Raw genomic sequence first — 48084 nt, 5'->3', positions numbered from 1 at the left:
GCCATAAAAAATACTCCCCTTAGATAAACAGATTTTTATTTTTTATCTGTCTACCTAATGGGGAGCATATCATCTTTTTTCAAAATGGATTCCTTTTTGTCTCTTATCAATATTCAAATGTTACGGTAGTACCATTAAAACCATCAAAACAATTAGAGCAATTAGAGCAATTAGAGCAACCACCACAACCAAAACAACTAAAGCAGCCGAAGCAACCAAAACAACGGAATCCACCACAACGACCACCGCCACAACCGCCACAACGACCACAACCACCACAGCGACCACAACCGCCACAGCGACGAGCATCATCTGTAATATAGTAATATGGATATTGGTTTTGCTGGTCCCAATACACAATATTTCCAGACTGATAATCATTAAGGCTTAACGCTTGCAGTTCTTGTTGAAACTTATTCATTTTCATGACCTCCGTTTATAAACTACAACCCCATCGATGCTTTCCTATATTTCTGTTCGTTAAATCTAAGTAGAAATAGCGCTATAAAGTGAAACCTTAATCAGTGGGGAGTGTTCATCCCCCACTGATTATTAGCCCGCACCAGTTGGGCGTTTACGGGCAGCAGGGCTTCCACCTAACTTCTTTGCTCCAGTCGAATTTTGAGGTGGGAGTTTTACTGCCCACAAATAGCGGGATAAACTAAGTTCAATACGTACACCAACAAAATATGACCTATCACTAGATGATGTACCTTGTTCATATGCCTATTTTTAGGTTATTTTTACTATGGGCTCATTTTTATAAAGTGAAACTTTAATCAGTGGGGGTTTTGTTCATCTCCCCCGGATTATTAGCCTTCACCAATCGGACGTTTACGGGCAGCAGGGCTTCCACCTAACTTCTTTGCTCCAGTCGAATTTTGAGGTGGGAATTTTACTGCCCACAAATAGCCGGATAAATGGAAATTATAAAATGTGAATTTAAACAATAACATTTAGATTTATGTCATCATTTTCTAGTTCTATAGTCGTATATTCCATAATTTTGTTTGATCATCTTCGTATTTCCAATATGCACTCCCATCTTTATTTTTCTTCGCTTCAATATCTGCTGTATCAGAGCTAATTTTATAAGTATTTATAATTAGTGATTTCTGCTAAGAAAAGTCTATTTTTATGAATGGCAAATCAGTGATATTTTTTGTCTATTCCGCATACGTGTTAGCACTTTTTTATATTTCTTCTATTGTATACACCTTCATAATTTCAATATATTTTCCCTTACCACATGGACATGGTTGCTCTCTTCTATATGATTCTTCCCAGCTCATTTAAACACACCTCTTTAACTACTTAATTTATATTATTATATAAAAAAGCCCTGCCACAAGGCAGAGCGAGTAAGATGGATTACACGTATCATATAACAATTTATATCAGTAACACAAAAGATCATAATTTCATCTTCACTAAAATAAAACCACGTTCATATAATCCCTAAAGCAGTAGCTATCAAACGGATAGCTATTTTTTTATTCTCATAAAAACTATCACGCCTCATCATCAATTCATTATAAACATAGGAATCTTTGACTTTCTCACTCCCAAAATACTTCAACTCAATTATCTGACGTTGATCATTATCAAGAGCATATTTCAATGTCCGTTCAATTTGTTTAAAACGTATCTCATGATTCTTATCGTCACCTTTCATTTTAGGAAAAAGAACGATGCTCCCGCTTGAGCCTGTTCTTCTTGATTTTTCATCCGAACGCACAATGCTTTGTAGTTTTTCAGCTCCTTCACCACAAGTCTTCGCATCTCTTTTCCATCGATGTCTTCAGAAAATGACAATCGATTCATACGATACGGTTCCCCTCCGTTCGATCTACTTACTTATAAAAGGATTATTTTATTAAGTTTTATTTCCACTAAACAATCCAGTATCTTAAATGTATTAAGATACTGGAAAAAATTCAAATCAGATGCCCGTTATATGGAATGCGAGTCATATTAATAAAATCATATGTCATAATATCTTCTATTCCTATGATTACAACATCCTATTAGTAACTAAGTATTGATTATATGTACTATAAAAATATCTTCATTTTATTTATATATATGATTACATGTAAAATAAGATCATCTTTACTTTATTGACATATACTTTGAAGGAAGAAACATTTCTGAACATTTCATATTAAACATATACCCATAAATACTTTAAACTCAGTTGCTAATATAAATTATCAAGACATATCTAACATTTAAAATTTTTTAGAGGAGTTATTTATGAGACATAATAATAAGTCAAATTCACCAAATTCGTGTGATAAGTTTCAGCTCCCCTGCTTTATTTCTGTATCCCCTTGTAATCAAAGTAATTGTTGTACACCTGTTTTTTCTCAAATTCTCAACAACAAGAATTATTGCAAATAATAAACCAATTAAACCAAGCTATCCTTTCTTTCTTCACAACACCAAATCCTACAACTAGACAAATACTCCAAACAGCATTACAGGCATTAAATGATTTATTAATAGCAGTACAACCAAATACACCAAATAGAAATTTAGTTTTACGAACTATAAACCAATTAATCAATTCCTTACCTACTGCAACTCTCACTCAAATCTCAGCATTATTCCAATTTCTATTCCAAAACTTGTCTTCGCTTATTAGTTGTTCAAATATATCGGACCCCTTGTTACAGCAGACATTTAGCTTAATTTTACAAGGAGTCTTGAATAGTTCACTATTAAACATTACTGGAACGACGGGGCCTGAAGGGCCTGCAGGACCTACTGGACCTCAAGGTGTGCAAGGTATTCAAGGCATTCAAGGACCACCAGGACCTACTGGTTCAGGGACAGGAACAGGAGTTCCCGGGCCACCAGGACCTACTGGACCTCAAGGCGTGCAAGGCATTCAAGGGCCTGAAGGGCCTGAAGGACCTCAAGGCGTGCAGGGCATTCAAGGCACTGAAGGGCATTCAAGGCACTGAAGGGCCTGAAGGACCTACTGGACCTCAAGGCGTGCAAAGTATTCAAGGGCCTGAAGGACCACCGGGAGATTGTGATTGCCCACCGGGGCCAACTGGACCGACGGGACCTACTGGGCCGACGGGGCCGACGGGACCTGGATGTAATTTCCTTGTTTATGCTACCAACGCAGGAGCCATTGATGACCCTTCAGATGATACAGTATCTGTAATTAACACCGGAACAAATACAGTTGTCGCTACAATTACTGTAGATAATGCACCTCTTGAAGTAACAGTTTCGCCAAATGGGACTCGTGCTTATGTTACTAATATTTTCTCTAATACCGTTTCCGTTATTGATACTGCTACCAATACAGTCATCGCTACCATTCCTGTTGGAAGTAATCCAATCGGTGTAGCTGTTTCTCCAAATAACACAACTGTTTATGTTGGAAATCATGGTAATAATACTGTTTCTGTTATTAATGCTGCTACAAATACAGTTGTTGATACTATTTCTGTCGGTAACGCTCCACAAGGGATCACTGTTTCTCCGAATGGGGCCTTTGCATATGTTGCAAATGAATTAAGTAACACAATTTCTGTTATTAATACTGCTCTCAATACAGTTAGTGCTACCATTCCTGTCGGCATTCGTCCAAGGATAATCGTCTTCACACTAGACGGGACTCGTGCTTATGTCACAAATCAAAACAGCAATACTGTTTCTGTTATTAACACCGCTACCAATTCCGTTATTGATACCATTAGCGTAGGTACCGAACCTGTTGGTATAGCTATTACACCGGACGGAGCTCGTATTTACGTTGTAAATAAAGTAAGTAATAATGTATCTGTAATAAGTACGTTGACAAACACCGTCATCGATACCATTCCGGTTGCACTATCACCAGACCAAGTGACTATCATACCAGATGGCACTCGCGCCTATGTTACAAACCAAGCTAGTAATACTGTTTCTGTCATCAATACTGCTACAAATACGGTTATTGATACGGTCCCAGTAGGTGTTGCTCCAACTGGTATAGCAACTGGATTTATTTGCGAATAATATAAAGAACAGAGAGACACTAATCATATTTCTCTGTTCTTCCATTAATTCCAATCATATCCGAGCAGTTAGCTTTTGCTAGCTGCTTTTTTTACAAATAATAATTAATTTATCCAAGAGCATTTCAAAATATTTTCGTATGATATGGTGTATTCCTTTCTTTTGAGTGAATGATCTCGTCATGAGAGCACTTTATTAAGTGCTCTTTTCGTGTTTCAAATACATAAAAAATAAAATTTTTATATTAATCTTAATTACACATTTAATTGAATATTAATTCATCAGATACGAATCATTTCTTATAAGGGCGCTCTGTACTTGCGCCCTTATATAAATACTCAAATTTATTCCCCCGCATATTTTTATAAATTGTATACAGTTCCATATGGAATTGTTGAAACAGAAATTCCGTATGGTGTAATATGATGCATTGGATAATAATACTCCATAGATGAATAGTACGGTTGTATGCCTTGCTGTATTTGTTGCATTTGCTGCTGTGCTTGTAACGCTTGTTGAACAGCTTGAATTGTACTTTGTGCTCCGCTATACGTAATACCCGCCGTACCATACGGACGCATTCTATCTCGAGTATCAAAATATGAATAAAACATTAGTATTCAACTCACTTCCATATAAGTTATTACAAAGTATATTATGAGTATTAATTTCAGTGAGTGTTAAAAACTAGTCCACTAGCTTTTATTCAAATAGCGTTTTTGTTCAACTGCCTTCTTTTAATCCCCACGCCTTATCAAAATATAATCTTATATATCTTTCAACTTATTATGATGCAAGTGTCTACACTAAATTGTTAGACAAGCATAAAATAAATTGAGTCTAATAATAAAGGAAAAATAAATATGCAAAACCGTTACATGCTTACAGTCAAACTCACCTCATTTAACGGGACAACGCTGACTGGCATTACTATAGAAGGATTCACGTTGACAGCGAACGTCACGTTAAGAACAACCTATCATCAAGCAATTCTCAATCGCTTTCCCCATCAGGACCCAGTTCGCCCCCTAGTCGTGAACTATAACGTAGCCGTCGAGTCTGGCAGAAGATCTGCTATCTTGAATGCCGTGACGCAACTCACGAATGCTGGGGTAAGCACGCAGGTCCGTCTGGATTCCTGCAACAATACCGTGGCATCCTTCCGTCCCGTTCCCTCAATAATATAAGTCAGATACCCGTCACAATAGGATAACGACTGTGACGGGTACGAAGCTGTTCGAGTGAATAGCTTCGTACCCATCCCATTTCCCTTCACTCCTTAAATATTTTTTCAAAACCAATACATACTATTCTCAAGCCGCCGTACCCACGGCTAATACTTCTTTCTTTTTTTACAGCAGAAGCAGGTAGATACGTCACTTATCTGCTTTCTCTGTATATTTTTTAAAATATCGAAAAGACTACCTACAAGCTGTTTGAACTAGCAGCTTCACTCTTCTTGTAATGGGAAAGCAATTTATCACAATTAGCTAACTCATTCGACTCACTGGCAGACAACCAAAATTGTTGTCTGCTTTTTGTATGGAATTTTTCATTTTGCATATACTACTTTTGAGCCTGTTTACCAATGCAAACCATTTTGGTGTTTTGAATTCCGACTAAGCTTTTTTGTTGCATAGATTATTACATCTTTGACAACACTGGTTAAAAGCACGTTTTCTGGTTATTCGTAGTTCTAGTCCAGAATAATTTTTCTCCTATAAAGGACAGTAGGTACGACTGCTCGTCCTTTTTTTACTTATATCGCATACTCTCCCTTTTGACAGCTATGGACCACATTGCCCTCTTCATCGAAGTAAGCAATTTCCCAATAAGGGTGGCAGTTGTACGCTTCTATTTCCCCATCGAACAAAACGAAAAAATTAGTCTTCCATTTTCCAACAATCGTACCCCACTTGCCAGCTACATTTACTCGCATACCCATGTAAGCAAAATGTAGATTTCGGTGGTTCTCCATTTTCTTGAAAGCTTTTTCCGCGCTGTACATCTGCTTGATGTCAAAAACACCTTCGTTCTCGCACTTTACAAACTTCATGAATTCTGTCATCGGCATTTGATATCTCTTTAACTTTAAGAGTATATCCTCATGTCTTACCCAATATGCAAGAAGATGCAGCGAAAGCATTCGCGAAGAGTATATTTTGATATGTATTTACAAAATGTTTGCAAACACATATCGAAATGCTCAAAAGTATTGATTTAAAGGCATCTATAGCTCATTGAAATAAAACATTACATATAAACTCATATAATTTTAGTGCACCTTTTTTGAGATTGGAATATATTTTGTAAAATACGCCCCCACTAGCAACAATACTATTGAGACTAGCCAAGTAAAAATACCGCCAAAATGAAGCCAATATGCAAACAAATTTAAGATTGCAATTAAAAAGCAACAAATAGAAGTTAATGAACTTTTTAATCCTTTTATCCCTGCTTTTTTTCTTTTTTGATAAGTTATATACATCGAAACGACTAAAAAAAAGATAAAAACAATTGCTAACATAACTTGTAGCAAAGTCAATCCCTCCTATCTATTTCCACCCCTTAATTTTACCATTTTATTCCTTTTTAATCTTTAGGAATCCATTCATTTTTGTCTTCTCTCCAAAAATCAGTATATTTACTATTTTTAAAGTTCACATTCACCTCAGAAAACGGAAGGCTTTCTCCAACTCTCAATGAGTACCACTCGTTCAAAAGTGGCGACCCGAAGCAAATATTCAATGTACGATCCTTTAAATCAAATAATACAGAATGCAAAGTCCCGAACCACTCTTCATAATTATGTACTGTTAGCCCTTTTGGATATTCACATTCTACCAAACTTTTTAAAGAATCTTTGCTAATTTGTTCACCTTGATTTAAATAGTCTTGTAATATTTGATATCTCTTAGTAGACTGTTCTAGCCTTCTATTATTTAACTTTTTAATGGATGAACTAACCGCATGATTCGTAGATACAATAAAAGCATGATTATTATCTTCAATTGTTGTTATGGATTTATGCCCGTCAAATATTTCAATATGTGCTGCATTTAAAGGATCAGCTACAATAATATTAATATTACTTGCAATTGGCATTTCGTCTATTAGTGACTTAGCCTCCTGTACATTTTTGCATTTCTCCAATAATACTCGAATTACCGCAAAACATTGTAAACCACTTACCATTGGCTTTCTTAAACCTTCAATATTCCCTACTGGTTGCCCACATGCTGAAAATGTAACAGATAATCCATGCTCGTTAACTCCTTCTGTTCGGCCAAAATATTGAGTAGAAAAGCCACTATGTGTATACGCACCTTCAACATGCGTCGAGCAAAAACGCATATCATCTATTTTTGGTGATAAATCATAATTTCTTAATACATACGTATGCTCTGAATCCGTCTTTTGTGGTAATACTGCACAATGACTACAACCTGCCTTTAATAGCGTTTGATAATAATACATCATATTTCTAGACGGAATTTTTAACACTTCGCAAAACCCTTCAATTTCTTCATTAATTCCTGAACAATATTGATTTAATACATTTCTAGATTCTGTCCAGTGGTTATCTGATATAAAATTTTCTTGCTGTATAAATTGTGGAATGAGATACGGATGTTTCTTTACGAATTCTCCTTGTCGCTTACCAATTTCATAATAATTTCCTTTTAGTGACGAAAAATACCCCTTTATTTGATACACCTTAAATTCCCCCTCACATTGAATATATCCATATCATACCGAAATCCTTTTGTTCATTCTTGATGTTTTCCGCTCTTTTCCACTTACATTAACAATCCTTTTTTCTTTTCAATCAGGTCAGTTAATAACTATTTGATACCTACTCAAAACATTGTAAAAATTACTATAAGAACAAACGGTCGGAAAATTATTAGGATGAGTACAGTATTTCGGAACTAGTTAAAATAATATCAAATGGAATAAACTCTACATTGAACCTGTTTATTGGCGTTCAACTGATTATGAAAATGCGAAAACTTGTATTTCAAATGGATGCAAATGGCCATATTGTTCAGTTAATGAAAGAATATTTTTTAATCATCCATTTATTATGTTAAGAGAGGAAAGTACTTATGAGTAAAAGCAAACCCGTTGACGAATTAACCATTGAAGACTTAAAACAAAACCCAATATGGGAATGGGCAATAGATGAAGAGGAATACGAAGAGTGCGATGAAACGTGGGTAAAACCAGTTGAAACTATTAATTTCACAGAAGAATTAAACGGTTCAATAGTACTGGGCGAATTAATAATACATAATGATGAGAAATTCCCTATGATGTGTAGTATTGATATTGAAAATAACGCGGTCTTAATTAGTTCCGTTGTTTTTTATAACCAAAAAGAAAATGAGTATATTGCTATAGAAGATGTAGTAAAAAAGGTTGAGATGCCAATCTCAATTAATATTTATCTCACAATTAATGGAGAGCCTAGATTTTTAAAATTCTCTGCAAATAAAATTGATATCTATAAAAACACTATAAAAACTAACTTAAATTAAATTAAATTAAATTAAATTCAAATTGAAGATAGGAGAATACTCATTAAGTAAAAAATGGGAAACCATTATAATTAACGGTTTCCCATATATTCTCCTATTTTCAATGTTTATATAAATTTATACTAAATAATCCCCTTTTCCACCAATGTCTCTGCAATTTGAACTGAGTTCCAAGCCGCACCTTTTAATAAATTATCAGAAACAATCCAAAGATGGAATCCTTTTGGCATATCCGGATCTTTGCGTATTCTACCTACAAATGTATCTCTTTTACCCTCTGCATATAGTGGCGTTGGATAAATTTGTTCACTAGGATTATCTTGTAAAATAACACCTGGTGCATTCAGTAGTACTTCTTTAATTTCTGCAACGGTAGCTTCTTTTTCAAGTTCAATATAAACCGATTCAGAATGCCCCGATACAACTGGAACTCTAACGCAAGTAGCTGCCATTTTCAGATTTGGATCTTCTAAAATTTTCTTCGTCTCTTGAATCATCTTTACTTCTTCGAATGTGAAATCGTTGTCTGTAAATATATCCACTTGCGGCAATACATTAAATGCAATTGGATAATGTTTTTTATCTTTTTTCGCTGGTAATATAGTACTCTTCACTTCTTCACCTGTAAGCATTGACTTAGCCTGTTCTTTTAATTCATGAATCGCATGAATTCCTGAACCTGATACGGCTTGATACGTTGAAACAATAATTCGTTCTAAACCAAATGATTTTCGAATTGGCTGAAGTGCTGTTACCATCTGTAGTGCTGAGCAATTCGGAACTGCAATGATCCCTTTATGTTTCCTTAAAGTATGTGCATTTACTTCTGGAACGACGAGTGGTACATCGTGTGCCATTCTGTATTCACTTGTGTTGTCAATTACGATTGCACCACTAGAAACTGCATGATTTACATATTGTCTAGAAACTTCTCCTCCAGCACTAAAAAATGCAATGTCTACACCTTCAAAACTAGTTGATTTTGCCTCTTGTATTTTAATCTCCCTTCCTTTAAATTTTACTGCCTTACCAGCAGATCGTTTTGACGAGAGTAATGTAATTTCTTCTATATTAAATTTCGTTTCTCTATCTAACAATGCAATAATTTTTTGTCCTACTGCACCTGTAGCCCCAACTACAGCTACATGGTAGCTCTTTTCACTCATTTTTTCTCCTCCAATTTCACTTGAATAAATTTCTCCACAACTTAATTTTAAAAGAAATTTAATGATTTGAAAAATTGAAATACATGATATAATCATTCACAAATCATGATAATAAAAGGGGTATCACTTATGGAAATGAGACATGTTAAAACATTTTGTGCCATTGTTAAATATGGCAACTTTTCTAAAGCTGCTCATGCATTAGGTTATGCGCAATCTACTGTGACAGCTCATATTAAATCATTAGAGAGCGATTTAAACATTCCTCTATTCGATCGATTAGGAAAAAAAATACTTCTTACAAAAGCAGGTCATCAATTTCATCCGTACGCATTAGAATTACTTACTATTTATGATAAAGCGCAAGAAATCCCTCAAAACAGTGACCATTTAGAAGGAACATTGACTATTACATCTAATGAATCATTGGCAGTGTATCGGTTACCACAATTATTACGTACTTACAAACAGGAAAATCCGAAAGTAAATATCGTACTTGAGACAAATACCAATGAGCAAGCATTGAAAAAACTACATGAAGGAGAAACCGATGTTATCTTCATAATTGGAGAAAGTATAGAGCATAATGATTTTATTACGTGTAATTTATGTAATGAAACATTTGGATGGATTTTCCCTGCTCATTTCCCTTCAAACACTGATCCACTCTTTTTATTACAAAATACTCAATTTATATTTACTGAACAAAGCTGCGGCTATAGACCAATGGTAGATCGTTTTTTACGTCAAAGTGGGAATATTCCCGCTAAAACATTCGAAACTTCCAATGTTGAAGTCATTAAACAATCTGTGATGTGTGAGTTAGGAATTTCCATTCTCCCTTACATCGTTGTACAGGAAAGTTGTCAAAAAGAGCAACTCTGTTTTCAGCCCATCGAAACTCCAACAGTCATTCAAAGCCATGTAATCTATCATAAATCTAGATGGATATCACCCGTTTTACAATCGTTTCTTACACTATTAAAAAAGACAAAAATATAATAGAGATAGTATTTAACTTATATAGTCATTTTCTTTTTATTAGACGTTTTCTTTTCTTTAACTAAAGCATATACGATTGGAAGAACTAGTAAAATAGCAATTGCACACATAATTCCTAAAGAAGAAAACGACAATCCATTACTTACTGCAAGTGAAGCTGCTCCAGAAGCAATAGTCATCCCAATATACATGGCAGAACTATTTAATGCCATCACAGTCCCTCGCACAGCTGGTTTTAATTCTGAAATTAAAGCCGTTAATGATGCTTGGCCAAATCCAATAAATAAACTCCAAATTATATGTACAGTAATTGCAATTGCTAGATTTTCTATAGAAAGCGAGAATATCATTACACTAATTGAGGCTACAATACTGGCAATGGAAACAACATTCCTCTTTCCTACTTTATCAGCTAACTTTCCACCAAAAATATTTCCAGCCACACTACCAATTCCCGCCAGAAAGATGACAATACCTATCTCGCCAACGGAAAGTCCAAAGTTATTTCCATAATAAACACCTATGTATGAAAACATTCCGTGTAATCCAATTGTCCATAGGAACGTTGCTAATAATGCAAATAAAACTGATACATTTACTAAAACCATTTTTAACGATGCAATCAACGTCTTCGTTATAGAAGCACGCACCTCATCTCTCGGTTTTTCATTTTCTAATAGCTGATTAACTAGTAATGTAATAAATAAAGTTAATAGTCCTATACTATAAAATGTCCACTGCCAATTTCCTACTTCAGATAAAAATGCTCCTATAGGTACTCCGATGACTGTCGAACCTACCATTGCTCCCATAATCGTTCCCATTGCTTTTCCCCTTGACTCATATATAACTTTATCTCCTACTAATGCAAATATACTTGGCATGATCATTGCACCGGATAAACCTGTTAGACCACGAAATAATAAAAGCATTTCAAAATCCCTAGCTATTCCGGTACAAAATGTAGAAATGGAGAAAATAACAAACCCCATTATGATCATACGTTTCCTTCCAACTCTATCAGACATTGGTCCGAATAAAGGTGCAGTTATTCCATAACAAAGTGCATAAATAGTAATTAAAAGTCCTCCACTCCCATCAGGCATACTGATTGTTTCTGTAATAGCTGGTAATAAAGGTGCCACAAGTAATGAATCTAGCCCAACAAAAAAAGCTACAATTGCCAAAATACGTATCATCGACTTTACCTCCATATAAAACTCCCCTTTTATTTCATATATGAAATAACTCTTTATAATTATCCCCCTTCTTTTTTTTATTGCACTAGTTTTTACTTCATATATGAAGTATTTATATAAATAAAAATGTAACAAAGCGTTACATTTTTATTATATTTAACTCAAATGCCTCTTCCACTTTAATAATAAAGCGTCTAAATGCTCTTCTTCTTCTTTCGTAAAACAACCACAGTTCTCTTTTAAAAAATCACTATATTGCACATCTACTTGCTTTTTTGCTTCTTCACCTTTTTTAGTTAAATAAACGAGCGTTTCACGTTGGTCATTGGGGTTCTTCTCTGTCATAACGTAACCATCACGCTTCATCCGTTGAATCATTGTTGTCATATTACTTGGAACACATCCCATGTTTTCAATTAATTTTGACATGGATACTTTCCCAGATTTTGCGAGTACTTGAATTACTCCGAATTGAACATAGCTTATATCATATTGTTCAATTGCTTTATCTAAATTTCTTTGGAGTAAATGATAAACATCACGAATATTTCCGTAAAGCTCTCTGTTATTCATATGTATATTTAAGCCCCTCTAATTTATTTCATATATGAATCATATTCCCATTTATTTCTTGTGTCAATAAAAAACACCTTTGCATTTATACCAACAAAGGTGTTTCAAAATCAATATGTATATTATTTATTAGCTTGCACCTCACCTGCAATTAATTTACTACCTGAATATGTACCTTTTTGTATAAAAACTTGATTAATTAATTCTTTTTGTTCCTTTTCTGACATTACTCCTTTCCCTTCTCCTAAATTCCCACTTTGTAATTTCCAAATCTTGTTGTGGTCCACATCAACCTTTTCATATTTTCCTTGTTTCCATCGTTCTAAAATATCCACATATGTACTTTTTTGTGCAACATCATTACTATTTATAATTTCAAGTAAACTTTCAATACGTTCTTGTGTAATAAAAATATAGCCCCATTTTTGATCAGCTTTTGTTTTTTGATGTGCCATTTCATGTAATGCTGTCTGTATGTTCTCATCTGTCCACTTAAAATTTTTATTAAAACCGCTATTCGGTAATGAATGATTGCCATTTTCCAAAAGCTTTGCATCTTCAGCTTTTACATTACTATCAGCTAGCACTTCTACTGCCGGAGCGGCTGGTGATGCCTTTTTCGCAGCTGGTTTACTATTATTCAGATAATACAGCATACCATATGTTACACCTACCCCGATTACTACCATCCCCACGATAATCCCTAATACTTTAAATAGTGTTTTCATCTCGCCTATTTCCTCCCACATAGCCCTTTTCATAATTTCTATCTATCAAAAACAAATGTAGCATCTCTTTTTTCGCAGCTTGCTGCGATTCATTTTTCCATACTAATTAACATAACTATAACTATTACTTTCCAGAAATGTAGCAACTCCATCCTCATCATTACTTTTGGCAATAAATTTAGCGACAGATTTTAATTCTTCAACAGCATTGTTCATCGCTACGCCAATCCCACACTTCTCTATCATTTCCATATCATTGTAGTCATCTCCAAATGCAATTACTTCTGATACGTCTCGATTTAAGTGCTGTAGAACATGCTGAATGCTATTCCATTTTGAAACATCCGTATGCATAATTTGACACAATGTTCCGTTATCTGTAATGACTGCTTTACACTCATCAGGCAATTCCTTAGTGAACTCCTTATTTATTGAGCCATTAGTACAAACGATTAATTTAGAAGCTTTTTCAAAGTTTAACTTTCTTATATCCATGACTTCACACGGCACATCACCAAAATAATCAGTAACATCAAAATTTGAGTACAGCTTATCATTTATTTCAAGACAAATCTGATGAAGATTATACTTTTTTGCTATTTCTATGATTTCTAAAATATCATTTTTAGAAATCTTCATTTCATATAAAATATCATTACCTTTAAGAACTAAAGCTCCGTTATAACAAATGATAATCTCACTTTTTAACACGTTGGGAATATACTGTTTTATAGCCCTTGGAGGCCTTGCAGTAGCAAAAATCAATTCGTCTCCATTATTTTTACATTCCCTCAAAATATTAATAGATTTCTCTGAAATTGTTTTATCACTTCTTAATAAAGTCCCATCAAGATCTGAAATAATAATCTTTTTCATGCTTACATTTATTCTCCTTTCACAAATAATAACTCGAAACATTGATTATTTGTTGAATCGACTGAGCTTTTGCTGGTAGTTAATCTCTACCTACTTTTTGTCTCAATTCAATTTCAAGTCTCATTTTCATTTATTACATATTTTCTATTCCCTGAATCATATATGCATTTCCTTATATTGTATTTCTTTTCTTTATAAATTGAAAGATTATTCCGTTAAAAAGCACAGTCTTTTTCAAATGCTAACTCCACTCTAAGTATTTCGTTTTAAATTTATAAAAATATATGCTAGCCTAATATTTATAGTAGCTGCATAAATATGAGTTTATTGTATGATGGTTTAGCATCTTCAAACTTTGATGAAACTATCTACACCCTAAAAATGTATTCATTCTCTCACCATGAATAATTCTGTTTATAGTATCGATGTTTGTGATGAACGAACAGTTTATCCTTCTCAACTCTTTCTTCCTAAATATACAAATGCTCTTAAGAAAAATGAAACAGCAAACTTACAAATATTAAAAATAATATATAATACGAACTCACATATTCAATATGTATAAAAAACAACGAGTACCTTATAAGGTACTCGTTGTTTTTTATGCACGATTCTCTTTTAACCACTTCCTAATAGCATCTAACCTCGAAACATCAAAACGTCTCTCTTCACACACATTTAAACTGTTTAAACTTTTCACAATTTCTAATTCATTCGACTTTACACTTTTCGCTTCAATCAATTTACAGTATCCGTCCGTTATGGTATTTAAATTTTCATAATAACGCTGAAACGATTTTGATATATGTAAATGCTTTTCAAAGTTTCTTCTTCTTTTCGTCTCATCAGATTCTTTCCTTTTTCGAAGTTCTTCATCATTCGTGTACAAATAAAAATATTGATCCGGAAAACCAATTTCCATATTTATCATCTTTTCTTTATAAAAGTTTTCTATTAAAGATAATGGCTGATTAAATATATCAAAATGAAAACACCAATTATAACTAAGTGGCTGATAAATATCACCATCAAGTATTACAATTTCATATTGCTGTGATTTCTGCACTGCCATATTCCAGCGCTCCACTTGTTTTTCAAAATACCATGTTTTATGTTCATTTCTAGGTCTTTCAAATAAATCGTTAACTTCTGGAATAATAAATGCACCGTAATTTCTTTCTAATTCTCGACATGTTGTACTCTTACCAACTGCGCTCGCTCCCTCAAACGCTATAATCCCCATATTTTCTCCCTCTTTCATTAGCTAATATCTCTTTGTTTCGACTTTCGCCCCCACAACTGTTTCCATAAAACGATTGAAGCAATTGAAAGCATTATTGTTGTAATGATACTACCTTCAATACCAAATGAGCCTCCATGGAGCACTTCTGATCCATTTGTTACAGGTTTAAATAGTGGTGTTGAATATATCGTCATTCCACTAACTGCAAAACCATAGATGTTATATTGCGCCCAATTCCAAATAGAATGCCACGCGCATATCCCCCAAAGACTACTGTCTTTTAATACGTAAAAAACTGCAAATACACCAACTAATATTATATTCGATATCGAAAGAATTGTAATACCTGGATTCAGTAAATGAAGAAAACCAAATAAAAAAGAAGTCACAACAATCCCAATCCATATACGGCTTCTAACAGAGAGAACTGGGAATAACCAACCTCGTACAACAATTTCTTCAGTTGCCCCTTGTATTAAAAATGCAACTAAAGACCCTACAATACTAAATATAGCTGTCATCGTAATTTCTTGCATTTGTAGTTTTACATTTCCTGTTAATACGAGTGAAATTACTGGTATCGAAATGAAAATAAACCCTATTAATGCACCCCTCAAATACTTTCTCATCCATTCCTCTTTCCAAAAACCAATAGATGAAAATGACCTTTTCTCTACAAATTTAATCCATAAAAACACAAAAAATATAGCCCCGCCAAACGTTAATATCATCTCAATATTGCTATAAATTGCCTTCATAAAGTTTATTTCTGTTTTCGGTAAAAACAGCATAAATAACATAAATAATTCACCTAAAGTCAAGAATATAATAGCAAGTATAACAGCGAAAACAGGATGAACTTTTCTTCTCCCTTCTTTTGCTGCTTCAATTATTTTAAATTTTTTATTTAGCAATATTCTATCCTCCTTATTATTGTGATCATCTGTATTCTTAAAATATATATATCGTTTCCCTTAAACATACTTTTTAATATAAATGATTTCTGTTTGGAATAAATTCAGATTAGGAATAATATATAAATAAAAGAGATGTCTTTGTGCCTTTTACCATTATCACCTAAATAATTTACTGGCTTTACCAGCACTTGCTATTTCACACCATTTGTTGTAAGATAGTAATTAAGGTCAATTTAACAATATATTTTCTTTGCATATTATCAAGTATCAATCAGGACCATTTCGTACTCCTTATGGGTTTTTGATAATATGTGAACTTTTATTTTCATTCAAATAAGGCCGATCATATTGTAATCTTTTTAAATTTTAGGAGGCATTACCATGACATTAACAGGTAAAGTAAAATGGTTTAACAGCGAAAAAGGTTTCGGTTTCATCGAAGTTGCAGACGGTAGCGACGTATTCGTTCACTTCTCAGCTATCACTGGCGACGGCTTCAAATCTCTTGACGAAGGTCAAGAAGTTAGCTTCGAAGTTGAAGACGGTAACCGTGGACCTCAAGCTAAAAACGTTGTAAAGCTATAATTCAAACAATAAAAAGGTTGTTACCAGCTCGGTTAACAACCTTTTTAATATATAACTAAAAATTTTTACATAAAAGGAGTGGTTACATGTATCGCAATCGAAAGAACGATGTAGCAGAAGTACCACCAGAACAAACACCTGTTTGGGAATGTGAATCAGAGGATTGTTTAGGATGGATGAGAAAGAACTTTTCATTTGAAGAAGAGCCTAAATGCCCTTTATGTAAAAGTAGCATGAAAAGTGGAGAACGTTTATTACCTAAGTTAGGTTAATTTTTACATGCCCCTCTTATTTTATTAAGAGGGGCTTTTTATTAATAATGATTCTCCTCTACATCTGTTCGCACAACAGAATACATTAATGCATCGTGTTGTTTATTTCCTTGATGAATGTATCCGCGTAACAGTCCTTCCTTTTGAAAACCTAATTTAGATAACATATTACACGAAGTTATATTTTCAGGATATGTAGTAGCTCCAATTCTAAATAAACCTAAATCTCGAAATCCATAAGTAATAATTTCTCGAGCAGCTTCTGAAGCATAACCATTCCCCCAATAACGAGGATGTAAATCATATCCAATCTCAGATCGTTTACTCCAAAGTTGTAAATTATTTAATCCAATTGTTCCTACTAAAGTATTTGTTTCTTTTAATACAATCCCCCAACGTATCGCCTTTTTCTCAAAGTAATTTTTCGAAAAAGATTCAATCATACGTGAAGCTTGTCCAAACTCAGTAAAAGAATTCATACCGTAATAACACGTTACCTCATCTAATGAGAATATTTCATATATTTTTTGACAATAAGATTGTTCTATTTCAACTAAGCGCAAGCGTTCTGTTTCTAACATAGGAAATGCCATAGGATCACTCCTTTCTCTCTACTCATTTATTATAGCAGAAAAAGTATTTATAATTAGGAAAGTCCTCAATGTCCCACAAATCAAATATTTCTAGCGATGCTTATCCTCTTAATAATATATAACTTCGTTGTATTTATTAATTTACCCTCTAAAAACCAACCCTAATTTATACCGTCTCATGTTAAAATATAGAAAAACAGTAAATACTTCCTACGGAGGTGCTTAAACTTTATGTATATTTTCATTGGTCTATCCCTCTTGCTCATTTTACTCATTTTTTTATTCGCAAAAAAATTTACACCAAACTCATTCATGATGACTAGTTTTAAAGGAAATAGCTTTAAGACGTTTTCAGTTGGTATATTAATCGCTGCCACACTCTCTCTTTCATACGGAATTTATCACGCAGCAACATATCAACCTAGATATTTAGATATTAAATTGCAAAATCAAAATTTTACTGTTTTCGGTAATGTTGGTGAATTTAGTTATTTCTCAGAAGAATTACTAAAAAAAGATGCAGAAGTTGAACTGTATTTTGCCTCTTGGGAAACAATACAATTAAGTAATCCAGAAATAATAGTAGCCTACCCTTCAGGAAAACAGGAAACATGGAAACCTAATATAACAATAATACCTACAAATAAATTACAAGAAGAACATAATATTAAAGAACTTTATCAACTCTCACCGTACTCCTTTAAAGAATCTGGAGAAATAACATTAACTATTAAAAATAATAAAGCTAATTATAAAAAGATTTCAATTAATGTGAAGTAACTACAAATAAAATGTCCCTCCATTATGTTGGAGGGACATTTTATTTACATATGTATTCAATATTATTATTTTGATTGTTCATTCAATGTCGCAATTATTTCATTGGCAGTATTCTTTCCGTTTCCAATACAAGCACCAATTCCGACACCGTAATATGAAGCTCCAGCTAAGTATACATTTGGATAAAGAGCCGTTAATTTTTCATTTAATGATTGCACCGCTTGATTATGTTCCAAATGATATTTCGGCATTAAATCTTTCCAATTTGTAACTTCAATTACTTCTGGTTCACCTTGAATTCCAAGGCTTTTTTCAATATCATATAAAGCTACTCGTACCAATTCCTCTTCACTATAACTTTTGATCGTTTCATATACTGGATTAGTGCTCTTATAAAACATTCTTACTAATAGCTTTTGTTTACCCGATGTATGTTTCCACTTCCTGCTTGTCCATGTGCAAGCATCACAATGTAAATCACTGTTTTCCGTTACGATAAAACCTGTTCCGTCAGCCGGTAGTTGTTCATCTAGTATGTCAAAACCTAAGTAAATACTTATAAGCGATGAATTTTTAAATTTATTAAAATTCTCGTTTAACTCATTAGACTGCAATAAAGTTTGTGCGATATCATGCGGGGCCGCTAAAACGACAGAATCAGCTTGTATTGTCTCATGATTTGCAAAAGAAATCTCATATTGATCACCTTTTTTACTTACAGCAGTCGTTACAACACCTTTTTTAATGACAGTCTCAGTCAGCACTTCTTCTAAGCGATTAATAATCGTAGATAGTCCACTTTTAAATGATACAAATTTTTTATTTCCTGCTGATTGAAATTGTTTTTTATTCTCTTCAAAACCTTTAATAATACTTCCATATTTATTTTTATAATCCACTAAATACGGTAATGTAGATGCCATAGTAAGCTCATTCAATTTGCCAGAATATACACCAGAAAGTACAGGCGCAATTTGTCTTTCCACTAACTCTTTCCCTAAAAAGCTTTCTAAAAATACAGCAAGTGATGTATCCTTTGTAAACTCTTTATTTTTCGTAATAAAATCTTTTAAAGCAATGATTTTCCCTTTTTTTGAGACTAGTGTACTGCTAAATAATGATTCAACACTCATAGGAATCCCAAATATAGTGTCAGCAGGAATTGGATGTAATATGTTATCAGAGTATATGTAAGAAATACCTGTTTCGTTATACACCATTTCATTTTCTAAACTCAAATCTTTTACAAGCGGCAAAACATGTTCATTACGAGCAACGATAGAATCTGCTCCAGATTCCATAATAAAATCATTTTTTTCCACACTGTGGATTTTACCACCTAAATACTCTTCTTTCTCAATAAGGATTAAATTCAAATCTATATTATAATCCTTCGTTAATTTTTCTAAATAAAACATAGTAGAAAGTCCAGTAATACCTCCACCGATGACAACGACTGTTTTCATATTTGCTGCGCTCCTAACCGATACAATTAATAAATCCTATTTTATTATACCCAAAATCCCTCATATTCGACTAGCGGCTTGCGCATTCTGTAAGAAATTAGACAATATATATGAATATATTTTTGGTTGATCATTATGCACTAAATGATTTGCAAACGGAATAACGGCAATATGTATATTATTGTTTAATTGTTTAAAAGTTGTAGCGGCTGTAACTTCATCTTCTGAATCTCCCCCGACAATACACAGTGTAGGTATTTGAAGATTAGCTACATCACCCGTTTCATGAAATGGGTACCAATCCTTAACTTGCCACGATTCAAGCAATCCTTTCCAATCACTTTTTACATGAATTTGATTCATATAAGTTACAACTTCTTCATTTTCCATCAACTGTTGATGACACTTCGCTTCATATTCCTGAGATTCTTCCCAATTATCTCGCTCAACAGGAAAGATACCTGAAAAAGTTAATGTCCTCACTTTATCTGGATATTTTTTTGCAAATAATAAAGCGGCTAATCCCCCTAGTGAAACACCCGCTATATGACAACTATTAATTCGCAAATGTTCTAGCGTATCATTTATATCATCAGCAGAGCAAAGAAAATAATTATCTAATGTACCTCCTGATTCGCCATGTCCTCTTAAATCAGGACGAATTACTTTAAAATGCTTTTCTATAAAAAATTCTACCTGCTCTTCAAACTCTACTAAACCTGTCATTCCACCAGAATGTAAAAGCACGATTGGTTCCCCTTCGCCTGAGATGTGCGTATGTAAAATCATTTATTCCCCTCCGATTATAATGAATATTCTGTTTATTGATTGTATATCGAGTACATTTCTATTACTAAATAACAAAGAACTATAACATATTCAAACCACGTCATAGTTCTTTCTATTTTAAAAACATAAACCAGTTTATTAATTTGTCAATTTCTTGGCTGAGCTCTATTACTTTTTCATGTTGAAGTCCATAATTTGAGACTAGATTCAATAATTCTTCTTTTTTCAATTCAATTACTTTTTCTAACTTTACTAATTCCATGTCGTCTTTATTCGCTCCAATTTCAAAATATATGTATTTTAGTATAGCCTACTTACATAATAAGTAAAAGTAAAATACGCATGTAAAACCTTACAAATATAAAAATAATATACAATCAACAAAGAAATTTTAAATTTTGCCCCTTTATACAGATCATTGACTTCATTACGTATTAATAACAAATCGGAATTGTTCTAAGGTTATATCTTTATATTCCGGAGCTCTCTTTATATGATCAAAATAACTATATGAGAATTTGAAAACATGTCCAAAATCCCAATCAAATTCACTATAGTCTTTTAGCCAAAATTGATTTTCAGTTGGTAATACGTGAGCACGTTTAGATTCAATTAAAGGTAAATGATCTATAGGAGAATGTAGATTTATTTCAGTATTCAGCATAAGTTTTTTACTAGCACGCAGTACGTATACTAGTTTTAAAAGTGGACGTATTCCTCTTTGAAATATATATTTATATCCTAAATCATACATTATATTAATTGCGTGGGAAAAAGTAAGCATATGGCCAATTAAATCATGATGTGATTCTGCTCTATAAATAATCTTAAACTCCGATAGTTCATTTAAAATAAACTTAGATAATTGTTTTGGATTTCTTAATTCACTTTGTATCTCGTCATATATACTTAATTTTTTAACTTCTTTCGTCGTAAAACCAATCCACGATCTACCGGGAATTGTTTTTTGAAATGATAATATAAGGTCAGTTATCCCTTCTATTGCTTGATTATCGCCCCATTTTTGTAGCTCTTTCATAGCTAATAAACTTAATGCCGCATAAATAACGTTATGCCCCACCCAATGAAGTTCATCAATTGTATTTTCCAATGATTTTATTATCATTTTTTCGGCACTTTGAAAATCAATTTCTTCTTTACCATCGATGATTTCATCTTATTTTTGCTTGTTCAGCATCATTTTTGTATGAGAATGCATATTACGAGCTATCTCTTCTTCAATATTATTATCTTTCATGAAAAAATAACTAGCAATTGCAGCTCCCCCGTAATGTGCATGCCAAATATCATTTGTTTGTTTTTTGCATTGAGAAATAATTGAAAGGCCGCCTTTTAAAACACTTTTACCTTCCATTTTCTATCCCCCATTATAAAACTCACTTTATACTCATCCTAAAGATGGCGTTAATACAAATAAAATGTGATTCGATTCATCACTTTTATTCAAAAATCGATGCTTCACGTTTGGCGGGATACGCACAACATCACCTTCTTCTAAAAAATATTCTTTTCCTTCTAATTCCACATACACTTCCCCTTTCATGATAACCGCAATCTCTTCCTTATCTTCATGTGAGTAGTGACTTTCCGTTGTGTTTGCTTTTTTATTTAAATCCATCATCAACATTTCAATACGTGCTTTCATAAAATCAGGTGTTAATACATCATATACAATGTGATCATTATTTTCCCGATATACTTTTTTTCGATCTTTTTTCTTAGAAATGAGTGAATCTGTATCAATCTCATTAATAAAAAGTGTAAATAGCGGTACATTTAATGCTTTCGCAATTAATTCCAATACACTTAAAGAAGGGTTCGCATATCCTCGTTCAATTTGACTAATTAGTGAAGTACTAATCCCTGCATAATCAGCAAATTCACGTATTGTCATATTATTTTTCTTACGATAACTTAATACAGTTTGTCCGAGTCTATCATGTATCATAGTAAAAACTTCCTTTCGTCCATCATATTGCATGTTTCGTTGCCTTTGTGCTGACATACTAAACAAAGGCAACTAATCCTTTCCTATCGTCTCAGGGTCTTATATACTTACCTTTGTACATTATATCGTATTAAGTTTATTATAATAAACATTCTATCGGAGGGACAGACTTTGAAATCACCTATTCTTTCATATTTCATCTTATTTTTCGGTGTATTCGCCTTATCAACTTCAGCAATTTTTGTGAAATTGGCAGATGCTCCTGCGGCAATCATTGCTTTTTATCGATTATTATTTGCTACAGTAATTCTGTTACCGTTATTACTATTTAATAAAAGGAATCGAAACGAACTAAAAACATTATCGAAAAAACAATGGGGATTCGGATTTCTATCCGGGCTATTTTTAGCTGCACATTATGTACTATGGTTTGAATCCTTACAATATACTTCCGTAGCAAGTTCTACAGTTATCGTAACGTTACAACCTTTATTTTCAATGATTGGTGGTTACTTTTTATTTAAAGAGAGATTTACGAAAGGAGCGGTTATCGGTTGCCTCATTGCCATTTCAGGAAGTATCGTCATTGGTTGGCAAGATTTCCAAATTAGTGGCGACGCTTTATACGGAGATATTTTAGCATTTATGGCGGCCGGAATTATTACAGCTTACTTTTTCATTAGTCAACACATTCGTAAAGATTTATCTCTTATACCATATTCGGTAATTAGTTATGGAAGTAGTGCATGCTTTCTCGGTATATTTGCTTATATGCAGCAACAATCTTTCATCTATTACTCTACGCAAACTTGGTTGTGTTTTATTGGCTTAGCGTTTGTTGCAACGATTTTAGGGCAAACAATTTTTAATTGGTTATTAAAATGGATGAGTGCTACTGTTATCTCGATGAGTATTTTAGGAGAAACAATTGGAACTTGTATTCTAGCCTATTTTATTTTGAGTGAAAGCATTACTTTACAACAAGCACTAGGAATTTCAATTATTTTCATTGGATTAACATTATTTTTATTACAACCGAAACTACCGAATCGCAAATAACAATTAAAAAAGCATGACATTGATTTGTCATGCTTTTACATATTAATTATGTACAATTAAACCATCAGGTCTAAAACGACTCATCATAATTTCATTTATAAACTTTCCGTGAGCCTTCAAATTCCCTACCTTTACCCCTTCTACTACAAATCCGAATTTTTCATATAGATCTTTTGCTTTCGGATTCGTTTCTAAAACACCAAGTTCTACTCTCTCTAACATTAACCAATTATCAGCTAAATTAAGCATTTTTGTAAGAAGTGCTTTGCCAATACCTTTATTATGATATTCACTGTCTACCCCAATAAATAAATCGCCTGAATGAGATCTTCGTCCGGGACTTTGTGTTAAGCCAATAAAACCTACTACTTCCCCGTCATACTCTGCAACATATTCAAATTGATTTGGTGCTAAGTTTCGAATTCTATTTTCCATAGCGTCTACACGCATACTAGGTAAGAAAACCATATAAGGTAAAACCTCATCCTGTATACATATACGATGAATTGCTCTAGCATCTTGTATTTCTACTGCTCGTATATTGATTCCCATATTCGTCCCCCTCCATATAAATACCAATATATTATCTCATTCTAGAACCCTACATTAAATCCTTTCTCACCTGTATTTCTTTATGTTATTTTTACACAGCTATTTCGGTATAACACTTATTTTCCAAACATCTTATCCTAACAACCGATACGCTTTAAATTTTCACCTTATTATATAACTCAAGCAAATTTTCTATTGGGATACCATTTATTTTCATACCAGTTATATCACAATTTACTATTTCAATATTTTTCAGGTTACTATTATGTATTGTACTACCTTCCAAATCACAGTTTTCAAATGAAATAGGTTCCTTCTCATCTCCAAGACTTGTATTTTGGAATTGCACTCCACCTAATGTCACCCAATTAAATTTACTACTAGAAAGATTTAAATCTGCATATGAGGACCTTCTAAAATTTATATTTCTAAACTTTGATTGACTTACATTACAATTACTCATATTCATATGCATTATATTACTACCAACAAATGCACTATTTTTTAAATTTACTTGATAATATTCTGTATTAACCAAATTACAGTTTTCGTATTGACCATTTTTCATATCTTTATTTTTAATTAGGTTCTCTCCAACTGCATCTACATTTTTTCTTTTTACATAGCAATACTCATCTTCAGATTTAAACATTATTTCATAGCCCATTTTTTTATAAAAATGATGATTATTAATTTGTCTACTAGATGTTTCGAGATCCCAAATCCTTATGTTCGGATATTCCTCTTCTATTAATTTAATAACATATGATCCAATTCCTTTTCCTTGATAAACAGGCTCTACAAAAATACGATCAATTCGACCGTACGACTTACCAGAAATCGTAACTATAATTCCCCCAATTATTTTTTCATCCATTATCACTTTGTAAGAATCCAATTCTTCGATTGAATATTTCATCATTTCAATTGAAGAATAGCCTGGTGGTTGGATGTTATAATCAATTACATCATTTTGGCCGTATAACCATCGCTTCGCTTCTTCATCAAATGTTCTTTTCATTATTTCTGTTAACTTTTCAGCATCTAAAATTGTAGCTTTTTCTATAGAAATTATTGTCATTTTGTTTTCCCCTTCATTGTTATAATCCGATTACTTGTGTGAACGATATAGTTATTAATTTACTTTTGTCTTTAATATTTTTCCCATTATTACATATGGAACATCACTTTCACTTGGGTGAAATGGCTCTAATACATCCACCCAATCCAATCTTTTATATAAAGAACGCGCTTTTTCATTGTTTATTTGTGTTGTTAAAATACTCGTTCTATTTGAAATCCCTTCTAATAATTCATTATGTAATTTCATTCCAAGACCTTCATTTTGATATTGTGGGTGAACCGCTAACTCTACAAATTCAAAACAATCTTGCAGCCACTGATCTACTTGCTCCAGATGTAATGCTTCTCTCATTAATTGATTATAGTACTGTCCCCCCATTGAGCGATAACCATAAGTAAAACCAACTACTTCATTTTCATCATTTATTGCTACTATACCTTTAAAATCTACATATTTTATATGTCTTTTCATTCTCTCAATCATTTCAGTAAAATTTGTTTTCTCAAATGCTTTACAATACAATTTTGCCATATTATTAATTAGGTTTTCATCTTTTTCAATACGTATGAATTTCACTTTACCTTCCCCCTATTAAAACATTTGAACCCTTAAATAATTATAAAATAAAGAAAATTAAAACCAATCACTCTCTTTACTATTAAACTACAAATCAACCTATATTTTCCACCATTACCTAGTATGAATGAATAAAAAGAAGAGAACATGTAATATACGTATGTTCTCTTCTTTTTATTTTAACGCTTATTCATTTTCAATTTTATATAATTAATAATTAGATATTACTTAAGCCATTCGTTACAAGTATTAGCTAGCTCCTGTAAATCCTCTATAAATTGACTCGCATGATATCCATCACAAGCCGCATGATGTACTTGCAATGAAACAGGTAGCATAACCCTGCTTCCATCATTGAAATATTTCCCACAAGTAATAATTGGTAATAAAAAATCACCATCATTATTAATATTTAAATTAAATCCTGTAAAACTAGTCCAAGGTATACCAGAAATCGGAAAAACATTTGGCGGAATATTTTCTTTCGTGAAGAAACCATGAACATTAGCATAACATCTCATATCCTCTTCATAGTTTTTATAGAAAATGTGAAAATCGCTAGAATAATCCGTCCATATACTTGAAAAAGATTTATCATCTTTATGAAAGATTGTATAACTAGGTATCATTTCCTCCCAATACCCTAAAACTCCTTCATCATTAAAACATGTTCGAAATTCTGTATGTTTATTTATCACTTTAGAAATTACATAAATAAAAGTCGGATAAAATTTAATTTCCTTTTGATGTATTTCCTCTAGCATCATCGTAATATCAACATTCGCTGTCATACTAAACGAACACTTTAATTTTAAATAATGTTCAAAATACTGCTCTCTATTCCAATTTGCTCTGTCAATTACATGAAACTTCATTTCATTAGCCTCCTAAAATTTCATTTTTATTTTAGAAGGCTAACTTTCTTGTTTTCACCACACTTGCTCACTCCTTATAGTTTAAATTTATACTCAAGTTTTTATTTAATTATATAACATTTGCAAAAATCCATTCACATGTTTCTTGAAATCCATCCACATACTATTAATAAAGTGAAACTTTAATCAGTGGAGGGGCACTTCATCCCCCACTGATTATTAGTTGAACCAATCGGGCTTTTACGGGCAGTTGATCTTCTTTGTTTTCGCCGAATTTTGAGGTGGAGGTCTTACTGCCCGTTAATGCGGGATAAATCAAATGACGTTTGGAGGATTCAAACATGAATGACAAAAGTGTAAATAAAAAAGAAAATGTTATCGAAAACACTACCTCTATCCAAAATAATAATAATACTGCAAATCTTAATATCGAAGAACAAGCAATGAACGGCTTATATGGAATGCCCGAAACAACCATTGAAGATGCTGATCACGTTGTAACTGATGATTTGACTTCAAAAAATTAATGAACTACATAGAAAAGAGCCAAGGAAAATATCCTTGGCTCTTCTCTATTATATATCCAATTTTTGTACTTCTTCTCTCTTTTTAGAAAGTTTCCCTGGCCAAAAAGCAAAGCGGCCTAAAACAACTGTGATTGCTGGTACAAGTAATGGTCTTACAATAAATGTATCTAGTAATACACCAATTGCAGTTACAATACCAAATTGGACAAGAACTTGAATTGGAAGTGTGCCTAACACTGCAAAAGTCCCTGCTAAAATTAAACCTGCTGATGTAATGACACTTCCTGTTTGCATTACGCCATTTTTTACAGCTTCTACATGACTTTGATTCTTTCTATTTTTCCATATTTCTGAAACCATAAAGATATTATAATCTTCACCTAAAGCAACTAAAAATACGAATGCGTATAACGGTATCGCACCTTGTATTGCTGGAGCTCCCATACCAAAATGAAGTAATATCCATCCTGCTCCTAATGCAGAGAAGAATGATAAAACAACTGTTGCTATTAAATAAATCATCGCTACAATTGATCGTAAGTAGACAAGTAATAGTAAAGCTATAATACTGATCATTACTGGAATAATAACTGCTTCATCACGTTCCGTAATTTGTTTTGTGTCATATAGTGACGCTGTTTCTCCACCAATCCACAATTGATCTTCAACATTATTAATCCCCGCATCTTTTAATACTTTTTCTACACTATTTTTCAATTTAGGGATTTGATCTAGCGCTTCAATAGAGTACGGATTTTCCGCTAAAGAAACTTCATACATTTGTATTTGTTTATTGTCTTTTCCCTCTTTTGGCTCTTTCACTGTATTTACAAAAGAAAATTTCTCAATTTCTTGTTTAATAGGAAGCTCTTTTCCTTTCGTATCAACAACAATTTTTACAGGTGCTAGTTCACCAGCCGAAAAATGATCACTAATCAACGTAAACCCTTCACGTGAAGGCATATCTTTTGGAAATGATTCTAATAGGTCATAAGTGTATTGAATGCGCGGTACGAATGAAGCTAATCCACCTAATACAAATACGGTTAACATTATAATTGTCCACGGTCTTCGTACTACAATATCTCCAAGTTTTTTACTAAATAGGCCTTTTGATTTTTTGACTTTTACTACTTTCTTTTTCCTTCTTGCAAACTCTTCATTCATCAAAGTTGTTCTCGGTATAAACGGGAAGAATGCAACTCTGCCGAAAATTAATAAAAATGCCGGAAGAATTGTTAAAGCAGCAATCCCCATTATGAATACAGCAACACTAAATGGTACTGCAAATCGATGAAAGGCACCATACTGAGCAAGTAATAATGTTCCTAATCCCAGTACAACAGTTAAGGCACTCATTATAATTGCCCCGCCAGATGCTTTAATCGCAAGTTGCAGCGCTTTATATTTACTTTCTTCTTCTAACAAGTACTCTCTATATCTCGAAATTAAAAATAAACAATAGTCCGTTCCAGCACCAAACAATAATACTGTCATGATTGATATCGCCTGGGCATCTACTTTAATCCATCCGTGATCGGCTAAAAAACCAAGTGTAGGACTAATAATACCGTATGCAAATCCCACAACAAGTAAAGGTAAAATTGCTAAAATTGGTGAACGATACAATAAAATTAATAAACCTAATACGAGTAATACGGTAGCAACTAATAATTTCACATCTGCTTGACTAAATAAACTAACTGCATCTGTTTGAATACCTACAGGTCCAGATAATCGAGCATGTAAACCAGAATCACTTATCTTTTGTTTGAATGGATCTTCTTCCACTTTACTATTCACTATTTTTCGTAACTCTTCTAAATTACCTTTTAATATATCCGTTCCAGCAGATTTATTAAAGAATACCGGTGTAACAAATGATGTACCATCCTTTGATGCGCTTTTTGATAATACTTGCTCTGGAATTGTATCAAATGGTGGTAATGTTGATTGTTCTTTTAAAGGACTGGCCTTTAATTCTTTATAAACGTCTTGTATGAGTTTATAATCCTTTGACTGTAATCCACCATCTCTATGCCATACTACTAACAACGGATTTCCTGCATTATTAGGAAATTCTTTTTTCATAAGTGCTTCAGCTTGCTGTGACATAGCTGTTTCAGGTAAATTTTTCGGATTCGGCTCTTTCTTACTATTTACTTGTGGTAACGTAAATGAAAGTACTAATGTAATAAGAATCCATACCGATAATGTTATCCATTGCGTATTCTTCCCTGCTACAAGCTTTCCTAACATATGTAACGGGTGCTTTTTCATAAAAACCCACCTTCCTTTTTCCTTCCAATATTAATTATATATACTGGTCAGTTAATTAATCAAGAATGATTAAAAATTATGTTATAATTATCTCAATAATAAATGTCAGGAGCGAATGTAGTTGGAACAAAAACAACGTCCTCTCGGAAGGCCTCGTCAAAATAAAAATACAAAATCTACAAAAGAAATCATTTTAGAAGTTGCAACTAGGTTATTTCTCACTCAAAATTATCAAGTTGTTTCGATGGATGAGGTCGCGAAAGAATGTGGTGTTACAAAAGCAACCGTCTACTATTACTATTCAACAAAAGCGGATTTATTTACCGCTACTATGATTCAAATGATGGTGCGAATAAGAGAAAATATGGATCAAATCCTCTCTACAAATAAGAATTTAGAAGAAAGATTATTGGACTTTGCTACAGTATACTTACACGCAACGATGGATATTGATATGAAGAACTTTATGAAAGATGCAAAACTATCGTTATCTGCAGAGCAATTGAAACAATTAAAAAATGCTGAAGATAGCATGTATGAAGTATTAGAAAAGGCACTCGATAATGCAATGCAAATTGGAGAAATCCCGAAAGGAAACGCTAAATTTACGGCTCATGCATTCGTATCTTTATTATCAATCGGGAATTTTAAAGATGAAAATCACAATCCTATTCTTGCAAATATAGATGAATTAGCAAAAGAAATCGTTTCGTTTTATTGGAATGGGTTAAGTCATTAAAATTAAATAGATTTCCTTTAATAAAAGAGCATGTTTGAATTTTTTTCAAACATGCTCTTTTATTATTTATTTATATACTAGTATTCAGATGATACTTTAGCACTATTTAACAAAAAAAATTTATCCTCAACTTTTACAATTTTTGAAGTTGAACATTTATATTCTCCTTACTTAATCCCCCATGGTAACAAACTACAGATTCGATATCTAGATTTAAATACTTCTCTAAAGATTGTTGTGCTTCCTTTACATTTAGTGTAGTTGGGGCATGAACTCCTCCTAACTTTCCATTCAAACTATACATAGAGTCCCCAGCGACAAGAGTTTTACTTTGTTTCAAATATAAACTTATATGACCCGGTGTGTGCCCTGGAGTATGGAGAATTAGTATCCCACCGCAATATGGAAGTTCTTGCCCATCAATCACAGTAGTACTTACTTTTCCTTTTGGTGGATTCTCTACATTTCCATCTTTCAATAAAGGTAAATCCCCCTCAATATATGGCTTATCTAGCTCATGCGCATAAACTTTAATATCGCTTACACCGTTCTCCAATAATTCAGGAAGGCTACCTATATGATCTATATCCTGATGCGTCAAAATCACGACTTTTAGCTTTTCAAATGATACCCCAATCCTCTCCATCTCTACTTGTATATCTCTAAATTGTCCAGGAAAACCAGTATCTATTAAAACTGCCATTTCATCATCCCATAAAAGAATCGGGTGAATAATATACTCTTGAAACTCAAGATATAGCATTCCTACTCCTTTAGCAATCTCCATACAGTAATTCTCCTTTATAATGAAGTTTGAAAATATGTACGATTACACCGAGAATTTAAAGCCCTGCTATCTTATAATTTGTTTTGTCATCCCAATAGAGAATGCCTGAAACCCTATAGCTTCATAGTAAGATTGCAATTTATCTACACACATTAGTTGCGGAATAACCTTGTTTTGTTCACAGTGCTGGATTAATCGTTCTACTATTTCTTTTCCAATACCAATGGACTGATATTCTGGCAATACACATACACCACAAATAACACCTGTTATTACTCCATCGGATATAACACGCCCCATCCCAATTAATTGTTGCTCTTTAAAAACATAAATTGCATACCAACTTTGTTTACACATTTGTTCCAATTCGTTAACCGTTAATTTAAGAGAATTCCATCCTAAAGATTCGTATAAGACTAATAATCCATTAAAATCTGTAGGATGTTCACTTGTGTAGCGTATACTATTTTCCATGTAATACTCCCTATTCTCTGGCTTGTTTATATTTCATAAAACTACCCTTTATAAAAAAATTCTGATCGACGTGAAAATAACTAGTACAAACTTCAATAAGAAAAATAGAATTCCTTCTCAACATAAAATAAAAAGAAGTTACCTCACCAGAGTTAACTTCTTTTATATAAGACTATCATTATATTATCAACCAAAAATCATACAGCTACATACGATAAGAACAAACAAAACTAATAAACTATTTGAGAAATAACCCACAGAATATTACCCCTTTATTTAATTATGTAATAGATTTTATCATAAAATGATTTACAACATAATAACTGAAAAAGACATTGCATTCATTAGTTATATATGTTTAGTAATATTTTATTTCCGGCCATATTCTTCTTTCCTAAAACCACTTCTAATACTCCTCTACTTTAGTTCACATAACTACAAAAACAACAAAAAAAAGACCTCAATAAATTTATATTTAGGTCATAGATGTTAAATTTAATTTAATTAAATCAAAGACAGGAACATATTTGATATGTTCCTGCCTTTTTATTATGGGGGACCGATACATAGTCATCTAGCTAAAAATTTGAAGTACTTCAAATTTTTTTCGTTTTGGTGAACGATAAGTTTCTTAAAATGCTGGCGTTGGCGTATCGCCAGCATTTTTGAAGAAAAACACGCTAAGCAAAAATAAAATAAGCCATCCATTTGGACAGCTCATTTACATAATTCTCGTTCTCGGAAGTTATTTAAGTCTTTCTAGTTTTGAGATAGCTTGTTTTAATTCCTCACAAACATCTTCATTGTGTTCCTTTAGTAGTCTATTAAGTAATACAGGCAAAACTGACTTATCACCAATCTTACTTAATACGTAAGCTACATATTCTCGAATTTCATCATTTGGATCGTCAATACAAGTCAATAAAGAACTAATTAATCTTATATCCGGAAAGAATTTAGCTACTTCTGTTCCCCAGTATCTTCTACCTTCATGTTTATCTTGTATAGCTCTAATTAGGTATGGTACTACCTCATCGTTACTAAACTCACATAATACACCTGTTGCATGGTCATATACACCATAACAATCATCTAAACTAAAGGTCATCATAATAGGCTCTATGCAACTTGGATGTGGATTCTCCTCAAAATATGTAATTGCACTTGCGTATTCATCTATCATTTCTTCAGTTAAATCCTCGTCATCAGGCATAGGAGAGTATTTTTCAAGTATTTGAATGGCTTGTTCTCGATTCATAATTTTCACCTCTAATTTATTGTATACCACATTCATGCTCAATTAACATAACGCATCATTATCGGTAGCAAGGAAAAGGCAGATTCCTTGTGAAAGTGGGGATCTGCCTTTTTCTTTTTCTTTTTCTATGACTCTATTTATTTTTTTATACATTCCTATCCTGGTGTGGGTTTTAAGGTTTTCGTTTGTTACTAGATTAACCAAAAAACTTTATAAAATCTTGCAACATATACTAGATCACTTATCCTCTCTCTTTATCGCTCATTTATTTTAATAGCTTTCTTATTCGAAAAAAGATTTTTAAAAATTCCTACCCCTACAATTAATAGACCTATTCCAACTAATTTATTTATTTGTAATGGTACGCTCTCCATTCCAAACCATCCGAATGTATCGATACACAATGCAACGACTAATTGAGTAATAAGGCTAATTAACACCGTATACGCTGGACCTAAACTCTTTATTGCGCCCATTATACAAATAATTAGTCCAATGCCAAACAATCCACTTATATAAAATAAATAATTTGCAGTATAAAAATTAATGATAATACTTTTCTCTGTAATGATATAAAATATAACAGAACTTATGAGACCTATTCCAAGAACGCATGTAGTTGTTAACCACTGTCCTACATTTTCATTCACTTTCGTATTAAAAACAGATTGTAAGCTAATTAATATTCCAGCTAATATAGCTAAACTAAATCCAATCAAAATCTTCCTCTCCCTTTCATTACTCATATATATTATTTTTAGAAACTTCCTTCATTCTAAAAAATTCTTTAATTACAATAACTCCATTTTTCTTTTCAATTAATTTTTCTTTATAAAATTTTTGTAACACCCGAATTACGTGCCTATAACTTACTCCTATAAAATCCGCAATACTTGATACCGAAGTTGAATCCAAATCCTCTTTATACATATTCCCGTTACTATCTGTTGAAATTGAAAGTAAATAACTAGCTACACGTACTTCTACAGGATAAAGTAAATTAAGAGCTGTAAAACGGGTCGATATTTTTAACGTGTTCGCAATGTTTTCAAACAAGAAGTTCATAAATATAGGATCATGTAATAACTTGTTTCTAATAACTGTATTAGAAATGGAGATAGCTACAACACCTGAACAAGCTTCAACGACATTATGCGTCTTACTTTTTTGTATTAATTCAATATCGCCAACAACTGCCAATGGATTAATAAAACGAAGGATGAGTTTCTTTCCTTCTGGTGTAATCGTGTAAACTTTTACTTTACCTTTAACAACGAAATACAAACGATCCATTTCATCATCTATATTGCAAATAAGCTTGCCTTTTTCAAAATGATTTACTTGAAAATAATCAGTACTTATTCCTGAAAAAATTTCAAGCATATTATAAGCTTTCAAATATTGAATAATTAATTCTGATCTATTCTCCACTTTCATTTCCTCCTTTCATTTACATATTAAATACAGCAATACCTATAATCATTACTATTGTTCCCACAATGTGATATCTCTCCATTGCTATCTTTTTTATATGAAACAGTCCTTTCATTTCAATAACAGTTGCTGTTAATAATTGTGCAACCAAAAGTGTTCCAGCTGTTAATGTAACTCCCATTGAATATATCGCCATAGTTTCTGCACAAATAATCAAACCACCGAATGCACCGGCTGCTAAATATACTTTTTTCACACCCTTTAAATCCGTTACTTTCTCTTTTTTCTTTACCAAAAATACAGTAGTGGCAATAAGAAACCCAATTAAATGCGTTATAATACTCGTTGACCATATGCCGATATGTGAACTAAGTTTCGCATTAAAGGTTCCTTGAAGTGTTATAAATAGACCAGCAAAAATAGCAAATACAATGCCCTTCAAAAAATCATCTCCTAATTTTCTATTTCTGACTTAATTAAAAGCTATAATCCTACAAAGGCAAAAGGACAAATGTCACATTACTATGAAAATAACTGAGAATGAATAAGAAAAAACACACCTCAAAATATTTGAGATGTGTTTTTATGATTTCATCTATATATAATGTTTTATAAATAATAACTACTCTATATTAACAGGTTTATTCTTCATAACAAACTTTGCAAATAAGAAACGTACTAACGGTCCCATAATGATTAATTGTAGTGGATACGCCATCATGAAGTTTTTAATAAAAATTGAAAAGTAAATAGAAATAAATGAGTCACCATGTAGCCCGTTATGTAAATACATCATAGCCATACCAAGAAATGACATAAAGAACACCATTCCGATTACCATTGCTGTCGCCATCGCAAGTATAATATTTATTTTCTTCGATTTATCAAATGGTAACGCGAATACAATTTTTTTCTCACAAGGTCCAACGATACATATTTCAATTAATAGTGCAATCATAAATCCAATTAGTAATTCTAATGCGATCTCCTTAATATGAATTGGCCCTCCTGCTCCATTCAATAATATATTGTAAAACGTCATAACTATAACCATCCCGAGGCACATCATCATACCAAATTGGAGGTTTTCCTTTCTTGTCGTTGGCAATTTTCATCATCCCTTCTCTTTGAGTCTTTGTCATTATATCGATATTGGAAACCTCTTCGTAAGTGAACATTTTGTGAACAAATTTAAAACGTTTTCATATTTTTTCTTTCCTCTCAACCCGAACTCTCACTTTTATTTATAAAGGTTTTATATATTTCAATGTCGAATTATTAAATTTAACATTGAAATATATAACTTCTAGGAGGAGAACCATGCATGAAACAGAATTTTACGCTTATCACATCGTTACAAGGAAAAAAATGAGTGTAGGACAAATCATTCATTTTGACAAAAATCAAACAAATACCCTATATCGCTTCTTTTTTGAAAGAGCGCAATTAAATTCTAATGGTGAAGATTCGATGCAAATTTTAAAAAATCATTATACAAATGGCGGATTATATATAAAAAATGAAAATGCGAAAGTAGTTATGAGTTATATGGATCAAACAATTAGAGCGGTCAGAGAAACGATTGTAGAAATGGTTAGGCTACAAGAATATCCTGAATACCCTTCCAGATTATCTTGCTTATATGCTGCCAAAAACTATGAAGATGCTTTGAAATGGAAAGCATTATTTGATTCCTACAATCGAGAAGTTTTGCAGATTGTTAAACTACAAGTGACTGGAAATTCTTTTGAAGGTGACGGTAATCTTTTACCGAAAGAAGATGGTATTCCATTCTCTCAAAAAATTGAACAAGCTAAAGAGTATTGGAAGGGAAACGTTGAAAATGAACTTCCTGAGCTATTGATTAATGGGAAAATTGAAGTAGTGGAAATTATTGATGACTTTTCATCACTTCAAATTTAATTTCAAAAAGAGTATTGCACTTACTCTCAATACTCTTTTTGTGTAATTTAATGCCATTTGATTAGATTTGTATTTTACAGATTGTTCATTTCATAGCCATTTACAAAAAACGTTATTGTTTCTAGTTCATCTTCATTTAATTCTCTATCTATATCTCGTTTAAAAGCTTCCTTTATCTTCTCTTCATCGCCTTTATGTATTTCCGTATAAGTTCCTACTGTTTTCAGCAAATGCATCTCTTGTAAAAACTCATCCCGATTTATAGCTGTCCCATGAGAAAGAATATATGTCTCAGCATCAAATTTCTCTAATTCATCTATTAATTTAAACGTTCGTTTCGTCGTATAATTCCACTTCGAAGAAAAAATATCAGCATATATACAGTCTCCTAAAAACAATATCTTTTCTTCTTTCATATACATAACAACAGAGTCATGTGCATGATCTCCGCCAACATGTTTTAACACGCATGTCACTTCACCAAGATCTAATTCAAGTTGATTCTGAAACGTTAAGTTCGGTGGGATAATTTTAATATTTCTTGGTTGTTCACTAAACTCTTTTTTGATACAATCCGCACAAAATTCAATTTCTGTACCTTCTTCTACTCGTGCGTTCAACGCATCATCTGTCCATTCATAAGATACTAATGTCTGCATCTCCTTTTTCGTTTCAGTATGTGCAATAGTTAATGCATTTTGTAGTATAGACAATCCAAAAATATGATCCCAGTGCCAATGCGTTAGTGCCACAAAATCAGGACTTGATACATTCTGTTCTTTTAACATTTCTAAAAATAATTGTGCATGTGCTTCTGAATTCCCTGCATCAATCATTAAAGTTTTTTCTTTTCCAACGACCATTCCTAATATAGGTCTATCCGTGTCAGAAACAGGTGTCATATACCAAAATGAATTTCCTATTTTTTTAATTTGCTGCATAATTAGTACCTCCATTTATTTATAAGTAAAACAAAAAAATTGTTTTACTCGATAGGTTATAGTTAGTAATATTAAAATCACAAAAAAGCTCTCTTTTTAATTCCATTTTTTTTCGTTTCTATATTTTTCTCTTTCTATTGACGATAAAACTTTGGCGATGTTCCTCCCCCATTATAATTTTCGTATATAATTAAAAGAAAATCACTGATCTTTTTTTGATACAGAAACTCCTATAGAATACGATTAGATAAAATGAATACACGTTCCAGTTCCTATACACAACAAATACACAAAGTGGGTAGATAGGTTTTAATGGTGTTGAAACTAAATATATTAGCAATTATATGTATTCGTTCAGTAATAAAAAAAGATTTCTTATTCACTATTCGATATATAGATGAGGGATAAATATGTTATTCAAAGAATTTGGTAACAAAAATATGCCAGTTATCATTCTCCTTCATGGTGGTGGACTGTCATGGTAGTCATTAAAACCACAAATTGAAGCATTGAAAAAAGAGTATTATATTGTTACGCCTATTATTGATGGACATGGCGATGATTGGAATAATACTTTTGTAAGTATAAAAAAATCGGCCGAACAGGTTATTAATTATATAAAAGAAAATTGTAATGGAAAAGTTTTTGCGATTTGTGGTCTTTCTATTGGCGCTCAAATCGTTGTTGAAATAATATCTCAAGAATTTGATATTACAGAGAATGCTGTTATCGAAAGTGCGTTGGTTTATCCTATGAAAATAGCAGTCACATTAACTGTACCAATGTATAATGTGTGCTATGGATTAATTAAAAACAGATGGTATGCAAAACTACAGGCAAAAACATTAAATGTACCAGAGGAATTATTTGAAACATATTATGAAGATAGTTCACGAATGACAAAAGAAACCCTAATTAATATTACGAAAAGCAATGGAGACTATCCAATCCCTTCAACATTATGCAAGACTAAAGCCAAAACATTAATATTAGTTGGTGAGAAAGAATTATCAATAATGAAAAAATCAGCAGCTCTACTTCACGCTACCATTAATGATAGTTTGCTAAAAGTCATAAAAAAAAATAGACATGGAGAAATTAGTTTAATTCATCCAGATAAATACCTCGATATAGTACAACATTTTTTAAAAACAATATAAAATAAGCGATTCTTTTGGAATCCCTTTAAAAATCTCATATACTCCCACATCTTCAAGTTACTTTTTACCTTATTGGGCAGTGGCAAAAACAAGTAATATACTAACATATCCTAATCATTTCACATTCAATTTCATTTACATAAACATACGTATTACAAAAATATAAAAAACTTACTATTGATGCTTTTATTTAAACTAAAAATTAAAACGGTAGTTTCGGCTACCATTTTATTCTTAATTCCACTTTTTTCTTTTCTAAACTCTTCTCTTTCTATTGACGATAAAACTTTGGCAATGTTAGGGCGTTTAAATGGTGATAATAAAATGTTGTCAAAATAATCTTCTTCATAGAAAACGTTCCACGGAAAAAGTCCGTAATAAGCATTTGCTAACTCAAGAAGAGTGTCGTCACTATAACTCATTGAACCAGCAACATCCAATCCACGATGTTGCCTAGGAACCTTCTCCACATCAATCCTTACATCTGCATTGTCAATCACCTTCCAATCACCCTTGTCTAATGAACTAGAGAGTACTGTTAATACGGAGATAAAAGAATGATTTGAAACCTCTTCTACATTTGGAATGGTCTCTGTATTTAAATCAAATAGTCCACAAACAGGACTACCAAAAGGTTTCCATAATACCTGTCCAAACCCATATGTACCATTACTAAGATTAAGCCAAAATATGTCTCCCACTTTCCACTTTTGTTTTTTAGGGCGTTTGTGAGAAAGGAGCTTCTGTTCAGCTTCTGTCATTTCTTCTTCTGAAATCGTAACATTAATTACTCCATTAATAATTACAGCAATCTTAAGTATAGTAAGAGCATTAGTAGTACGAATTACTACCTCGTTTGAATCTTGACCAAAATCTATACGCTTGTATAAATCTTTTTCTATCTCGTTTCTAAGTATTTTTCGAAACTGTTTTAATGCATCGTAGTTTGTTTCAATTTTTAATATCTCTGCTAAGTCCTCAACAATAAAAAAGTATGAGGATGTTGCATCTGGAAGAAAAATATCTATTTTACCTAATGAAAAAATCATTTGAAATTCACCTACTTAAAAACAATATACATACTGTATTTTCTTTAGCATGTCGTATCTTTCCTTATCCATTTAAATAAGTATCCCAATCATAGTCTTCAATCTTATAAAATCTACCTCTATCATTTCTTTCATATGCACATAAAGATGGTTCCCCAATAAATTCTAAAATAGAATCATCCATATTCAATATGACTCCAATTGAAATAATTTGAAAGTTTTTAGGATTATTTACATAGTCATCACTTTCATAGCCACTTAATATTGACCAGCCAGAGTCACCTTCTTCTCTTGAATCCTCTTTAAGCATAAAGTTAAATTCTCTTTTTTCAAGTACATCATTACTAACAATTACCTTCGTATCAAAATAAAAATCCCAAGCTTTTGAAGCTGGATCGTTATATTCCGTATCACATATATTTTCAATTCCAAATGAAATTTTATCACCTATTTTTAAATCTAAGCGATATGGTTCATTGCTCAGTTCCCCTACAAACTTCTTCTCATTTCTTTCAGTGATTTCAACCCACATTCTTTCACCATTAAATCCATCTTCTTCCTCATTTTTAGATACAAAAATTAGCTTTACCAAATCTCCAACCTTTAATTTCTCCAACACTTCTGAGCTAGGAAGGTAGAATGTATACGGCGCTTCTTTATTTAATTCATAAACATTATCTAAGTACCAAGACATTTTTTCTCTCCTTAAAGGCTTTTTACACTCATATTTATTAAAATAATACTATTTTTTCTTCCGGCAAACTACTACCATTGAATAACAATCCTCTCCTAACTCATTCCCTTCCCAATCATTATATATATGTAGCAACTCGAACCCGTTCAACTCTAACAACCTTTCTAATTCTTGCGGGTACGTATAACGAAGATCTATCGTTGTTTTTATTTCCTCTACTAGAGTATCACCCTCATAAAACCTTCTTGTGGTTATGTAGTGCTGTATTTGCTGAATTGAATCATATGTCATTTCAGTATATAGATCACATTTTCTTCCCTTTTCGTCAGTAACAGTAGTCCAATATTCTTCTGTAGATGGTTGTATTAATTCTTCTTTTGAAGGAAAACGTGTATCGAATATGAATATACCATTCTCAGCTAACACATGATGAATAGATGTTAATAACTGATTTTGATGAGTATTCGTAAGAAAATGCTGGAATCCGTGTCCTACCATAAATGCTAACGGAATTGTTTCATTCATTCTTAATTGTAAACAGTCTTGTTGTAACCATTTTACCCTCTTACAATCCGTAGTTTTTTTCTTTGCTTCAGCAAGCATTCCTTCATGTATATCTACACCAATCATTTGATATCCATTTTCTATAAATGGAATTGTAACCCTTCCTGTACCACAGGCAATATCTAGAATCCATTCATTTTGTATATTTAGTTTTTTTGCCCATGATAGTAAAAACGGAAAATCTGACAAACTTTTATTTTCAATATCATACCGTTTTGGATTTTCGTATTCAGATAAACTCCATTTTGTTTGCATTTGTATTCTCCATTTCATTTCAATATATAAATTATAATGAATTTACAGTTTTTTCTCTATAATTAATCATAATAATTTGGACTAATCTAACTTTCCTTCTCGTAAGCTAAAAACAAGGGTATAGAATCGGAGTGTGATACTATGGAACGATTATGGATTCCAATGATTGTTACGTTTTTTTCATTCGGTGGATTACTATTAGGCGGTGCTGTTGGAATAGCAACACGCCAGCTAATTGAAGAAAAAATGCATCGTTTATACGCATTATGTGGCGGCATTTTACTTGGGTTATTATCACTTGAAATTATTCCTGAAACATTTTCAAGCTATGAAATAATTGGGCCTATACTTGGTATAGCTATCGGTATTTTAGTTATGAGCTTATTAGATAACTATTGTCATCATCCAATGATACATAAAAAGGATCAACAAGCATGGCAAACCTTCCTTTTTCTCTCTTTCGCTATATTTATTCATAATATACCGAGTGGATTTGCGTTAGGTACAGCTTTTATAAATCATAATGACTCTGCCATTCCGTTTTTAATAGCAATTGTCGTTCACCATATTCCAGAAGGATTAGCATTAATTATTCCCTTTCTCTTTACAAAACATAAATATATTTCCTTTTTATTAACAACTTTATTACTTTCTCTTATTCTCGGAACTGGTACAGTTTTTGGCATTTTTATGGAAGGAAAAGCTCTTCATTTACAAGGACTCATTATGGGAAGTGCTATTGGTTCACTTGGATATGTCACAATTCATGAAATGCTTTGGAAAGCAAAAAAACAGCTACCTTTCCTTCCGTTTCTATCGTGGTCTATTAGTGGATTTTTACTAATAATAGTATTTACACTATTCGCCGGTCATCATTAAAGATAAAAATTTTATCAATTGTATATTTTTCCTTTTTCTCCAAAACATAATAGTATCTACCTATTAAAAGGAGGAACAATTATGTTTGGAAAAACAGCCGGTGAAGCATTAGTTGATCTATTAATTGACTGGGGAGTAGAACATATATACGGAATGCCTGGAGATTCCATCAACTCTATTATTGAAGCTTTAAGAAAAAAACAAGATAAAATTAAATTCATTCAAGTTCGTCATGAAGAAGCTGGCGCATTAGCAGCGGCTGCCTATGCAAAATTAACAGGAAAACTAGGTGTTTGTATGGCAATCGCAGGACCTGGCGCTATTCATTTATTAAACGGTTTATATGATGCGAAACTCGATAAAGCCCCGGTATTAGCAATTTCAGGACAAGTGGAATCTGATTTACTCGGAACCGATTTTTTCCAAGAAGTAAACTTAGAAAGAATGTTTGATGATGTTGCGGTTTATAACCAACGCATTATGTCAGCAGAACAACTACCTGCTGTAGTGAATCAAGCGATTCGAATGGCATATACGAAAAAAGGTGTATCTGTTCTAACAATTCCAGATGATGTTCCGAAATTCGAAATAAAAAATGGTGCTCGTGTTACAAACACTTCTTTTACATTGCCTGAGTTATTTCCGCAAGAAAAAGATTTACATGCAGCGAAACTCGCAATAAATGAAGCGAAAAAACCTGTTATTTTAGCCGGGAAAGGAGCAAAACATGCAAGAGAGTCTTTACTTGCATTTGCAGAACACATTGGTGCTCCAATCGTACTTACGTTACCTGCTAAAGGGATTATTCCTGATGAACACCCTCTTTGCATCGGTGGGTTAGGATTAATTGGAACAAAGCCTTCTTATGAGGCAATGAAGCATGCGGATACTTTAATTATGGTTGGTACTTCTTATCCGTTTACTGGTTTCTTACCTGAGAAAGCAAAAACACTTCATATTGATACAGATCCGGCTCAAATCGGGAAACGTTATGCGACAGACATCGGCTTAGCTGGTGATGCTGATAAAACATTAAAATGGTTAATTGAAAATGTAGAAAAACTTGAAGACCATACTTTCTTAGAACACCACCAAGAAATGATGAAAAAGTGGGAAGAAAAATTACACAATCAAGAAGAAGACTCTTCCACTCCAATTAAACCACAGCGAGTTATGCACGCTCTGCAGAAAGTAGCAGAAGATGACGCAATTCTATCAGTCGATGTCGGAAATGTAACAGTATGGACAGCAAGACACTTCCGTATGACGAATCAGCAATTTATCATTTCTAGCTGGCTTGCCACGCTTGGTTGTGGTTTACCTGGTGCCCTTGCTGGAAAAATTGCTTTCCCGGATAAACAAGTATTTGCAGTTTGTGGTGACGGCGGATTCGGAATGACAATGAATGACTTCGTAACAGCTGTTAAATATAAACTACCAATCGTTGTTGTTGTATTAAACAATAATAAAATTGCTATGATTAAATTCGAACAAGAGGTTATGGGTAATATTGAATTTGGTACAGACTTAACGAATCCTGATTTCGCAAAATACGCAGAGGCGTGCGGTGGTATTGGATACCGTGTAGAACATTTAGATGACTTACTTCCTGCCTTTGAAAATGCAGTAAAACAAAATAAACCGTGCATTATTGATGTAGTTGTAGATGTAAATGAAGCACCAATGCCAGCAAAAATCACATTTGGTCAAGCTGCTGGTTATACGAAACATATGATAAAAGAATTATTTGAAGAAGGTAAGATTGATTTACCTCCACTCTAAACGAAAAAAGATAGCTGAAAACAATTTTTCTTCAGCTATCTTTTTTTATTTTTGCACCTCTCTATGAAATGAAAAATCATTCATGGTAGGCTGTATTAGTTTCTCTACTTTCACTTCTTCCTTCTTCCGATTCGCTCTTCTAACATTTCCTAGCTTAATCGCATCTTGCATACTATTACTAATAAGATTTCCTGACAAAATTGTCATACTATAGAAAGCGATTGGTATAAGTACAATCCATGTATGTGTAGTTAAGTGACGGAAGTTTTGTCCGATTAAACCTGTCCACTCTTTTGTTACACTATCTGCTTCTGTACCAAAAATTATTGTTCCGCCAAAAAATAATTCTAACAAACCAAGATGCAAGAGGAGTAATAAAGTACTTACAAATTGCTGGGCTACTAATAAAAGAAATGATGGTAGCATATGCGGCCATACATGACGTTTCAACCTCTGCCACTTACTCCCGCCGAGCACAGTGGCCGCCAACATAAATTCTTCATTCTTAATACGTTTTACTTCTTGCGCTACATACAACATAACAGTTGGTACAGCAAGACACGCAAGAACCACTACTTGAAACGTAACTCGCAAATGAAACGGAGCAGCCTCCTCTCCACTTTCAAACATTAAAACTTCATGTAACATAAAATAGGAAATCATAATCATCGGTACAATGCTAAACGGATCAAAAAAAGATGGGATAACTGAAAATGAGCGTTTACTGTACATACCTAGCAATAAACCAATAGTTCCGCCAATTACTACACGTAAAATTGCGATAACGATACTAGCACCAACTGTCCATTTCGCTCCTTCTATTATTAACTGAAAAAGGTCGCGTCCTTTTTCATCGCTTCCGAACCAAAATTTACTCGATGGTGAAAACGGAGCAGCCTCTAATTCTCCTTTTTCGTTATACATCATCGTTAATTCGCGAATATTCCCGTCAAAAAACACCGTATTTCCAATACTAACAAGCATTAGTACACTCAAAAAAGTAACACCTAGCCAAAATCTCACATCTCTTTTTACAACTTGCCACATGTTACACACGCTCCTTTATAACATTTTTTAAAAGCGTATGTAATATACGAAATAGTATAAAAAGCGGTACGTATAATATAACTAACTCACTGTAAATATTTCTAATTGGAATTTTCTTTTACAAAAACAAACATGCCGTACGTATTAAATAGCCATTCAATAATATATAAATTTGATAACATAAATAAAATATTTGTTTTTGCATAATAGACTGTTGTTAACAAAACGTTTCTTGAAATATGGTGTGTCAAAATATGTCTTAAACTCAGTCCTCTGCTCTTTGCAAATATGCTATAATCTTTCTCTAATTCTTCTCTAAAACGTAATAATAGTAGCTTCATAAATAATAACGTTGTAGGTATAGCAAGGCATATTATTGGTAACATGCGAGCCCTATCCTCACCAAATCCCGCATGTTTCACTGGCATAAATCCTGTTTTTTGAAAGATAATTACTACTAGAAGTTGAGATAGTAAAATTAATAAAATGTCCGGGATACTTTCAAGTGCGACGAAGACTCCATTCCATATACGTTGCTTTGATTGAGAGCGCTGCAATACCCACACAACGATAACATACGCAATGAGTAAAGAAAGGATAAATGCCGAAATAAATACAAACATTGTCTCTACATAATGAATCCATATTTGTGGAAATAACTTTCTTGAGTTCCGAAATCCATAAGTAATTTCACCTGGTTGAAGTAACTTCTCTCCAAGAAACAGAACTGTGTTCCAAAAACCAATTAAATCAATTTGCAATCCCTTAAATAACCGAGGGAGCGCACCTAGACAGATTATACATAAGATTGCAGCTAATAGTTGTAAACAAGTAATCCCACACCATTTAGCAACTCGCATCACCATCACTCTATCTCCCTTACAATTCGATAGAATATTCAGAAATAAAAAAACCTACATATGTTACATCTCTTCAGCTATACACTGCACTTGCTTCCTCCCACTAGGTAAAATAGCTTGATATAAACACATAACCAAAAATAATAAACCAAATAAAATAATAAACAATGTATCTGCACTAATCCATTTCGGGAACAACATTGCTATCACACCGAGAGATAAAAGCTGGAATCCTGTCGTTAATGGACTAAGTAAACTTTGTACACGTCCCATGAATGACTCTTCTACAATTTCATACATCCAGCCCATTATTGCAACATTAATTAATGGTAAAAAGAAAGTCGCAAAAGCGATACATACATAAAAAGACCATACGTGATTTACAAAGTAACACATACCGAAGAAGACTCCTGAGCCTGCCATACCAAAAACAATAATAGATTTTGGTGCATATTTCTTACCTATACTTGTTGCTACTATACTTCCAATTAGTAATGAAATCCCTCCAACTACACCGCCCACCATTGTTAAACTTTCATACGTTGCTGGTGCTAATTTGTATTTTAATATGTAAGTAGTGGATACGCTTAAAATACCGTTTAATAGTCCAAATACGATAAATCCTAAAAGTAATTTTTTTAAAGTTTCATTTTGGTATATATACTTGATCCCTTCTTGAAACTCTGTTATTAACATCTTCAAATTAACTTCTTTCCATTTTGTTCTACCATTTGGTAAACGAACTTTTTCTGGAATGGAGATCGTTTGAATCAAAATACCACTCATAATAAAGGTGAGCGTATTTACTAAAATGCTTCCGTAAATTCCAAAAGTCCAATACACCATCGTTGCAATTCCTACACCAAACAAAGCATACAAACTATTTACCATTTGATTCATACCCGCTGCTACACCATATTGGTCTGATTCAACTACCCCCTGTATCATCGACTGTTCTGATGGAGAGAAAAATTGTATACATGCATTTTCCAAAAATAAAAATATGAAGACGAGTATAATCATCCCGTAATAAAGCGAAATTAGAATTCCAATATTACAAAGCGAACAACATATATTACTTACCGTACAAATACGCTGTCTATCAAAACGATCCACTACTGTCCCTACTAATAGAAAAAAGATTAATGCAGGTAATGCAATCATAATTTGCGTCATCGTTGCGTAAACTGGTTGTTTTCCGTATTGATTTAACAAATAAAACATTAAAGAAATTCCAGCAATCATAGAACCAAGTCGCTCTAAAATATTTGCTAGAAAAAAACGTGCGTACACTTTGTTGCGAAATAACTGTAGCATTTCTTTCATACGTAATATCCTTTCTCTCGACAAAATAGTATTATTTCAGTCATTTCTCGGAAGTCTTGTTATATTTTTCGACTATTATCCAATCTTTTCCTTCTTTATAAAGAACATCCTATTAAAAAAGCCCTTGTTTTCATACAAGGACTTTTCCATTAAACTATTTTATTTCGCTACTTCTTCTTTCGGCATTACCATACCTTTATAAAGTTGGACGGTAATCCAGTAATAGATGAAATAAATGACTAAGAAAATCCCTATTGGCACCCACACCTTTACAAACGGGTCAACTAATATAAAGCTAAATAAGTTAAGCCCTACTAACACGTGGGAAATTCCAATAATCGCTGGGAAGATAAATAAATATGAAATTTCTTTATATATACTCTTTGTTAACATACTACGTCTCACACCGATTTTTCTTAACATTTCATAACGGCGTACGTCACGAGAAGCACCCGTTAATATTTTAAACATAAGAGAACTTGCCATCATTGCTAAAAAGGCAATTCCGAGGAAAAATCCCATAAACATTGTCCCACTCATGAAACTGTTCATAAATTGATAAATTGTCATTTTCGTAAATAAGTCTACTTTTGTACCTGTTGTTTTTTCAATTTGTTCTTTTTGTCTCTTATCTATTTCGATTAACAACGGTTTATATTTTTTCATATCATCTACTTTTGCTAATGTTACAGTGTGTTCTGTTCCTTGAATTCCTTTATAGTGTTCTTCATCTGCAATTCTTACAGGTTTTCCATTAAATTGATTATGTGTAATTTGTATTTCTCTTACAACTGCATCTTCCCAATCTTTTGGCATACGAGGAAGCTTATTCGCTGCTTCAGGAGCTTCTAAAGCAGAATAGACAGGTTCAGTTAAAGGTTCAGCCACACGTTTACGAGCAGGCTCTTTTAAAGTTTTTGTATCAAAGTGATCTGAAACAAGTGGTGGTTTAGCAGTTAAGTCGTTACGTAAATAATAAACCGCTTCTCCATCTACTTTATACTTGTACTTGCTTTCTTCAACGATTTCCATTTCTTTTAATGAAGCTTTATCTTGTTCATTTGGATCATGAATTACAACATCATATACACGAGAAAAGTCTGTCATAATACCTACATTTTTTTGGAACGCCATACCTGCCGTCATCGCACCTGCGCCTAATGCAATTAACATCGCTACAGTGCCTAATACTCTCGATAAACTAGTTACTCGAAAACGTAACTGTGCATAAGTAAAACTA

At 32.8% G+C, this 48084-nt stretch carries 51 protein-coding genes and 4 pseudogenes (1 of these 55 cut by a window edge); 15 read left to right on the top strand and 40 right to left on the bottom strand.

What is annotated here, in order from left to right; genetic code table 11:
* Nucleotides 1-106 precede the first annotated feature (106 nt).
* From BAQ49_RS12700 to BAQ49_RS12695, 3 genes are all read right to left on the bottom strand, one after another.
* On the bottom strand, nucleotides 107-421 hold the full coding sequence (locus tag BAQ49_RS12700; protein WP_071745607.1) for a heterocycloanthracin/sonorensin family bacteriocin: 315 nt from the start codon (nucleotides 419-421) through the stop codon (nucleotides 107-109).
* A gap of 391 nt (nucleotides 422-812) precedes the next feature.
* Nucleotides 813-956, bottom strand: a complete 144-nt coding sequence (locus tag BAQ49_RS32915) for a hypothetical protein (RefSeq protein WP_165616043.1) — start codon at nucleotides 954-956, stop codon at nucleotides 813-815.
* A 491-nt stretch (nucleotides 957-1447) separates the two neighbouring features.
* Complete coding sequence (locus tag BAQ49_RS12695; protein WP_244159095.1) at nucleotides 1448-1738, bottom strand: ArpU family phage packaging/lysis transcriptional regulator; 291 nt, start codon at nucleotides 1736-1738, stop codon at nucleotides 1448-1450.
* A gap of 518 nt (nucleotides 1739-2256) precedes the next feature.
* Here BAQ49_RS12695 and BAQ49_RS12685 point away from each other — a divergent pair.
* Nucleotides 2257-4020: pseudogene (locus BAQ49_RS12685) on the top strand (collagen-like repeat preface domain-containing protein).
* A gap of 362 nt (nucleotides 4021-4382) precedes the next feature.
* On the opposite strand, the gene BAQ49_RS12680 reads toward BAQ49_RS12685, so the two are convergent.
* From BAQ49_RS12680 to BAQ49_RS12660, 4 genes are all read right to left on the bottom strand, one after another.
* On the bottom strand, nucleotides 4383-4634 hold the full coding sequence (locus BAQ49_RS12680) for a DUF3947 family protein (RefSeq protein WP_002136277.1): 252 nt from the start codon (nucleotides 4632-4634) through the stop codon (nucleotides 4383-4385).
* A gap of 1145 nt (nucleotides 4635-5779) precedes the next feature.
* Nucleotides 5780-6094 (bottom strand): hypothetical protein, encoded by a 315-nt coding sequence (locus BAQ49_RS12670; RefSeq protein WP_071745605.1) that lies wholly within the window; start codon nucleotides 6092-6094, stop codon nucleotides 5780-5782.
* 201 nt (nucleotides 6095-6295) lie between these two features.
* Nucleotides 6296-6559 (bottom strand): hypothetical protein, encoded by a 264-nt coding sequence (locus BAQ49_RS12665; protein ID WP_071745604.1) that lies wholly within the window; start codon nucleotides 6557-6559, stop codon nucleotides 6296-6298.
* 53 nt (nucleotides 6560-6612) lie between these two features.
* Nucleotides 6613-7737 carry a C45 family autoproteolytic acyltransferase/hydrolase gene (locus tag BAQ49_RS12660; RefSeq protein WP_071745603.1) on the bottom strand — a complete coding sequence of 375 codons (1125 nt, stop codon included), beginning with the start codon at nucleotides 7735-7737 and terminating at the stop codon, nucleotides 6613-6615.
* A gap of 251 nt (nucleotides 7738-7988) precedes the next feature.
* Here BAQ49_RS12660 and BAQ49_RS33895 point away from each other — a divergent pair, with 251 nt between their 5' ends.
* On the top strand, nucleotides 7989-8114 hold the full coding sequence (locus tag BAQ49_RS33895; protein WP_279626803.1) for a hypothetical protein: 126 nt from the start codon (nucleotides 7989-7991) through the stop codon (nucleotides 8112-8114).
* A 15-nt stretch (nucleotides 8115-8129) separates the two neighbouring features.
* Entirely contained in the window at nucleotides 8130-8561 is a 432-nt protein-coding gene (locus BAQ49_RS12655) for a hypothetical protein (protein ID WP_071745602.1), read from the top strand.
* Nucleotides 8562-8683: 122 nt separating this feature from the next.
* On the opposite strand, the gene BAQ49_RS12650 is transcribed toward BAQ49_RS12655, so the two are convergent.
* Complete coding sequence (locus tag BAQ49_RS12650; protein ID WP_071745601.1) at nucleotides 8684-9727, bottom strand: aspartate-semialdehyde dehydrogenase; 1044 nt, start codon at nucleotides 9725-9727, stop codon at nucleotides 8684-8686.
* Between the two features lie 129 nt (nucleotides 9728-9856).
* Here BAQ49_RS12650 and BAQ49_RS12645 point away from each other — a divergent pair, with 129 nt between their 5' ends.
* Complete coding sequence (locus BAQ49_RS12645; RefSeq protein ID WP_071745600.1) at nucleotides 9857-10729, top strand: LysR family transcriptional regulator; 873 nt, start codon at nucleotides 9857-9859, stop codon at nucleotides 10727-10729.
* A 17-nt stretch (nucleotides 10730-10746) separates the two neighbouring features.
* Here the strand turns inward: BAQ49_RS12645 and BAQ49_RS12640 are convergent, their stop codons facing one another.
* From BAQ49_RS12640 to BAQ49_RS12625, 4 genes are all read right to left on the bottom strand, one after another.
* The gene (locus BAQ49_RS12640) at nucleotides 10747-11943 is read right to left on the bottom strand and encodes an MFS transporter (protein ID WP_071745599.1); all 1197 of its coding nucleotides are present in this window, start codon (nucleotides 11941-11943) and stop codon (nucleotides 10747-10749) included.
* 141 nt (nucleotides 11944-12084) lie between these two features.
* Entirely contained in the window at nucleotides 12085-12501 is a 417-nt protein-coding gene (locus BAQ49_RS12635) for a MarR family winged helix-turn-helix transcriptional regulator (RefSeq protein ID WP_071745598.1), read from the bottom strand.
* 122 nt (nucleotides 12502-12623) lie between these two features.
* Complete coding sequence (locus BAQ49_RS12630) at nucleotides 12624-13229, bottom strand: PRK06770 family protein (protein ID WP_071745597.1); 606 nt, start codon at nucleotides 13227-13229, stop codon at nucleotides 12624-12626.
* 102 nt (nucleotides 13230-13331) lie between these two features.
* Nucleotides 13332-14105 carry a Cof-type HAD-IIB family hydrolase gene (locus BAQ49_RS12625; protein ID WP_071745596.1) on the bottom strand — a complete coding sequence of 258 codons (774 nt, stop codon included), beginning with the start codon at nucleotides 14103-14105 and terminating at the stop codon, nucleotides 13332-13334.
* Nucleotides 14106-14490: 385 nt separating this feature from the next.
* On the opposite strand from BAQ49_RS12625, the pseudogene BAQ49_RS34110 reads away from it, so the two are divergent.
* Nucleotides 14491-14670 (top strand): annotated as a pseudogene (locus BAQ49_RS34110) (arginase family protein); the annotation flags it as partial.
* A 36-nt stretch (nucleotides 14671-14706) separates the two neighbouring features.
* Here the strand turns inward: BAQ49_RS34110 and BAQ49_RS12615 are convergent.
* Both BAQ49_RS12615 and BAQ49_RS12610 read right to left on the bottom strand, forming a co-directional pair.
* The gene (locus tag BAQ49_RS12615; RefSeq protein ID WP_116733452.1) at nucleotides 14707-15366 is read right to left on the bottom strand and encodes a DEAD/DEAH box helicase family protein; all 660 of its coding nucleotides are present in this window, start codon (nucleotides 15364-15366) and stop codon (nucleotides 14707-14709) included.
* Complete coding sequence (locus BAQ49_RS12610; RefSeq protein ID WP_071745595.1) at nucleotides 15366-16262, bottom strand: CPBP family intramembrane glutamic endopeptidase; 897 nt, start codon at nucleotides 16260-16262, stop codon at nucleotides 15366-15368. The genes BAQ49_RS12615 and BAQ49_RS12610 overlap by 1 nt, the downstream gene beginning before the upstream one ends.
* Before the next feature lie 384 nt (nucleotides 16263-16646).
* Here BAQ49_RS12610 and cspD point away from each other — a divergent pair, with 384 nt between their 5' ends.
* Complete coding sequence (cspD, locus tag BAQ49_RS12605) at nucleotides 16647-16850, top strand: cold-shock protein CspD (RefSeq protein WP_002012849.1); 204 nt, start codon at nucleotides 16647-16649, stop codon at nucleotides 16848-16850.
* An 86-nt stretch (nucleotides 16851-16936) separates the two neighbouring features.
* Nucleotides 16937-17122, top strand: coding sequence for a cold-shock protein (locus BAQ49_RS12600; RefSeq protein ID WP_000286203.1), 186 nt, complete (start codon nucleotides 16937-16939; stop codon nucleotides 17120-17122).
* A gap of 41 nt (nucleotides 17123-17163) precedes the next feature.
* Here the strand turns inward: BAQ49_RS12600 and BAQ49_RS12595 are convergent, their stop codons facing one another.
* Nucleotides 17164-17715 (bottom strand): GNAT family N-acetyltransferase, encoded by a 552-nt coding sequence (locus BAQ49_RS12595; RefSeq protein ID WP_071745594.1) that lies wholly within the window; start codon nucleotides 17713-17715, stop codon nucleotides 17164-17166.
* Between the two features lie 231 nt (nucleotides 17716-17946).
* Here BAQ49_RS12595 and BAQ49_RS12590 point away from each other — a divergent pair, with 231 nt between their 5' ends.
* Entirely contained in the window at nucleotides 17947-18495 is a 549-nt protein-coding gene (locus BAQ49_RS12590; protein ID WP_071745593.1) for a hypothetical protein, read from the top strand.
* 65 nt (nucleotides 18496-18560) lie between these two features.
* Here BAQ49_RS12590 and BAQ49_RS12585 read toward each other — a convergent pair whose 3' ends face one another.
* From BAQ49_RS12585 to BAQ49_RS12565, 5 genes and pseudogenes are all read right to left on the bottom strand, one after another.
* Nucleotides 18561-19961, bottom strand: coding sequence for a protoporphyrinogen oxidase (locus tag BAQ49_RS12585; RefSeq protein WP_071745592.1), 1401 nt, complete (start codon nucleotides 19959-19961; stop codon nucleotides 18561-18563).
* Nucleotides 19962-20021: 60 nt separating this feature from the next.
* Complete coding sequence (locus BAQ49_RS12580) at nucleotides 20022-20750, bottom strand: alpha/beta fold hydrolase (RefSeq protein ID WP_071745591.1); 729 nt, start codon at nucleotides 20748-20750, stop codon at nucleotides 20022-20024.
* 112 nt (nucleotides 20751-20862) lie between these two features.
* Nucleotides 20863-21012, bottom strand: coding sequence for an aspartyl-phosphate phosphatase Spo0E family protein (locus BAQ49_RS12575; protein WP_000424364.1), 150 nt, complete (start codon nucleotides 21010-21012; stop codon nucleotides 20863-20865).
* Nucleotides 21013-21177: 165 nt separating this feature from the next.
* Nucleotides 21178-22125: pseudogene (locus tag BAQ49_RS12570) on the bottom strand (hypothetical protein).
* A 33-nt stretch (nucleotides 22126-22158) separates the two neighbouring features.
* Nucleotides 22159-22719, bottom strand: coding sequence for a helix-turn-helix domain-containing protein (locus BAQ49_RS12565; protein ID WP_071745590.1), 561 nt, complete (start codon nucleotides 22717-22719; stop codon nucleotides 22159-22161).
* A 171-nt stretch (nucleotides 22720-22890) separates the two neighbouring features.
* Here BAQ49_RS12565 and BAQ49_RS12560 point away from each other — a divergent pair, with 171 nt between their 5' ends.
* Nucleotides 22891-23778 (top strand): DMT family transporter, encoded by an 888-nt coding sequence (locus BAQ49_RS12560; RefSeq protein ID WP_071745589.1) that lies wholly within the window; start codon nucleotides 22891-22893, stop codon nucleotides 23776-23778.
* 42 nt (nucleotides 23779-23820) lie between these two features.
* On the opposite strand, the gene BAQ49_RS12555 is transcribed toward BAQ49_RS12560, so the two are convergent.
* From BAQ49_RS12555 to catA, 4 genes are all read right to left on the bottom strand, one after another.
* Nucleotides 23821-24330, bottom strand: a complete 510-nt coding sequence (locus BAQ49_RS12555; protein ID WP_071745588.1) for a GNAT family N-acetyltransferase — start codon at nucleotides 24328-24330, stop codon at nucleotides 23821-23823.
* A 154-nt stretch (nucleotides 24331-24484) separates the two neighbouring features.
* Nucleotides 24485-25411, bottom strand: coding sequence for a GNAT family N-acetyltransferase (locus tag BAQ49_RS12550; protein ID WP_071745587.1), 927 nt, complete (start codon nucleotides 25409-25411; stop codon nucleotides 24485-24487).
* A gap of 54 nt (nucleotides 25412-25465) precedes the next feature.
* Complete coding sequence (locus BAQ49_RS12545) at nucleotides 25466-25990, bottom strand: GNAT family N-acetyltransferase (RefSeq protein WP_071745586.1); 525 nt, start codon at nucleotides 25988-25990, stop codon at nucleotides 25466-25468.
* A gap of 224 nt (nucleotides 25991-26214) precedes the next feature.
* A complete protein-coding gene (catA, locus tag BAQ49_RS12540; protein WP_071745585.1) occupies nucleotides 26215-26865 on the bottom strand; it encodes a type A chloramphenicol O-acetyltransferase in 651 nt (216 codons plus the stop codon).
* Nucleotides 26866-27206: 341 nt separating this feature from the next.
* Here catA and BAQ49_RS12535 point away from each other — a divergent pair, with 341 nt between their 5' ends.
* On the top strand, nucleotides 27207-27392 hold the full coding sequence (locus BAQ49_RS12535; protein ID WP_071745584.1) for a DUF4021 domain-containing protein: 186 nt from the start codon (nucleotides 27207-27209) through the stop codon (nucleotides 27390-27392).
* Nucleotides 27393-27440: 48 nt separating this feature from the next.
* Here BAQ49_RS12535 and BAQ49_RS12530 read toward each other — a convergent pair whose 3' ends face one another.
* Nucleotides 27441-29672: an MMPL family transporter gene (locus BAQ49_RS12530; RefSeq protein WP_071745583.1), complete on the bottom strand. Its 2232-nt coding sequence runs from the start codon at nucleotides 29670-29672 to the stop codon at nucleotides 27441-27443.
* A 121-nt stretch (nucleotides 29673-29793) separates the two neighbouring features.
* Here BAQ49_RS12530 and BAQ49_RS12525 point away from each other — a divergent pair, with 121 nt between their 5' ends.
* Nucleotides 29794-30411, top strand: a complete 618-nt coding sequence (locus BAQ49_RS12525; RefSeq protein ID WP_071745582.1) for a TetR/AcrR family transcriptional regulator — start codon at nucleotides 29794-29796, stop codon at nucleotides 30409-30411.
* Between the two features lie 133 nt (nucleotides 30412-30544).
* On the opposite strand, the gene BAQ49_RS12520 is transcribed toward BAQ49_RS12525, so the two are convergent.
* The 7 genes from BAQ49_RS12520 to BAQ49_RS12490 all read right to left on the bottom strand — a co-directional run bounded on the left by BAQ49_RS12520 (nucleotide 30545) and on the right by BAQ49_RS12490 (nucleotide 35472).
* The gene (locus BAQ49_RS12520; RefSeq protein WP_071745581.1) at nucleotides 30545-31198 is read right to left on the bottom strand and encodes an MBL fold metallo-hydrolase; all 654 of its coding nucleotides are present in this window, start codon (nucleotides 31196-31198) and stop codon (nucleotides 30545-30547) included.
* A gap of 66 nt (nucleotides 31199-31264) precedes the next feature.
* Complete coding sequence (locus BAQ49_RS12515) at nucleotides 31265-31672, bottom strand: GNAT family N-acetyltransferase (RefSeq protein WP_071745580.1); 408 nt, start codon at nucleotides 31670-31672, stop codon at nucleotides 31265-31267.
* A gap of 745 nt (nucleotides 31673-32417) precedes the next feature.
* Entirely contained in the window at nucleotides 32418-32966 is a 549-nt protein-coding gene (locus BAQ49_RS12510) for a HEAT repeat domain-containing protein (protein WP_071745579.1), read from the bottom strand.
* Between the two features lie 218 nt (nucleotides 32967-33184).
* Complete coding sequence (locus BAQ49_RS12505; protein ID WP_071745578.1) at nucleotides 33185-33649, bottom strand: DMT family transporter; 465 nt, start codon at nucleotides 33647-33649, stop codon at nucleotides 33185-33187.
* Between the two features lie 19 nt (nucleotides 33650-33668).
* Nucleotides 33669-34361 carry a Crp/Fnr family transcriptional regulator gene (locus tag BAQ49_RS12500; RefSeq protein WP_071745577.1) on the bottom strand — a complete coding sequence of 231 codons (693 nt, stop codon included), beginning with the start codon at nucleotides 34359-34361 and terminating at the stop codon, nucleotides 33669-33671.
* 19 nt (nucleotides 34362-34380) lie between these two features.
* Nucleotides 34381-34806, bottom strand: coding sequence for a DMT family transporter (locus BAQ49_RS12495; protein ID WP_071745576.1), 426 nt, complete (start codon nucleotides 34804-34806; stop codon nucleotides 34381-34383).
* Between the two features lie 180 nt (nucleotides 34807-34986).
* Nucleotides 34987-35472, bottom strand: coding sequence for a DUF2798 domain-containing protein (locus tag BAQ49_RS12490; RefSeq protein ID WP_071745575.1), 486 nt, complete (start codon nucleotides 35470-35472; stop codon nucleotides 34987-34989).
* A 212-nt stretch (nucleotides 35473-35684) separates the two neighbouring features.
* Between BAQ49_RS12490 and BAQ49_RS12485 the strand changes: the two genes are divergently transcribed.
* Nucleotides 35685-36287, top strand: coding sequence for a DUF2441 domain-containing protein (locus BAQ49_RS12485; RefSeq protein WP_071745574.1), 603 nt, complete (start codon nucleotides 35685-35687; stop codon nucleotides 36285-36287).
* 74 nt (nucleotides 36288-36361) lie between these two features.
* Here BAQ49_RS12485 and BAQ49_RS12480 read toward each other — a convergent pair whose 3' ends face one another.
* Entirely contained in the window at nucleotides 36362-37228 is an 867-nt protein-coding gene (locus tag BAQ49_RS12480) for an MBL fold metallo-hydrolase (protein ID WP_071745573.1), read from the bottom strand.
* 509 nt (nucleotides 37229-37737) lie between these two features.
* Between BAQ49_RS12480 and BAQ49_RS12475 the strand changes: the two genes are divergently transcribed.
* On the top strand, nucleotides 37738-38388 hold the full coding sequence (locus tag BAQ49_RS12475; protein WP_208610850.1) for an alpha/beta hydrolase: 651 nt from the start codon (nucleotides 37738-37740) through the stop codon (nucleotides 38386-38388).
* Between the two features lie 152 nt (nucleotides 38389-38540).
* Here BAQ49_RS12475 and BAQ49_RS12470 read toward each other — a convergent pair whose 3' ends face one another.
* The 3 genes from BAQ49_RS12470 to BAQ49_RS12460 form a co-directional block, all read right to left on the bottom strand.
* Nucleotides 38541-39437, bottom strand: a complete 897-nt coding sequence (locus BAQ49_RS12470) for an Imm26 family immunity protein (RefSeq protein ID WP_071745572.1) — start codon at nucleotides 39435-39437, stop codon at nucleotides 38541-38543.
* Nucleotides 39438-39501: 64 nt separating this feature from the next.
* On the bottom strand, nucleotides 39502-40131 hold the full coding sequence (locus BAQ49_RS12465) for an immunity protein Imm33 domain-containing protein (RefSeq protein ID WP_071745571.1): 630 nt from the start codon (nucleotides 40129-40131) through the stop codon (nucleotides 39502-39504).
* Nucleotides 40132-40179: 48 nt separating this feature from the next.
* Nucleotides 40180-40968 (bottom strand): class I SAM-dependent methyltransferase, encoded by a 789-nt coding sequence (locus BAQ49_RS12460; RefSeq protein WP_071745570.1) that lies wholly within the window; start codon nucleotides 40966-40968, stop codon nucleotides 40180-40182.
* A 123-nt stretch (nucleotides 40969-41091) separates the two neighbouring features.
* Here BAQ49_RS12460 and BAQ49_RS12455 point away from each other — a divergent pair, with 123 nt between their 5' ends.
* Both BAQ49_RS12455 and BAQ49_RS12450 read left to right on the top strand, forming a co-directional pair.
* Nucleotides 41092-41829 carry a ZIP family metal transporter gene (locus BAQ49_RS12455; protein ID WP_071745569.1) on the top strand — a complete coding sequence of 246 codons (738 nt, stop codon included), beginning with the start codon at nucleotides 41092-41094 and terminating at the stop codon, nucleotides 41827-41829.
* An 81-nt stretch (nucleotides 41830-41910) separates the two neighbouring features.
* Nucleotides 41911-43611, top strand: a complete 1701-nt coding sequence (locus BAQ49_RS12450) for a pyruvate oxidase (protein WP_071745568.1) — start codon at nucleotides 41911-41913, stop codon at nucleotides 43609-43611.
* A gap of 45 nt (nucleotides 43612-43656) precedes the next feature.
* Here BAQ49_RS12450 and BAQ49_RS12445 read toward each other — a convergent pair whose 3' ends face one another.
* The 4 genes and pseudogenes from BAQ49_RS12445 to BAQ49_RS12430 all read right to left on the bottom strand — a co-directional run.
* Nucleotides 43657-44658, bottom strand: coding sequence for an ABC transporter permease (locus tag BAQ49_RS12445; protein ID WP_071745567.1), 1002 nt, complete (start codon nucleotides 44656-44658; stop codon nucleotides 43657-43659).
* 1 nt (nucleotide 44659) lies between these two features.
* Nucleotides 44660-45524: pseudogene (locus tag BAQ49_RS12440) on the bottom strand (ABC transporter permease subunit).
* Between the two features lie 57 nt (nucleotides 45525-45581).
* The gene (locus BAQ49_RS12435; RefSeq protein ID WP_071745566.1) at nucleotides 45582-46844 is read right to left on the bottom strand and encodes an MFS transporter; all 1263 of its coding nucleotides are present in this window, start codon (nucleotides 46842-46844) and stop codon (nucleotides 45582-45584) included.
* A 159-nt stretch (nucleotides 46845-47003) separates the two neighbouring features.
* Nucleotides 47004-48084, bottom strand: partial view of an FtsX-like permease family protein gene (locus BAQ49_RS12430; RefSeq protein ID WP_071745565.1) — the 3' portion only. 803 nt of this gene lie beyond the right edge of the window; only the last 1081 of its 1884 coding nucleotides appear in the window; the start codon falls outside the window, past its right edge; its stop codon occupies nucleotides 47004-47006.

This window comes from Bacillus proteolyticus, assembly GCF_001884065.1.
Classification (GTDB): domain Bacteria; phylum Bacillota; class Bacilli; order Bacillales; family Bacillaceae_G; genus Bacillus_A; species Bacillus_A proteolyticus.
Note: the sequence above shows the minus strand (reverse complement) of the source record. Positions and strands in the feature narration are given on the sequence as shown.

Excerpts from the sequence above, each read along its gene's own strand:
- BAQ49_RS12520 (WP_071745581.1), bottom strand. The coding sequence starts at position 31,198 with ATGGAGATTGCTAAAGGAGTAGGAATGCTATATCTTGAGTTTCAAGAG.
- BAQ49_RS12640 (WP_071745599.1), bottom strand. The coding sequence starts at position 11,943 with ATGGAGGTAAAGTCGATGATACGTATTTTGGCAATTGTAGCTTTTTTT.
- BAQ49_RS12625 (WP_071745596.1), bottom strand. The coding sequence starts at position 14,105 with ATGAAAAAGATTATTATTTCAGATCTTGATGGGACTTTATTAAGAAGT.
- BAQ49_RS12645 (WP_071745600.1), top strand. The coding sequence starts at position 9,857 with ATGGAAATGAGACATGTTAAAACATTTTGTGCCATTGTTAAATATGGC.
- BAQ49_RS12635 (WP_071745598.1), bottom strand. The coding sequence starts at position 12,501 with ATGAATAACAGAGAGCTTTACGGAAATATTCGTGATGTTTATCATTTA.
- BAQ49_RS12435 (WP_071745566.1), bottom strand. The coding sequence starts at position 46,844 with ATGAAAGAAATGCTACAGTTATTTCGCAACAAAGTGTACGCACGTTTT.
- BAQ49_RS12615 (WP_116733452.1), bottom strand. The coding sequence starts at position 15,366 with ATGAAAGAGGGAGAAAATATGGGGATTATAGCGTTTGAGGGAGCGAGC.
- BAQ49_RS12655 (WP_071745602.1), top strand. The coding sequence starts at position 8,130 with ATGAGTAAAAGCAAACCCGTTGACGAATTAACCATTGAAGACTTAAAA.
- BAQ49_RS12465 (WP_071745571.1), bottom strand. The coding sequence starts at position 40,131 with ATGTCTTGGTACTTAGATAATGTTTATGAATTAAATAAAGAAGCGCCG.
- BAQ49_RS12700 (WP_071745607.1), bottom strand. The coding sequence starts at position 421 with ATGAATAAGTTTCAACAAGAACTGCAAGCGTTAAGCCTTAATGATTAT.
- catA (WP_071745585.1), bottom strand. The coding sequence starts at position 26,865 with ATGAAGTTTCATGTAATTGACAGAGCAAATTGGAATAGAGAGCAGTAT.
- BAQ49_RS12590 (WP_071745593.1), top strand. The coding sequence starts at position 17,947 with ATGTATATTTTCATTGGTCTATCCCTCTTGCTCATTTTACTCATTTTT.
- BAQ49_RS12515 (WP_071745580.1), bottom strand. The coding sequence starts at position 31,672 with ATGGAAAATAGTATACGCTACACAAGTGAACATCCTACAGATTTTAAT.
- BAQ49_RS12510 (WP_071745579.1), bottom strand. The coding sequence starts at position 32,966 with ATGAATGTGGTATACAATAAATTAGAGGTGAAAATTATGAATCGAGAA.
- BAQ49_RS12650 (WP_071745601.1), bottom strand. The coding sequence starts at position 9,727 with ATGAGTGAAAAGAGCTACCATGTAGCTGTAGTTGGGGCTACAGGTGCA.
- BAQ49_RS12580 (WP_071745591.1), bottom strand. The coding sequence starts at position 20,750 with ATGATTTTACATACGCACATCTCAGGCGAAGGGGAACCAATCGTGCTT.
- BAQ49_RS12455 (WP_071745569.1), top strand. The coding sequence starts at position 41,092 with ATGGAACGATTATGGATTCCAATGATTGTTACGTTTTTTTCATTCGGT.
- BAQ49_RS12530 (WP_071745583.1), bottom strand. The coding sequence starts at position 29,672 with ATGAAAAAGCACCCGTTACATATGTTAGGAAAGCTTGTAGCAGGGAAG.
- BAQ49_RS12565 (WP_071745590.1), bottom strand. The coding sequence starts at position 22,719 with ATGATACATGATAGACTCGGACAAACTGTATTAAGTTATCGTAAGAAA.
- BAQ49_RS12575 (WP_000424364.1), bottom strand. The coding sequence starts at position 21,012 with ATGGAATTAGTAAAGTTAGAAAAAGTAATTGAATTGAAAAAAGAAGAA.
- BAQ49_RS12445 (WP_071745567.1), bottom strand. The coding sequence starts at position 44,658 with ATGTGGCAAGTTGTAAAAAGAGATGTGAGATTTTGGCTAGGTGTTACT.
- BAQ49_RS12535 (WP_071745584.1), top strand. The coding sequence starts at position 27,207 with ATGAATGACAAAAGTGTAAATAAAAAAGAAAATGTTATCGAAAACACT.
- BAQ49_RS12450 (WP_071745568.1), top strand. The coding sequence starts at position 41,911 with ATGTTTGGAAAAACAGCCGGTGAAGCATTAGTTGATCTATTAATTGAC.
- BAQ49_RS12470 (WP_071745572.1), bottom strand. The coding sequence starts at position 39,437 with ATGATTTTTTCATTAGGTAAAATAGATATTTTTCTTCCAGATGCAACA.
- BAQ49_RS12460 (WP_071745570.1), bottom strand. The coding sequence starts at position 40,968 with ATGAAATGGAGAATACAAATGCAAACAAAATGGAGTTTATCTGAATAC.
- BAQ49_RS12550 (WP_071745587.1), bottom strand. The coding sequence starts at position 25,411 with ATGACAATAATTTCTATAGAAAAAGCTACAATTTTAGATGCTGAAAAG.
- BAQ49_RS12555 (WP_071745588.1), bottom strand. The coding sequence starts at position 24,330 with ATGGGAATCAATATACGAGCAGTAGAAATACAAGATGCTAGAGCAATT.
- BAQ49_RS12595 (WP_071745594.1), bottom strand. The coding sequence starts at position 17,715 with ATGGCATTTCCTATGTTAGAAACAGAACGCTTGCGCTTAGTTGAAATA.
- BAQ49_RS32915 (WP_165616043.1), bottom strand. The coding sequence starts at position 956 with ATGTTATTGTTTAAATTCACATTTTATAATTTCCATTTATCCGGCTAT.
- BAQ49_RS12485 (WP_071745574.1), top strand. The coding sequence starts at position 35,685 with ATGCATGAAACAGAATTTTACGCTTATCACATCGTTACAAGGAAAAAA.
- BAQ49_RS12480 (WP_071745573.1), bottom strand. The coding sequence starts at position 37,228 with ATGCAGCAAATTAAAAAAATAGGAAATTCATTTTGGTATATGACACCT.
- BAQ49_RS12600 (WP_000286203.1), top strand. The coding sequence starts at position 16,937 with ATGTATCGCAATCGAAAGAACGATGTAGCAGAAGTACCACCAGAACAA.
- BAQ49_RS12670 (WP_071745605.1), bottom strand. The coding sequence starts at position 6,094 with ATGCCGATGACAGAATTCATGAAGTTTGTAAAGTGCGAGAACGAAGGT.
- cspD (WP_002012849.1), top strand. The coding sequence starts at position 16,647 with ATGACATTAACAGGTAAAGTAAAATGGTTTAACAGCGAAAAAGGTTTC.
- BAQ49_RS12630 (WP_071745597.1), bottom strand. The coding sequence starts at position 13,229 with ATGAAAACACTATTTAAAGTATTAGGGATTATCGTGGGGATGGTAGTA.
- BAQ49_RS12585 (WP_071745592.1), bottom strand. The coding sequence starts at position 19,961 with ATGAAAACAGTCGTTGTCATCGGTGGAGGTATTACTGGACTTTCTACT.
- BAQ49_RS12680 (WP_002136277.1), bottom strand. The coding sequence starts at position 4,634 with ATGTTTTATTCATATTTTGATACTCGAGATAGAATGCGTCCGTATGGT.